We start from the raw sequence: 54,918 nt of genomic DNA on the forward strand, positions 1-54,918 counted from the left end.
CGCCTTGACAAGCGAAAACCGGTGTGGAGACAATCGAGCAAGCGGGGTGAACCGCCTCCTAGGGCACCAGCGCCCCCTCCACCAACTCGGGCGCCAGCACACCCCCGAAAGCAGCGACCCGCGCGTAAACCCCTGGCTTCCCGGCCCGAGCGCACCCCTCACCCCAGGACGTCACCCCGATCAACTTCCCCCCGGCCACCAACGGCCCCCCGGAATCCCCCTGGCAGGTGTCGACCCCACCCTCGGGGAACCCGGCGCACACCATCTGCTCGGCGTCGTACTGCGAGTAGGCGGCCCCGCAGGCCGCGTCCGACGTCACCGGAACGGTCGCCCCGAGCAGGTACCGCGACGCGGCCCCCTGCTCGCTGGTCCGCCCCCACCCGTACGCCGCGGCGGACGTCCCGGCCGCGTAGGACTCCGGGCCGTCGGCCAGCGGCAGCACCGAGTACGGCAACGCCCTCCGCAGCGTCAGCACCGCGACGTCCTCGCCGCGGTCGGCGGCCACGTACTCCGGGTGGACCCACACCCGCGACACGGCGGCGACCACGCCCGCGGTGCTCCTCTTGTCCTCGCGACCGGCCACCACGCGGAGCCCCGACGCGGCCCGCCCCACCGAGCAGTGCGCGGCCGTCAGCACCTTCGTGGGCGCCACCAGCGTGCCGCCGCAGAAGTGGAACCCGTTCGCGTCGGTCAGGTACACCGCCCACGGGTGCTCCGCGATCGAAGCCCGCTCGCCGCCGACGATCTCCACGTCTGCGGACGCGGGCGCGACGGCGGTCAGCAGCGCCGCCGCCGCGACCACGAGCACGGCGAAAAGTCGTTTGATCTCCCCCACGGGGCCTCCTCGGTGCGATCCAGTGCGATCAACCACTAACCGAGGACACTAGGCCAGACGTCCGACAAAAGCTGGGCCGTTCAGCCCAACGTCAGTTGTTCGGGGAGTTCCCGAACTTGCTCCAGACCTTGCCCGCCGTGTTCCCCAGCACCTCGCCGAACTCGTTGAACACCTTCATCAACGGGTCCTCGGACGTGCTCATCGAGTCCTTGTACGACTTCGCCGCGGACTTGATGTCGTCGGTGAACGTGCTGGTGGGCCGGTCGTCCTCCCGCCGCTGGTAGGTGCCGGTCAGGATCTCCCGGTACTGCTCGGACGCGGCCCACTTCTGCAGCTCGGCGGCGCGCACGACGGCCAGCGGGTGCGTCAGCGGCCACGTCTTCACCAGCTTGAGCACGCTGTCGCGGATGTCCTCGACCTGCTCGTACTCCTTGGCCTGCTTCAGGAACTCCGCCGTGTCGATCTGCGAGGTGTCCATGCCGCCCGCCATCGCCACGTGCACGCGCAGCGCGGCGGCCGGGTCCTGCACGCACAGCAGGCCCGCGCGGTCGCACGACAGCTCGGTCTTGCGGTACCACTCGTGCAGCGCCGCGATGACCGCCCGGATCGCCCAGTACCCGGCGGGCATCCACCCCAGGCTGTACTGGAGCTGCATCAGCCGCTGGAGGATCGTCTGGTAGAGCGCGTGCCCGGACAGCACGTGCCCCATCTCGTGCCCGATCGCGAACCGCAGGCCCTCGTCGTCCAACAGCTCGACCAGCCCGGTCGTCAGCACGATGAACGGCTTGTCGATGCCCAGCGTCAGCGCGTTCGGCACCGGGTTGCGCTGCACGAACAGCTCGGGCACCGGGTCGACGTCGAGCGTCGCCGCCGCCTCCAGCCTGAGCCGGTCGAGCTTCGGGTACTGCTTGGGCCCCACCCTGATGGAGGACGCCAGGTAGACGAGGCGCTCGCCCCGCTCGGTGAACGCGCCCGCCACCGCCTGGAGCACCGGCCCGATGCCGGGCACGGCGCGCAGCAGCGCCAGCGCGCCGCGGTCGGCCGGATGTTCGTACGCGCGCGGACTGATCCCCGGAAAGCGCACCCTGGCCGTCGAACGTTCGATCTCCTCGGTCATCACCCCAGGTTAGACACGATTGGGAACTCAGCCTGCCGGAACGGGGTCATCACCGGGCAGACTGCCCCGATGACCGCTGACGTGCTCGGTGCCGACTTCGAGACCCGTGCGCTGCCGCTGGGCGGCGGCGACGCGACCGCGACCCTCGTGCGGCACCGCGCGCCCGAGGCGACCCGCGGGGCCGTGCTGTACGTGCACGGCTGGGCCGACTACTTCTTCCAGCGGCACGTGGCCGAGCACTACTCGGCCCTCGGCTACGACTTCTACGCCGTGGACCTGCGCGCGTACGGCCGGTCGCTGAAGCAGGGCGAGACGCCGAACTTCACCACCGACCTGGCGGTCTACCACCAGGAGCTGGACGAGGCCGCGCGGATCATCCGCTCGGAGCACGGCCACACCCGACTGGTGGTCATGGGTCACTCCACCGGGGGACTGATCACCAGCCTGTGGGCGCACGACCGCCGCGCCGCGAAGGTGGTCGACGCGCTGGTGCTGAACAGCCCGTGGTTCGACCTGGCCGAGCCGTGGATCATGCGGACGGTCGGCACCGCCGTCGTGCGCGGGGTCGGGCGCCTCTCCCCCGAGCTCGTCCTCAAGCCGGGCCTGGGCCCGGTGTACGGCGAGAGCATCCACCGCGACCACCACGGCGAGTGGGACTTCGACCTCACGTGGAAGCCGATCGAGGCCTTCCCGGTGCACGCGGGCTGGCTGCGGGCCGTGCGCCTGGCCCACTTCCGGCTCCACGCGGGCCTCGACGTGGGCGTGCCCGCGCTGGTGCTGCGCTCGGACGCCAGCCACCTGCACGCGAAGGCGTTCTCCGAGCGCGCGATGGTCACGGACACCGTCCTGGACGTGGAGCACATCGAGCGCTGGGCTCCGAAGCTCGGCCGACAGGTCACGTCGCTGGCCGTCCCCGGCGGGATGCACGACCTGTTCCTGTCGGCCGAACCCGTGCGCGGCCGGGCGTTCGAGCTGGTCGACGAGTTCCTGGAGCGCTAGCGCTCGTGCGGCTGGGGCCGGTGGTGGACGTACTCGACGATCGTCCCGTCCGGGTGCCGGGCCGTGAGCCCGGCCCCGGTCGGCACGTCGATCCGCGCGTCCAGGACCTCCGCGCCCTGCTCCACCAGCCGCTCCTCGTACACGTCGAGGTCGGCGACGAGCAGCGTCCCGTGCGTCGCGCGGAACGGTTCGAGGATCTCCTCCGTACCTTCCACCAGCAGGAACGCGCCCACGGTGGCGATGTCCAGGCCCTTCTCCGGGTACGGGGTGCGCAGGTCGACCCGCACCCCCTGGAGGCGCTCGTAGAAGGAGATCGCGTCGTCGAGCCCACCGCGCGGCACGAACGCGCGGATGTACGGGCGGGGGGTGGTGCGGGTGGACGAGTCGGGGTCGCGGCGCCAGAGCTGATCGGTCATGGCACCAGCCTGCGACCTCCGCGTCCACGGGACGAGACAGCGGTTCATGGGGTTACCGGTGGTCATAGGCTCGGGTCGTGGCGAGCAAACAGGAGCTGGGCGCGTTCCTCCGCGCCCACCGCGAGTGGCTGGCACCGTCGGACGTGGGGCTGGCGGGTGGTTCCCGCCGCCGCACCCCCGGCCTGCGGCGGGAGGAGGTCGCGGCGCTGTCCGGTGTGGGCCTGGCCTGGTACACGTGGCTGGAGCAGGGCCGGGTGGACACCTCCCGGCAGGTGCTCGACGCCGTGTCGCGCGCGCTGCGGCTGGACCGGGACTCGCACGGCCACGTGCTGGCGCTGGCCGGGCTGCGGCCGGTGGTGGACCAGGACGTCGACCTCTCGGCGGTCCTGACGCCGCTCGTGGACGCCTGGCCCGGCCCCGCGGCGGCGGTGGACCGGCGGTTCGACCTGGTCACGGCCAACCCGGCGTACCTGGACCTGTGGCGGCTGCCGGAGCGCAACCTCGTGCTGCTGCTCACCGACCCCGCCGTGCGCGACCGGGTGCCGGGGTGGGAACCGCTGGCGCAGGACGTGTTCCGCCAGTTCCGCATGCACGCCGACCGCCACCCGGACGACCCGCGCACCCGTGACCTGCTCGCCCGGTTCGCGGCGCGGCGGCCCGAGCTGGCGTGCTGGTGGGAGTGCCGGTCCGTGCGGGCGTTCCGCACCACGACGACGAGCGTCGACGGCACGCCGTGGACGTTCTCGCTGCTGCGGCCGGGCGAGGACCCGGAAGCGGGGGTGCTGCTGCTCAGCGCCGCCGGGCCGCGCTAGGCCGGGGCAGCAGGATGTGCACGGCGAAGCCCGCCAGCGTGGCGAGGACGACCTGGTAGGCGATCGACAGCTCCCGCTGCGAGGCGATGAGGAACGCGGCGTCCAGGTCGGTGGACACGAGGCCGGCCATGGTCACCAGACCGGTGACGTGCCAGCCGAAGAAGCCCGCGGTCCACAGCACGAGCGGCCAGCGGTTGCGGTCCGGGCGGCGCAGCAGCAGGAACGTGGAGAAGCCCGCGGCCGCGTTGAACAGCACGGCGGTGGCGACGAGCTCCGCCGCGAGCGGGGACAGCAGGGTCGAGATCGTCTGCACCACGGCGACGGCGACGACCAGCCAGCACCCGAATCGCGTCTTGTCCACGGTTCGGGATGCTAGATCACGCCCGCGCGGGCGGCGGCCAGCGCGGCGCGGGCCGCGCGTTCGGCGACGGCGGCGTCCACGGGTTCGCGCGTGACGAGCACGCGGTAGCAGAGGGGCGCGCAGGCCGTGCGCACCACCTCGACCGGGTCGACGCCCGCGGGGAGTTCGCCCCGCTCGACCGCGCGGACGACGACCAGGGCGGCTCGGGCCTGGCGGGCGGCGTAGAAGTCCCGGAGGGCGTCGGCGGCGCGCGGTGACTGGAACGCGGCGGCCACGACCGCCGTCGGCACCAGGCCGTGCGCGAAGGCCTCGGCGACCTCGGTGGTGATGGCGATCAGGTCGCCCTCGGCGCTGCCGGTGTCGGGCAGCGGCCACGGCGTGTCGCGGGTGTGGTCGAGCGCGTCGGCGAGGAGCACGTCGACGCTGCCCCAGCGCCGGTAGACGGTGGTCTTGTGGACGCCCGCGCGGGCGGCGACGGCGTCGACGGTGAGCGCCGGGTAGCCGTGCTCGGCCAGTTCGGCGTAGGTCGCGGCCAGCACCGCGTCGCGGACGCGGGCCGAACGGCCTCCGGGTCGGGTGCTCATCGGAATCCAGTTGCGTCGTCGGGGCGGACGTGGAGACAATAACGCAACTTTTGTTGCATTAGGGAGGAGTTCGTCGTGGTGGATCGCCTGGCCGAGTTCGCCGCCGACGCCGAGCGGGACCCGGTGGCCGCCACCGAACGGCTGCGCGCCGACCTGGTCGGATCCGGTGGGCCGCTGGTCGAGCGCGTCGACGGCGGCAGGGTTCGGGTGACGTTCGTGTGGATCGGTCCGGAGCGGCAGGTGTCGGTGCGGGCGCAGGTGTTCGACGACCCGAACGCGCTGTCGCACCCGATGCGGCGGGTGCCGGGCACGGACGTGTGGCACCTCGCCGCCGTGGTCCCGTCCGACGTGGTCACCTGCTACCAGTTCCTGGTCGACGACCCGTTCCCCGACGCCGACCGCGACGACCTGGCCGAACTGGGGCGGCTCATGCTCGCGGCGCGCGCCCGGATGTTCGCCGACCCGGTGAACCCCCGCAGGCTGTTCCCGCAGATGGCGGTGGTCGCGGGTGAGCGGACGGCCGCCCCGGAGCACTGGGACTCCGTGCTGGTCCTGCCCGACGCCGAGCCGCTCGACTGGTTCGACACCCCAGAGGGCGAGCGCGGCGCGCTCACCGAGCACCGGCTCGACGGCCGCGCCGTCACCGTCTACACCCCTCCCGGCTACCGGCCGTCCGAGACGTACCCGCTGGTGGTGCTGCTCGACGGCGAGTGCTGGCCGCTGGTCGCCGACCTGCCCGCCGCGCTCGACAACCTGACCGGCCGCGAGATCGCGCCCGCCGTCGTGGCGATGGTGCACAACACCGGCGGGATGGCCGCCCGCATGGCCGAGTTGGCCTGCGACCCCGCCTTCGCCACCCTGCTCGCCGACCGCGTCGTCCCGTTCGTGCGCTCGCTGCACGCCGTCGCCGACCGCGCCGTGGTCGCGGGCAACAGCCTCGGCGGACTGGCCGCCGCCCACGCCGCGCTGACCCGTCCCGACGTGTTCGAGGCCGTGCTGTCGTGCTCCGGCTCGCACTGGTGGGGCTACGACGGCACGGGCTGGGGCAAGGACTCCGAGCCCGAGTGGCTGACCCGCCAGTACGCCGACGCGCCCCTGCTGCCCCTGCGCTTCTGGGTCGACGTGGGCACGCTGGAGACCGGCTCCAGCCCCCTGTCCCCCGGCGTCGACCAGCGCGCCGCCAACCGCCACCTGCGCACCGTGCTGCGCGCCAAGGGTTACCCCGTCGACTACCACGAGGCGCCCGGCGGCCACGACTTCGCCACGTTCCGCCGCAGCCTCGTCCGCGGCCTCCGCGCCCTGCTGCCCGCCTGAGAGAGGACCCTCCGTGCCCATCGCCCCGAGCCCGGACCAGCTCTACCCGCTGCCGGACCACCCGAGGGTCGTGCTGCTCAAGCCGCTGATCACCTCCCCGACCATCGAGGTCGGCGACTACAGCTACTACGACGACCCGGACGACGCGACGCGGTTCGAACACCGCAACGTCCTCTACTCCTACGGCGAGGAGAAGCTCGTCATCGGCAAGTACTGCGCCATCGCCGCGGGCACCACGTTCATCATGGCGGGCGCCAACCACCTGACCACCGGCGTCTCCACGTTCCCGTTCACGATCTTCGGCGGCGACTGGGCGGAGTCCACCGTGGACCTCATGCTGGCCAACCCGTCGAAGGGCGACACGACCGTCGGCCACGACGTGTGGTTCGGCTACCGCTCGATGATCATGCCCGGCGTGACCATCGGGCACGGCGCGATCATCGCCAGCGGCGCGGTCGTGGTGGCCGACGTGCCGCCTTACACGATCGTGGGCGGCAACCCGGCGAAGCCGGTGAAGGCCCGGTACTCGGCCGAGGAGGTCGACCTGCTGCTGAGGGCGGCGTGGTGGGACTGGCCGGTCGACCTGGTGACCGAGCACGTGCGGACGATCATGTCGGGCACACCGGCGGACATCGGCGGGATCGCGCGGGCCAACGGGCTCATGACGGGGTGATCGACCAGTCCCCGCTCGACGTGACCTGGACGATCGCCGGACCCGCCAGCGGCACGGTGCCCTCGTAGCCACCGATGGTGTTGACCGCGAGGTCGATCCTGCTCGTCTTGAGGGACGCGACGTGGACGGCGAAGTTGCCGTCGCCCACGTTGCCGACCTTCGCCTTGGTCGCGCCCGCGGCGAGGAAGACCACCGAGTCGCCGCTGCCCGACGCCACGCCCTCGACCAGGGGCGCCAGGTCGAGCCCGCCGACGGTCAACGTCCACGCGCCCTGCGCGCCGACGGTCAGGGTGGTGGTGCGGCTGCCGTCCCTGATGTCCATCCACCGCAGACCGCTGTAGGCGCCGATCTCGTTGACCAGCAGGGATTCGAAGCCGTCCGACTTGAGCGTGGTGTTGCTCGAACAGGCGGGGCACTCGAACTTCACGATCTTGATGCCGCTGGGCCGGTCCAGCGCGACCACGTCGTCGCCCTGTCCGGTGTAGACAGTCGGTGGCGGTGGCGGTGGCGGTGGGGGCTTGGTCGTGGTGGTCGTCGTCCGGCCCGTCGTGGTCGTGGGCTTGGGCTTGGCCGAGGTGGCCGGGGCCTTCGCGAGTTCGGCGGCGGCGGACGACGCCGCGGCGCCCGGTTCCTGCCCCGACCGCTCACCGCCGTTGGCCACGCTGATCACCACGAGCAGGGTGACGACACCGACGACGACCCACGGCCACCGCTTGGTCTTCGGCCGCGGCGGCACGGGTGGCGGAACGCACCGGCCCGGAGGCGGGCCGTGCGGGACTCCCGGAGGCGGGCCGCCCCACTGGGGCTGTCGCGGCCCGTACGGGGGCGGGGGATCGGGAGGACCTGCGGGCGGTTGCGTCATGGGAGTGCCTCCAACCTGAGCGCACCGGTGTTCCGGTCGCCCGTTCCGTCGAAGCTCCCGCACGCAGCGTTATCCCCTTGGCGCGCCACTCACTCTTTCGAGTCCACATGAGACTCGAATGGGCGTACGCGGGTCAGCGGCACAGGGTCGGTCACGGCTTGCGGCCCACCCCGACGTACGCGCTGATGTACGCGTCGTCGGAGTCGGAACGCCACTCCGGCAGCAGCACGACGCCGGGGTCGACCAGGTCGAGGCCGTCGAAGAAGCAGGCGATGTCGGCGGCGGAGCGCAGGACCAGACGGGCGTCGGAGCGCTGGTAGACGGCCTGCACGCGTTCGCCGCTGGTGACGCCGTCCTGCGTGACGCCGTCCAGGCTGCCGTGGGAGATCGCCACGTAGCTGCCGGAGCACACGGCGTCGCGGTAGCGGGCGACGGCGGCGTGCGGGTGGTCGCCGTCGGGCACGAAGTGCAGGACCGCGGAGAGCAGGACCGCGAGCGGGCGGTCGAGGTCCAGCACCTCGCGAACTTCCGGGGTGGCCAGCACCTCGTCGGGGTCGCGCAGGTCGGCGCGCACGGCCACGGCGTGCTGCTCCTCCGCCAGCATGGCGATGCTGTGGGCGACGGCGACCGGTTCCACGTCGACGTAGACGACGCGGGCGCCGGGGTTGGTCTGCTGGGCGATCTCGTGGACGTTGCCGACCGTGGGGATGCCCGAACCGAGGTCGAGGAACTGGTCGACGCCCTGGTCGGACAGGTAGCGGACGGCGCGGCGGAGGAAGTTGCGGTTGGCGCGCGCGGCGCCCGCCATGCCGGGGTAGATCTTCTCGACGGCCTTGGCGGCCTCGCGGTCGACGGCGAAGTTGTGCGAGCCGCCGAGGAAGTAGTCGTACATCCTCGCGACGCTCGGTCGGGTGAGGTCGACCGAGGACGGCACCCACAGATCCACGACAGCCCCTCCACCGATGCTATGTCGATCACACTCGATCCAACCCCGCCGCGTCGGGAACTGTCCAGGTGCGGTCAGGTGAGGACGACGCAGCCCCGCCGTTCCAGGTCGAGCAGCCACAGCGGCATCGCGAGCCGCTTGTTCCAGCGGAGGTCGAGCTTCTCCAGCGCGGGCAGGCCGCCGAGCACGTCCGGCAGCGTCGACAGCGCGTTGTTCCGCAGGTCGAGGACCCGCAGCGCGGCGAGGTCACCGATCTCGACGGGCAGCGCGGTCAGGTGGTTGTCGCGCAGGCTGAGTTCGCGCAGGTCGGTCAGGCGGCCGAGGGACCCCGGCAGCTCCGTCAGCAGGTTGCCGCGCAGGTGCAGCTCCCGCAGCCGGGTGAGGTCGCCGATCGACTCCGGCAGCGCCGCGAGCCGGTTGCCGTAGAGCCGGAGCTCGCGCAGGCCGGCCAGGCCGCCGACGCTCTCCGGCAGCGAGGTCAGCAGGTTGTCGGCGATGTTGAGGTAGCGCAGCTTCACCAGACCGCCCAGCGACTCCGGCACGGACGTGAGCCGGTTGTCGCCGAGGTAGAGGTACCGGTCGAGCGAGGTCAGGTCGCCGAGGGAATCCGGCAGCGCCGTCAGGGCGTTGTGCCCGAGGTCGAGGGTGTGCAGCGTGGTGAGCCCGCTGATCTTCGGCGACAGCTCGCCGACGCGGTTCGCCGCGACGTTGAGCGAGCGGAGCTCGACGAGCTCCCAGAGCGAGTCCGGCAACGCCGTGAGGTCGTTGTCGTAGGCGCTGAGCTCCCACAGGTCCGGCGGGAGGTCGGGGAACTCGGTCAGCCCTTGGCCGTCCAGGTCGAGGCTCTGCATTGCGACACCCTAGGTGCTCGCTCAGAGCGAACGCCCGGCGGAAACAATCCCCGACTCCACTTGGTTGAGCCAGTCAGACTCAACTTTGGAGGGTGACTTGATGGGCAAGACTCTGGCACTTCCGGTGTTGCCCCTCGACGACGTGGTCGTGCTCCCCGGCATGGTCGTTCCCGTCCGGCTTTCCGGCGCGGACGCCAACGCCGAGGCCCGCGCCGCCGTCGAGGCCGCCACCGCCGCCGCCGAGAACGGCGCCAAGGCGCAGCTGCTGCTGGTGCCCCGGCTCGACGGCAAGTACGCCAAGGTCGGCACGCTGGCCGTGATCGAGCAGGTCGGCAGGCTGTCCGGCGGCGAGCGGGCGGCCGTCGTGCGCGGCACCGAGCGCGTGCGGATCGGCACCGGGACGACCGGACCGGGCGCGGCGCTGTGGGTGGAGGCGACCGTCGCCGACATCCCCGAGGCCGACGACCGCACCACCGAGCTGGCCCGCGAGTACCGCGCGCTGGTGACCACGATCCTCCAGCAGCGCGGCGCGTGGCAGGTCGTCGACTCCGTGCAGCAGGTGGACGAACCGTCGGCGCTGGCCGACCTCGCGGGCTACGCCTCCTACGTGACCGAGGACCAGAAGGTCTGGCTGCTGGAGACGAGCGACGTCAACGAGCGGCTGGAGAAGCTGCTGGAGTGGGGCCGCGAGTACCTGGCGGAGCTGGACGTCGCCGAGACGATCCGCAAGGACGTCAAGGAGGGCATGGAGAAGCAGCAGCGGGAGTTCCTGCTGCGCCAGCAGCTCGCCGCGATCCGCAAGGAGCTGGCCGAGCTGGACGGCAAGCCCGCGACGGAGGAGCAGGACTACCGCGCCCGCGTCGAGGGCGCCGACCTGCCCGAGCACGTCCGCAAGGCCGCGCTCGCCGAGGTGGACAAGCTGGAGCGCACGTCCGACCAGTCCCCCGAGGTCGGCTGGATCCGCACGTGGCTGGACACGGTGCTGGAACTGCCGTGGAACGAGCGCACCGACGACGCCTACGACATCCGCGGCGCGCGGGCCGTGCTCGACGCCGACCACTCCGGTCTGGACGACGTGAAGGAGCGGATCACCGAGTACCTGGCGGTGCGCCGCAGGCGGACCGACCGCGGCATGGGCGTCGTGGGCGGTCGGCGCAGCGGCGCCGTGCTGGCCCTCGTCGGTCCTCCCGGTGTCGGCAAGACCTCGCTCGGCGAGTCCGTCGCACGGGCCATGGGCCGCGAGTTCGTCCGGGTCGCGCTGGGCGGCGTGCGCGACGAGGCCGAGATCCGCGGCCACCGCCGCACGTACGTCGGCGCGCTGCCCGGCCGGATCGTCCGCGCCATCACCGAGGCGGGCACGATGAACCCCGTCGTGCTGCTGGACGAGATCGACAAGGTCGGCTCGGACTACCGGGGCGACCCGACGGCCGCGCTGCTGGAGGTGCTCGACCCGGCGCAGAACCACACGTTCCGCGACCACTACCTGGAGGTCGACCTCGACCTGTCCGACGTGGTCTTCCTGGCCACGGCGAACGTGCTCGACACGATCCCCGCGCCGCTGCTCGACCGCATGGAACTCGTGCAGCTCGACGGCTACACCGAGGACGAGAAGGTCACGATCGCCCGCGACCACCTGCTGCCCCGGCAGCTGGAGAAGGCCGGCCTGACGCCCGAGGAGGTCACGATCTCGGAGGACTCCCTGCGCAAGCTGGCGGGCGAGTACACCCGTGAGGCCGGTGTGCGGCAGCTCGAACGCGGCCTCGCGCGCATCCTGCGCAAGGTCACGGCGAAGGTCGCGCTGGACGAGGAGGCGCTGCCGGTCGGCGTCGAGGTGCCCGACCTGCGCGGCTACCTGGGCAAGCCGAAGCACACGCCGGAATCGGCCGAGCGCACCTCGGTCCCCGGCGTTGCGACGGGGCTGGCCGTCACGGGTGCCGGTGGCGACGTCCTGTTCATCGAGGCGTCGCTGGCGGCCAAGGACTCCGGCGCGAGCGGCGTCACGCTGACCGGGCAGCTGGGCGACGTGATGAAGGAGTCGGCGCAGATCGCGCTGTCCTACCTGCGGTCGCACGACGACGAACTGGGCTTCGGCGTCGGCTCGCTGGCCGACCGCGGCGTCCACGTCCACGTGCCCGCCGGTGCCGTGCCGAAGGACGGCCCGAGCGCGGGCGTCACGATGACGACCGCGCTCGCGTCGCTGCTCTCGGGCAGGCCGGTCCGCTCGGACGTGGCGATGACCGGCGAGGTGTCGCTGACCGGCCGCGTGCTGCCGATCGGTGGCGTGAAGCAGAAGCTGCTGGCCGCGCACCGGGCGGGCATCACGACCGTGCTGCTCCCGGCGCGCAACGAGCCCGACCTGGACGACGTGCCGGAGTCGGTCCGCGAGGCGCTGACCGTGCACCTGGTGGCGGACGTCCGCGAGGTGCTGGTCCACGCCCTGGAGCCCGCGGCGTCCGCGGTGACCGCCGCGGCGTAGTCCGGACGTGAAAAGGCCCCGCTCGGTCATCCGAGCGGGGCCTTTCCTCGTGCGACGGCTGGGTCCGAGGACTCAGACGCCGATGTCGATGACGACCCGCGTCGGGTTCTCCAGGACCGAGACCGACTGCCAGGTGGCCCGGCGGTAGCCGAGCCCCACGGTCAGCTGGCCCTCGAAGTCGCCCGTGATCGCGAACGCCTGGACGTTGGACAGCTGCGGGGTCGTGAACTTCCGCGGACCGGTGTAGGTCGGGTCGCCGTTGTCGTCGTGCGCGGCACCCGGCCACGTCACGACCTGGTAGAAGTAGGTGCCCGGCAGGTTGACCGGCAGGCCGGACCCGTCGTAGGTCAGCTCGGGCACGACCTGCGCGAACGGGATCGTCGGCTTCGGCCCGGTGAAGTCCAGCACGATCCGGTCGTACGTGGCGTGCGCCCCCACTCGAACGTTGGTCAGCAACGGCGTGGACGGTGACGCGGACGCCGTGGACACCACCGACGCGACAGCGGTCAAAGCGGCGAACAACACGACTACCGCGCGCAAACGAGTCCTCATGGCTACCCCTCCCCAAGTGTGGCCGGAAAGCGCTCCGCCCCGAGGAGCGCTTCCCCATTAGAGACGCTCGGCGGCCCCCGTGGTTGCGAACACGGGAAACTGCGCCGTCCGAGTGCCCCCACTAGGCTCGGATCGACCGATGATCACCCGTGGAGGACCCGATGAGCCTTGAGCGCCCCGTTGCTCCCGATCCCTACTCGCTGCTGCCGGTGGTGCCCTCGTTCAGCGTGACGTCGACCGACGTGCGCGACGGCGAGACGTTGCCGCAGGCGCAGGTGCACGCGGGCGGCAACACCTCTCCGCAGTTGAGCTGGTCCGGTTTTCCCGAGGGGACCAAGAGCTTCGTGGTGACGTGCTTCGACCCGGACGCGCCGACGCCGTCGGGGTTCTGGCACTGGGTCGCGGTGAACCTGCCCGCGTCGGTGACGGAACTGCCCGCGGGCGCGGGTGGGTCGGACGACTCGCTGCCGGGTGGCGCGTTCCACGTCCGCTCGGACTACGGCACGCGCGCGTTCGGCGGCGCGGCCCCGCCGGAGGGCGACCCGGCGCACCGGTACTTCTTCGTGGTGCACGCGGTCGACGTGGAGGAGCTGGACGTCGACGGCGACGCCTCGCCCGCCGTGGTGAGCTTCAACCTGGCGTTCCACACGCTCGCGCGGGCGATCCTCACCCCTGTCTTCCAGCAAACCTGAGCGGGAATCGCACGGCCGTCCTGCCCGTTTGAGAGAGTAGGAACCCCACCTACCAGGCAGGACGGCATCGTGCGGCACTTCGACCTCGTCATCATCGGCAGCGGCTCCGGGAACTCGATCCCCGACGAGCGGTTCGCCGGCCAGCAGATCGCGATCGTCGAGAAGGGCGTGTTCGGCGGCACCTGCCTGAACGTCGGCTGCATCCCGACGAAGATGTTCGTGCACACCGCGGACGTGGCCTCGACCCCGTCGGGTGCCGCCAAGTTCGGTGTCGACGAGCACCTGGACGGCGTGCGGTGGCCGGACGTGCGGGACCGGATCTTCGGCCGCATCGACCCCATCTCGGCGGGCGGGCTGCGCTGGCGGTCCGAGGACAACGCGAACGTGACCGTCTACCAGGGCACGGCGAGGTTCGTCGGCCCGAAGACGCTCGACACCGGCACCGGCGAGGTCATCACCGCCGACCGGTTCGCGATCGGCGCGGGCAGCAGGCCGGTCATCCCGGACGTCGTGGACCTCGACACGGTCGACTACCACACCAGCGACACCGTGATGCGGCTCGACGAGCTGCCCGAGAGCATGGTCATCCTGGGCAGCGGGTTCGTCGCGAACGAGTTCGCGCACGTGTTCTCGTCGTTCGGCGTGAAGGTCACGATGATCGCCCGCTCGGACCTGCTGCTGCGCCACGAGGACCACGAGATCGCCGAGCGCTTCACCTCGCTCGCCACCGACAGGTGGGACGTGCGGTTGCAGCGCAAGACCGTGCGCGCCGAGCGCACCGACGGCGGCCTCCGCCTGCACCTGGAGGGTCCGGACGGCGCGGAGGTCGTGGACGCCGAGGCGCTGCTGATCGCGGTCGGCCGCACCCCGAACACCGACCTGCTCGACCTCGCGCAGACCGGTGTGACCACCCACCCGGACGGCCGGATCGTCGTGGACGAGTACCAGCGGACCGTCGTGGACGGCATCTACGCGTTCGGCGACATCAGCTCCGAGTACCAGCTCAAGCACGTCGCGAACCACGAGAGCAAGGTCGTGCGGCACAACCTGCTGCACCCCGACTCGCCGAGGAAGTCGGACCACCGGTTCGTGCCGTCGGCCGTGTTCTCGTCCCCGCAGATCGCCTCCGTCGGCCTCACGGAGGAGCAGGCGGTCGAGCAGGGCGTCCGGTACGTGAAGGGCACGCAGGCGTACGCGTCGATCGCCTACGGCTGGGCGATGGAGGACCACAGCGGCTTCGCCAAGGTCCTCGCCGACCCGGCCACCGGGCAGATCCTGGGCGCGCACATCATCGGTCCGCAGGCCCCGACGGTCATCCAGCCGCTCATCCAGGCCATGAGCTTCGGCCTGGACGCCCGCACGATGGCCGCGGGCCAGTACTGGATCCACCCGGCCATGCCGGAACTGGTCGAGAACGCCCTGCTGAACCTGCCGCTGGACTAGTCGAACGGCGTCCGGGCGGTCGCGATGGCCCGTCGCGACCGCCGGGACCCGCGACAGCCGTGATCAGCTGCCGAGCGAACGCACGACCTCGTCGGGGTCGGCGAGCCGTCGCCGTGCGCTTCCTCGCCCGTGGAGCCGTCCTACACGGTGCGGGGACGGCCCGCGATGGAACCGAGCGCGGTGAGCAGCACGACCAGGCCCGCCAGGACGAGCATCGAGGTCGTCCACGCGCCCGTCGAGTCGCGCAGCAGCCCGAACGCGAACGGGCCCGTGGCCGCGATCAGGTAGCCGATGCTCTGCGTCATCGCCGACAGCCGGGCGGTGTCCGCGGTGGTCGACGAGCGCAGCGAGACCAGCACGATCGCCAGCGGGAACATGCCGCCCATGCCGAGGCCGACCAGCAGCACCCACAGGCCCGTCAGGGTGCCGGGTGCGAACGCGAGACCCAGCACTCCCGCCAGCAGCAGCGCGCCGAGGACGAGCACCATCCCGGTCTGCGAGCGCCAGCGGGCGGCCAGCGGTGGCACGACGAAGCTGACCGGGACGCCGAGGACGACGGTGATGGCGAGCAGGAAGCCCGCCGTGGTGCGGTCGACGCCCGCGTCGCCGAGGATCGCCGGGAGCCAGCCCATCACCGTGTAGGCGAGCAGGGCCTGGCTGCCGAAGAAGACCGTCATGACCCACGCCAGCGGGCTGCGCAGCAGGGAGCGGCCGGGCGGCGGGCCCGTGACGCGGCCCGCCACGCCGCGGCGGGACCCGGCCAGCCAGAGCAGCAGCGCGGCCAGCGACAGCAGCGCCCACGCGCCGACCGCCAGCCGCCAGCTCCCGAGGAACGCCTCCAGCGGCGGGGTCAGGGCGGCACCGGCGCCCGCTCCCGCGGCCATCGCGGCGGTGTAGATCCCGGTGATCGGCCCGATCCTCGTGGGGAACGAGTCCTTCACCACGACGGGGATGAGGACGTTGCAGACGGCGATGCCCGCGCAGGCGACGAACGTGCCGCCGAGCACCACGAGCGGGCCGTCGACCACCCGCAGGAGCAGGCCGAGGGTCAGCACGAGGAGCGCCGAGCCGACCGCCCGCTTGAGGCCGAGGCGCCTGCCCACCCACGGCGCGGCGAAGGCGGCGGCGCCGAAGCAGAGGACGGGCACGGCGGTGAGCAGGCTCGTCCAGGCCGCCGAGACGCCGAGACCGGCCCGGACGTCGCCCAGCACCGAGGCGAGACTGGTGACCGCGGGTCGCAGGTTGGCTGCCGCGAGGGTGACGCCTGCCGCCAACAGGATGCCGCCGGTGACGGCCACATGTCGGCGTCGTCCTACGGGTTCAACCACTCCGTGTACCCGAACCGTCGCGGAGACACCACTATCGGTGGCAGTGTTATCACTCGACGGTATCGATCGCGGAATCGTCACCCGACTACTGTCCCAGACATGGGATGTTCGGATGAAAGGACTTTGCTGTGCCATTGGCCACTACCCGGCGGGCGGGCCTCGTCGATCAGGTGATCGACCAGATGAGAGGTGCGATCAGCAGCGGCGAATGGCCCGTCGGCCGCCGCATCCCGCCGGAGCCGGAGCTCGTCCAGGCCCTCGGCGTCGGGCGCAACACCGTGCGCGAGGCCGTTCGGGCGCTGTCCCACGCGGGACTGCTGGAGGTGCGGCAGGGGGACGGCACGTTCGTCCGCGCCACGAGCGAGATCTCCGGAGCGGTGCGGCGGCTGTGCGGCACCGAGCTGCGCGAGGTCCTCCAGGTGCGGCGCACGCTGGAGGTCGAGGGCGCGCGGCTGGCCGCGACGCACCGGACCGAGGACGACCTGCGCAAGCTGACAGCCCTGCTCGCGCAGCGCGACGCGGCCGTGGCGGCCAAGGACTGGGAGCGGATGATCGAGCACGACGCCGCCTTCCACGGACTGCTCGTCCAAGCGTCGCACAACACGCTGCTGAGCGAGCTGTACCGCGGCTTGAACGAAACCGTCCGCGCGAGCATCACGGCGACCGTGGACGAGGACCTCGACCCGCCGGTGTCGCACACGGGGCTGCTGGACGCCGTGCGCGACCGCGACCCCGTCCGAGCGGCGGCCGAGGCAAGCGGTTTCCTGGAGGACATCCTGCAACGACACGGCGAGTGAGGCCGCGGACCGGAACCGTCCGCGGGCGATCCTATGGTTGATCCCATGGAGCCCTATCGCATCCAGATCCCGCAGTCGCAACTCGACGACCTCCACACCCGGCTCGCGAACACCCGATGGCCCGCCGAACCCGACGGGACCGGCTGGGCGGACGGCGTGCCCGTCGCGTACCTGAAGGACCTCGTCGAGCACTGGCGCACGCGCTACGACTGGCGCGCCTGGGAAGCGCGGCTCAACGCCTTCCCCCAGTTCACGACGACCATCGACGGCGCGAACATCCACTTCCTGCACGTCCGCTCCGCCAGGGCCGACGCGCTGCCGCTGGTCCTCACGCACGGCTGGCCGGGCTCGGTCGTCGAGTTCCTCGACGTGGTCGAACCGCTGTCGCGCGACTTCCACCTCGTCATCCCCTCCATGCCCAACTACGGCTTCTCCGGCCCGACCCGCGACACGGGGTGGGACGTGCGGCGCATCGCGACCGCGTGGGCGGAGCTGATGGCGCGGCTGGGCTACGAGCGCTACGGCGCGCAGGGCGGTGACTGGGGGTCGGCGGTCTCGCGCGACCTCGGGATCGTGGACGCGGAGCACGTGGTCGGCGTGCACCTGAACATGGTGCTGACGTTCCCCGGTGACGACCTGAGCGGGCTGACCGACGACGACAGGGCCCGGCTCGGCATGCTCCAGCACTTCGCCGACGACATGTCGGGCTACCAGCGGATCCAGGGCACCAGGCCGCAGACGCTCGCCTACGGCCTCACCGACTCCCCCGTCGGGCAGCTCGCGTGGATCGTCGAGAAGTTCAAGGAGTGGACGGACTCGGAGGACGTGCCGGAGGAGGCCGTCGACCGCGACCTCCTGCTGACCAACGTGATGGTCTACTGGCTCACCGCCACCGCGGGCTCGTCCGCCCGGCTGTACAAGGAGGCGACGAGGTCCTGGACCGCGACGGAGGTGTCGACGACACCGACCGCCGTGGCCGTGTTCCCCGCCGAGATCGCCCTGCCCGTGCGGAGCATCGCGGAGAGGACGAACACCATCGTGCGGTGGACCGAGTTCGACCGCGGCGGCCACTTCGCCGCCCTCGAACAGCCCGCCCTGCTGGCGAACGACGTCCGCGCCTTCTTCCAGAGCCTGTAGATGCTGACCACGCGAACGCTCAACCGCACCACGCTGGCCCGGCAGATGCTGCTGGAACGGCACGACCTGCCACCGGACCGGGCGATCGAGCACCTGGTCGGGTTGCAGGCCCAGGCGACCTCGTCGCCGTACGTCGCGCTGTGGTCGCGGCTGCGGGACTTCGACGCGGGCGAGGTCGGCGCGATGCTGCTGGACCGCACGGCGGTCCGCACGACGCTGATGCGCGGCACGCTGCACCTCGTCACGGCCCGCGACTGCGTGCGGCTGCGGCCCGCGCTCCAGCCGATGCTGGCCCGCACGGCGACCGCGAACTTCGCCCGTTCCCGGCGAGCCGAGGACCTGGCCGACCTGGTCGCCGCGGCCAGGTCGCTGCTCGACGCGGCGCCGATGACGAACGCCCAGCTGGCCGCCGAGCTGACCCGGCGGTGGCCCGACCACGGGATCACCGGGCTGGGCTCCCTGGTCCAGGCGCTGCTGCCCGTGGTGCAGACGCCTCCGCGCGGCGTGTTCGGGCGCAGCGGGCAACCGCTCAACGCCGTCGCGGCGACGTGGCTCGCCACCGAGATCCCGGCCGAGGCCGATCCGGACGAGATGGTGCTGCGGTACCTGGCGGCGTTCGGTCCGGCGAGCGTCGCGGACGTGGCGGCGTGGTCGCGGCTGACCGGGCTGCGGGCCGTGGTGGACCGGCTGGACCTGAAGACCTACCGCGACGAGTCGGGGCGAACGCTGCTGGACGTCCCGGACGGCGTCCTCACCGACCCGGAAACCCCGGCCCCGCCCCGTTTCCTGCCCGACTTCGACAACGTGCTCCTCTCGCACGCCGACCGGACGCGGATCATGTCCGACGAGCACCGCGCCCGCTGGGGCGGTGTGTCGAACGCCGTCTTCCCGCCCAGCTTCCTGCTCGACGGGTTCCTCAGCGGCACCTGGAAGGTCGACGGGGGCGTCCTCACGATCACGCCGTACCGGGAGGTGTCCGCACAGGACCGGAGTGCCCTGGCCGAGGAAGGCCTGTCCCTGCTGGGTTTCCTCGCTCCGGGCCAGGACCACGACGTGCGGTTCGCGCCCTGACCTCGCCGCGGGCGTCCGCCGACGCTGCCGGGGTCGACCGGCGGAGGGCGCGCGACCGGGTCGGCGCTCCGGTCACGGCGCCTCGGTGGGCCTGCCGTGGTCGACGAGGTCGCCCGACGCGGTGCTCCGGTGCTCCCAGCACGCCCGCAGCGACGTCAGCGCTGCCGTGATGGCGGGTCGCCTGCCCGCCCTGGTGCGCCACACCGCGAACAGCCGCCGGGTCGGGGTCGGGTGCAGCGGGACCGCGCGCACGGTCGGCGGCAGCGCGCCCCGGCCGAGCCTGGGCAGCAGACCGACGCCGATGCCGTGCGCGAGCAGGGCGATCTGGGTCTCGTACTCGCCGACCCGGTGCGCGAGGTCCGGTTCGAGGCCCGCGCCGCGGAACGTCTTGACCAGCCAGTCGTGGCAGACGGTCCCCTCCGGCTGGCAGATCCAGCGCTGCCCGGCCAGGTCCTCGGGGACGAGGAACGGGCGGTCGGCGAGCGGGTGCGCGACGGGCAGCAGCACGTCCGCGTAGTCCTGGCCCACCGTGCTGCGGGACAACGACTCCGGCACGGCCAGCGGGGTGTTGACCCAGTCGTGGGTGACGGCCAGGTCCAGTTCGCCGCGGGCGACGGCCTGGAGGGCGTCGGGCGGGTCCAGCTCGACCGTGCGGACGTCGAGGGCGGGGTGCCGGGTGATCAGGTCGACCAGGACGAGCGGCAGCAGGCCCCGCGCGGCCGTCGCGAACGCGCCGATGGTCACCGTGCCGACCGCCGCGCCGCGCTGCTCCTCCAGGGTCACCTCGGCCTCCTCGACCAGCGCCAGCACCTGCGCGGCGGTGGCGGCGAGCCCGTAGGCGGCATCGGTCAGCGCGACACCGCGACCACGGCGTTCCAGCAGCGTGGTGCGGGTCTCGCGTTCGAGCTTGGCGATCTGCTGGGACACCGCGGAGGGCGTGAAGCCCAGCACGGACGCCGCCGCGCCGACCGAGCCGTGGGTCGCGACGGCGTGCAGCGCGCGGAGCCTGCCGAGGTCCATCATGAAGCAATGCTAAACCCTGGGGTGAAGCAAATCTCGCTGGTGCTTAACTGTCGGCCCACCCAGACTCGGTCGGGTGAAACCACGGCACGCCGCTCTCGCGGTCCTCGTCGCGGCCATCTGGGGCGTCAACTTCGTCGTCGTCGAGATCGGTCTGCGGAACTTCCCACCCCTGCTGTTCTCCGGTCTCCGGTTCCTCGCCGCCGCCGTCCCCGCCCTGTTCCTCGTCGGCCCGCCGAGGGTCGCGTGGAAGTGGGTGGCCGCGGTCGGCCTGGTCCTCGGCGTCGCGAAGTTCGGCTTCGTGTTCACCGGCATGCACGCCGGGATGCCCGCGGGGCTGTCGTCGCTGGTGCTCCAGAGCCAGGCGGTCTTCACCGTCGTGTTCGCGGCCGTGCTGCTGCGCGAACGGCCGCGCCGCACGCAGCTGATCGGCATCGGGGTCGCCTCGGTCGGCATCCTGGTGATCGCCCTCGACCACGGCGTCGGCAGCCCGCTCGGCGCGTTCGCGCTGGTGGTCGCGGGCGCGGCGTGCTGGGGGCTGTCCAACGTCATCACCCGCTACGCGAAGCCGCCGGACGCGCTGAGCTTCATCGTCTGGGTCAGCGCGGTCGCCGTCCTGCCGCTGCTGGGGCTGTCGCTGCTGGTCGAGGGCGTCGACGCGGACCTGGCCGCGCTGGCGGCGTTCGACTGGACCGGCGCGGCGGCGCTCGGGTACGTCGCGTGGATCTCGACGCTGCTCGGCTTCGGCCTGTGGGGGTACCTGCTGCGCGAGTACGACGCGGGCACCGTCGCACCGTTCTCGCTGCTGGTGCCGGTCGCGGGGATGCTGTCGGCGTGGCTCGTCCTCGGCGAGGAGCTGACCGTCCTGCGCTGCACGGCCGCGCTGCTGGTGATCGCGGGCATGGCGAGCACCGCGATCAGGCCCCGTCAGCCGGAACCGGGCAGCGTGCTCTCCCTGGCGGCGTTGAGCAGCGTCAACGTCCGCTCGAAGTCGGGGAGCGACTTGATGAACCCGTCGAGCATCACCTGCGAGTCCCCGCCCCCGTCGCGGTAGATCTTCACGCACTCGCGGGCGCCGGGCACGAGCAGCGCCAGGCCGGCCCTCCAGGACTCGGCGACCTCGGCGCCCGGCGGTTCGGGGAACGCCGCCGCCTCCTCGCTGCGCGCGCTGGCCTTCTCGCAGGCCTCGGCGATCCGCGCGGTGTCCTCCGCCTCGAACGCCTTGAACACCTCGTCGCTCGCGAACCTGACGGCCATGAACTGGTCGAACCCGCCGCCGTACTGCCAGGTGTTGACCGCCTGGTCGGTGTTCACCACCACCTCGGGCCCCGCCTCCGGCAGCAGCGCCGCCGCCCGCGGGGCCTTCGGCCACCACACCACCGCGACCGCGGACACCACCAGCACGGCCGCGACCACCAGTCGACCCGAACCCCGCCGCGGCACGACCGCACCACGGGCGAAGACCGCTCCACCGAGCGCGGCGACGACACCCAGCACCGGCAGCACCTGCGACGGGCGAGCGGCCAGCACGCTGTCGACCTGCCAGCCGTCCAGGTGCAGCGCCCAGATCCCCAGGCAGCCCACCACCCCGACGACCCAGGTGGCCAGCAGCGCCGTGACCAGCTCGGACCGCCGGGCGACGAGCGCGGCGACCAGCACCTGGACGGCGACCACCGCCACCAGTTCCCACGCCGACCGGGCCGCGGCGGCCTCCGGCGTACCGCCCGCGGTGAAGGACAGCGCCACCGCGACCACACCCCACCCGGCTGCGCCGACCAGTCCCGCGAGCACGCCGAGACGCGCCGACCCCCGGCCCAGCAGGAGCGGCACGAGCCACAGCAGCGCCACCGCGGCGGCCGTGAGGACCCGGTCGGAGTTCAGCAGGAACGGCACCACCACGATCCCGGCCACCCGCCCGTACCCGCTCACGAGGGTGAAGGCCGGACCCAGGTGGTCGCGCCAGAGCACCTCGGCGACCAGCAACTCCCGGAACCACCCGAGGAAGCTCAGGCACACCACGACCACGGCGGCGGCGGACACCGCGCCGAGCCACCCCCGCGCCCGGTCGGCGAGCCGCACGGCCACCAGTCCCGCCCAGGCGCAGACGAGCGCGGTGACCAGCACGAGGATCGCCGCGCCGAGCACCACGAAGCCGTTGCCGAAGATCCGCGCCGCGGCGCGGGACAGGTCCAGTTCCAGGCCGATCGCCAGCCCCAGCCCCAGCCCCAGGCCCGGCCGGACGAACGTCCACCGCCCGACGCCGCCCGCCCGCAGGTACGCGGCGCCGCGCAGGGCGATCACGCACACCAGCGAGGCGACGGCGACGCTCCACACCACGCGCATCACGAGGAACGACTCGTTGCCCTCGCGGTACCAGCTGATCCCGCTCAACCCGGCGACCAGGTGCGACCAGGCGAGCTGGATCGCCAGGCCGCTCATCAGCGCCTCGCCGAAACCGTTGCGCAGCAACGACTTCGGGTCGCTCATCGCGGCGTTCCGCGCGACGCGGGTCGGGTGGATGGCGATCCACCTCAGCACGCGGCGGTGCTCGGGTTCCGCCCTGAGCGTGCGGTAGGGATCGGTGTCGTCGGTCCACAGCGCGACCAGCGCGTCGGCGTAGCGCTCACGGGAGCGCAGCACGGCGGTGCGCGCCGCGTACACCAGCAGCACCAGCAGGAACACCCGGACGAGCAGGCCCGCGGTGATCGGCGAGTCCAGGTTGGGGAGGTTCCAGTCCAGCAGCGGGCTCAGGTAGAACACCAGGTACGGCAGCAGCACCACCGACAGCACCGCCCGCCACACCGAGAGCGTCGCGTAGGTGGTCGCCACGTCGCCGTTGCGGACGTGCGCCAGTTCGTGCAGCACCACGGCGTCGAACCCGGCCCGGTCGCGGTCGAGCAGCGCCACCAGGCCGGCGTCCAGGCACACCACGGGTTTCCGGCGGGTGCCGAACGCGACCCCGCCCGCCCGCGTGCTGTACGGGTCCAGCCGGAACTCCGGCGCCCGCGCCAGACCGGCCTTGGCCACCAGTTCGCCGAGCGGGCCCTCCAGCTTGCTCCACAGCGCCGGGCAGGACTCGTGGTCCAGCAGTTCCAACCGCGACCGGCGGACCCGCCACCGCGGCAGGACGACGTAGACCACGGCCGCCACCAGCAGGAGCAGCGCCACACCACCGACCAGCCACCCGATCCGGGGCAGGAAGAGACCCGACATGCACTCGCGGTACAGGGCCCACTTGGCCTCGTCCGGGTCGACGCTGTTCGTGGACGTCAGGTACAGGTCCGCCCTCACCTGGCAGCTCGCGTCCTCCAGGAACGGGTCCGCGGGCCACGCGGAGGCGAACGAGCCCGCGACGAACCAGGTGGTCGCGAGCGCCAGCGCCACGAGCGTGCCGAAGCGCAGCGTCGTGCCGGAGGGCGTGCCGAGCAACTCCGGTCTGCCGGACCCCACTACAGCTCGCGCTCGAGCGTCGTCCGGACCGCGTCGCCCACCTTCTCCGCCAGGTCGTCGGCCACCCCGAGTTCCTTGGCGCGCTCGATCGCCAGCGCGCGCAGGCCGTCGAGCTGGTCGGCGGTGATCTCGGGCGCGTCCTTGGGGCGGCGCAGGCGCTTGAACAGCTTGCCGCCGCGCTCGACGAGCGCCTCGCCGGTCTTGTCGAGCAGGTGCTCGTACACCGCGGTCGCGACGCCCAGAGCCACCGGTGACAGCAGCGCGATGGCGATGTCGATGCCCGACCCCAGCACGGCCCCCGGCCGGTCGCGGTCGGAGAGGACCTTCTTGGGATCGCGGAGGTAGGCGCGGCTGACGGGCTCGAAGAGAGCCAGTTCGTCCGGCGCGAGATCGGCCACCACGCTGCGAGCGGTGTCCACGACGAAGTCACGTTCGGCCATCGCGCCTCCTCGGTCGGAGTTTCCTGTCTAGTCCGTGATCACCACGGCCACACTCGACCATTGTGGTGAACGATGATCTCCACCGGGACGGCATTCGGAATTCCGATGGCGTCAGGTGGGAGCCCCCGGAGGCACGAACGGGAGCCCCGCGGGCGCGCCGCCGTCGAGCAGCCGCCGCACGGCCGAGGTGTCCAGGTGGTCCGCGACCAGGTCGCCGAGCAGGTCGAGCTGGGCGGCCCGCGCGGCGGCGAAGTCGACGTCCTCGGCGGGCGTGAAGCCGTCGCGGCCGGACCTGTCCGCGGCCCAGCGCAGGAACGCCCGCCGGAACCCGTCGTTCTCCAGCAGGCCGTGCCAGTGCGTCCCCGCCACCGACCCCGTCAGCGCGCCCTCGCCGACGCCGTCCGGCAGCGTCACGAGGGTGTCCAGGTCACCGCGGCGCGCGACCCGGCCGTGGTGGATCTCGTAGCCCGTGACGGGTTCGCCGAACGCGGTGCCCGACGGCCGGTGCAGCGTCTTGGCGGGCTCGAAGCGGACGTCGAGGTCCAGCAGGCCGAGGCCGTCCACGGTGCCCGCCCGCGACTCCACGGCGTCCTCGATGCGCGTGCCGAGCATCTGGAACCCGCCGCACACCCCGAGCACCGGCAGGCCGCGCCGGGCGTGCGCGGTGATCGCGTCGGCCAGCCCGGTCTCCCGCAGCCACGCCAGGTCGGTCACGGTGGCCTTGGAGCCGGGCAGCACCACGAGGTCCGCGTCCGCGACCCGCGACGGCTCGGTGACGAACCGGACCGACACCCCCGGCTCGCACGCCAGCGCCTCCACGTCCGTGGCGTTGGAGATCCGGGGCAGCCGCACGACCGCGACCCGCAGCCACTGCTCGCCGACGGGCGGCTTCGGCCTGCCGATCACGCCGTCCGCGCTGTAGGACAGCGAGTCCTCCGCGTCCAGCCACAGCTCCTCCCGCCACGGCAGCACGCCGAGCACGGGGCGGCCGGTGAGGGCCTTCAGCTGGTGCAGCCCCGGCTCCAGCAGCGCGGGGTCGCCGCGGAACTTGTTGACCACGAACCCGGCCACCAGCGCCTGGTCGGCCGGGTCGAGCAGCGCGAGCGTGCCGAACAGGTGCGCGAACACACCGCCGCGGTCGATGTCGCCGACCACCAGCACCGGCAGGTCCGCCGCCCGCGCCAGCCCCATGTTCGCGATGTCGTTCGCCCGCAGGTTGATCTCGGTCGGCGACCCGGCGCCCTCGCAGACGACGGCCTCGTAGTCGTTCCGCAGCGAGTCCAATGTGGACAAGACCGTGCGGAGCAGCTCGGCCTTGCGCTCCCGGTACGACAGCGCCGACACCTCGCCGACCGCGCGGCCCAGCACGACGACCTGCGACGTCCGGTCCCCACCCGGCTTGAGCAGCACCGGGTTGAACCGGACGCTGGGCTCCAGCCCGCACGCCGCCGCCTGCACGGCCTGCGCGCGGCCGATCTCGCCGCCGTCCGGCGTGACCACCGAGTTGTTCGACATGTTCTGCGCCTTGAACGGCGCCACGCGGACCCCCTCGCGCGCCAACCAGCGGCACAGCCCGGCCACCAGGACGCTCTTGCCCGCGTCCGAGGTGGTCCCGGCCACCAGCAGCGCACCGGTCACGACCGCACTCCCCCCGTCCACCCGCTCAGACTGACATCATTCCCCCCATGGTCGACGTTCCCGCCACCACGGTCCTGGTGCACAGCCCCTTCCTCGGACCCGCCACCTTCCGGCCGCTGGCCGACGCGCTCGCCGCGCACGGTCACCCGGTGGTGGTGCTCGACCTGAGGGTGAGCGTCAACTCGGCGCCGGTGCACCAGCGGATGATCGGCGAGTTCGCCGACGCCGTCGACGACTCCGCCGTGGAGGGCGAGGTGGTCCTCGTGGGCCACAGCGGGGCAGGCCCGCTGCTGCCCGCGTTCGCCGACGCGCTGGAGACCCCGGTCGGCGCGCTCGTCTACCTCGACGCCGACCTGCCCACACCGGGCAAGAGCTGGCGCGAGACGTTCTCGCCCGAGCTGATGGCGCACATGCGGAAGATCTCCCGCGAGGACGTCATGCCCCGCTGGGACCGCTGGTTCCCACCGGAGCTGCTCCCGACCCTGATCCCGGACCCCGCGCAGCTCGCGGAGATCCTGGAGGAGGCCCCCGAGGTGCCGCTGGCGTTCCTCAAGGAACAGCGGCCGTCGGTGCCCTGGCCCGGCCCCTCGGCGTACCTGCGGCTCAGCGCCGAGTACGCCGACGCGGCCGCCGCGGCGGCGGAGCTGGGCTGGCCGGTCAGCGAGCTGGACCTGCACCACCTGGCGGCGGCGACCCACCCGGAGCAGGTCGCCGCGGCGCTGGTGGCGCTGCTCAGCAGACTGTGAGGATCTCGGCCCCGTCCTCGGTGACCAGGATCGTGTGCTCGAACTGAGCGGTCCAGCTCTTGTCCTTGGTGGTGATCGTCCAGTCGTCGGCCCAGGTGTCGTGCTCGATCCCGCCGAGGGTGATCATCGGCTCGATCGTGAACGTCATGCCGGTCTCGATGACGGTCGGCACGTGCGGCGCGTCGTAGTGCAGCACGACCAGGCCGCTGTGGAACGAGCGCCCGATGCCGTGCCCGGTGAAGTCGCGCACGACGCCGTAGCCGAACCGGTTCGCGTAGGCCTCGATGACCCGGCCCACCACGTTCAGCTGGCGGCCCGGCTTCACCGCCTTGATGGCCCGCACGGTCGCCTCGTGCGTGCGCTCCACCAGCAGCCGGTTCTCCTCGCTGACGTCACCCGCCAGGAAGGTCGCGTTCGTGTCGCCGTGCACCCCGCCGATGTAGGCGGTCACGTCGATGTTCACGATGTCGCCGTCCTCCACCACCGTGGAGTCCGGGATGCCGTGGCAGATGACCTCGTTCAGCGAGGTGCAGCACGACTTCGGGAAGCCCCGGTAGCCGAGCGTCGACGGGTAGGCCCCGTTGTCGCAGAGGAACTCGTGCGCCACCGCGTCGATCTCGTCCGTGGTCACGCCGGGCACCACGACCTTGCCCGCCTCCTGGAGCGCCTGGGCGGCCAGCCTGCCCGCGACCCGCATGGCCTCGACCACCTCGGGCGGCTGCACCCACGGCTCGTCGCTCCGCGTCGGGCCCGGCTTGCCCACGTACTCGGGGCGGGCTATCGCGGCGGGGACGGAACGGCGGGGGGACAGTTCACCTGGCTTCAGGGCGGCACGCACGGACATGCCTCCACACTACGGCGCGAGACCGGTCGGGCGTCACGTGGTCGCCGCGCGGGAGCGACCACCCGCAGGCAGGCGGCCAGGGCGGCGGTCGCGAGCTGCTCGGCGCAGGTGACGAACGCCTCCAGGTCACCCAGGGAGCGGCGACCACCTCGCCCCGACCGGTGATCGAGATGTGCTCGCCCGCTCCCGCACGTCGGGCGTGCCCGGTGGCGTGGTGACGGGGTTCTCCCAGCCCGATCCGCTCCACCGGCACCGTGCGCCGCACCGGGAGCAGGTCGCTCAGCCCAACGCCCGCAGGAACTTCCCGGTCACCTCGATCGCGGGCACGGAGGAGTTCGCGCCCAGCACCAGGGTCGCGAAGGCCAGGTCGCCCCGGTACCCGACGAACCAGCCGTGGGAGTTGACGCCGTCGCCGAACTGGGCCGTGCCGGTCTTCCCGCGCACGTCCGGGATGTCGGCGAGGAGCTGGGCCGTGCCGACGTCCACCACCTCGCGCATCATCTGGCGGATCGGCTCCAGCACGGTCGGCGCGATGGTGGCCGAGCGGTGGTCGACCTTGGTCTCCTGGCCGCGCAGCAGGGAGGGGATGGGCTGCTCGCCCCTGGCGACGGTGGCCGCCACGACGGCCATGCCGAACGGGCTGGCCAGGACCTTGCCCTGGCCGAAGCCGTCCTCGGCGCGCTCCACGACGTCGGTCGCGGGCGGGACCGAGCCGGTGATCGTGGTGATGGCGGGGACCTCGAAGTCGACGCCGAGGCCGAGCTTGTCGGCGGTCTTGGTGAGGGCGTCGGCGGGCAGGCCCGCGGCGATCTCGGCGAACGTCGTGTTGCAGGAGAAGGCGAACGCGCTGTGCAGGGGGATGGTGCCCTTGTCGAAGTCGTGGTCGTTCGGCACGATCCGGCGGCCGTCGATGGTGGTCTTGCCGGGGCACGGCACGGCGGTGTCGGCCTGGACCTTGCCGTCCTCCAGCGCCGCGAGGGCCGAGACGATCTTGAACGTGGAGCCGGGGGCGAACTGGCCCGTGAGGGCGATGGCGCCCTGGACGTCGGCGGGCTCGTTCTGCGCCACGGCGAGGATGTCGCCGGTCGACGGCTGGATCGCCACGAGCATCGCGGCCTCCGGGAGCGGCTCCACGGCGTCCTCGGCCGCGACCTGCACCGCCTTGCTCAGCGCGGTCTTGACCGCCTCGGCGGGCTCGGACGCCTTCTCGTGCAGGCCCTCCAGCTCGTCGCCGCCCGCCGCCACGGTGTAGACGCGGAAGCCGGAACGGCCCGCGACCTGCTCCTCCACCGACTTGCGGATGGCGGGGAGGATCTGCGAACCGAACTTCTTCACCGGGGGCAGCAGGCTGGTCCGGGTGCTGAACCGGACGCCGGGCAGCTCGTAGATCTGCGGCTTGACCGCCTGGTAGTCAGCGTCGCGCAGCGCGGCCACCTGGTAGACCTGCCCCTCGGGCACCTTCGCCGCGCCGTCGGTGATCGACTGCTGGGTGATCGCCTTGTCGAACGGGGTCAGCGCGGTGGCCAGCGCCGCGGTGACGGCGGGCAGGTCGGTGATCTCCTTGCGGTCGAGCAGGATGGACACGACCGTTTCGGGCGCCAGCAGCGGTTCGCCCTCCCGGTCCAGGACCGGCGCGAGGTTCGGCGTGAGCTCCGCGAGGGCGAGGCTCTGCTGCGCGGCCAGCTTCGGGTGCACCAGCGACGGCAGCCAGTGGACCTTCCAGTCGTCGTCGTCCCGGCGCAGCTCGACCTTGCTCTGGTAGTTCCAGACGTGGTTGTGGCCGAGGTTCCAGTCGTAGGTGATGGTCGCGTCGGCCGTGCTGCCCTCGCCCTCCGCGTTGCGGACCTGCTCGACCTCGACGCTGACGGACTCCGGCTTCAGCGCGGCGCGGACCTTGTCCAGCAGGTCCTTCGCCTGACCCGGATCGTCGGTCATCGCCGCCGCGGCCTGCGTGTCACCGCTGGAGAGGTGGGCGAGGAAGTCCGAGGTGATCTGGTCGGGACCAGGCCTCGACTGGAACAGGCCGCAGCCGGTCACGACCAGCAGGGCGCTCAACACGACGGTCAACTCAGGGTTCACCCGCACGGCGGCAGTATGCCGCAACGCCTCAGAACAGCACCGTCGCGTACTGACCGACCTGGGTGAACCCGATCCGCTGGTAGGCCGACCTGGCGACCTCGTTGTACCCGTTGACGTAGAGGCTGGCGGTGCGGCCGAGGCCCCGGACCAGCCGGTCGGCGACCGTGGCGGTGCCCGCCGTTCCGATGCCGTGGCCACGGCGGTCCGGGCGGACCCACACGCCCTGGATCTGGCCGACCTTGCTGGACAGGGCACCGATCTCGGCCTTGAAGACGACCTCGCCGTTCTCGAACCTGGCGAACGCCCGCCCGCCCGCGATCAGCTCGGAGACCCTGGCCCGGTATCCCGCGCCGCCGTCCTCGGCGCAGGGGTCGACGCCGACCTCCTCGATGAACATGGCGATGGCCGCGGGGAGGTAGCGGTCCAGCTCCTCCGGCCGGACCGGGCGCACCAGCGGGTCGGGGGCGACGTCGGCGGCCTTGCCCAGCGCCATGAGCGGCTGGTCGTCGCGGACCTCGCGCGCGGGACCCCAGTCCGGCTGCAACTCCTGCCACAGCCCCAGCACCTGCTCGGCCGGGCCCACCAGCGAGGAGCACATGCGGCCCCGGCGCCTGGCGCGGTCCGCGAAGCTGCGCAGCGCGGACGGGTTGCCCTTCAGGGGGATGAGGTTGGGGCCCGCGAAGCAGAGGCCGTCGACCCGGCCGCCCCGGAGCGCCCGGTGGTCGCAGGCCCACACCTCGCCGCCGAGGCGCCACGGGTCGAGGCCCGCCACCTCGACCCGCGCGGCGACCATGCACGAGGCCACGGGATCGGCCTCCAGCAACCCGAGCACTTCGGGCAAGTCCCGTCCGTCCAACAGCCGCGCACCGGCCAACCTGAGCACGTCTCCCAGCCTGCCAGATGGACGGTGGATCGCGCTCGCCCCCGGTCGTGTCCCCTGGCTGGTCGACCGGGTTTTTCGCCGACGTCGGACGAACGCTCGATTCATCGATCGAGAATGCGAAAAAGAAATCGGCCACGCGACCGTGCGCGTGACCGATTCCCGGTGGAGCTGTTCCGGTCAGCTCACGCTGACCGCGGGCACCGAGCCCTCGACGGGCTCCATGTCCTCCGCGAGGCGCATGGCCTCCTCGATCAGGGTCTCCACGATCTGGTGCTCGGGAACGGTCTTGATGACCTTCCCCTTCACGAAGATCTGGCCCTTGCCGTTGCCGGAGGCGACACCCAGGTCGGCCTCGCGGGCCTCGCCGGGACCGTTCACGACGCAACCCATGACGGCCACGCGCAGCGGGACCTCCATGCCCTCCAGGCCTGCGGTCACCTGCTCGGCCAACGTGTAGACGTCGACCTGGGCGCGACCGCAGGACGGGCAGGACACGATCTCCAGCTTGCGCGGGCGCAGGTTGAGCGACTGGAGGATCTGGATGCCCACCTTGACCTCCTCCACCGGAGGGGCCGAGAGGGACACGCGGATGGTGTCGCCGATCCCCTGGCGGAGCAGCGCGCCGAACGCGACGGCGGACTTGATCGTGCCCTGGAACGCGGGACCGGCTTCCGTGACGCCGAGGTGCAGCGGGTAGTCGCACTGCTCAGCGAGGATCTCGTACGCGCGGATCATGACGACCGGGTCGTTGTGCTTGACCGAGATCTTGATGTCGTGGAAGTCGTGCTCGGCGAACAGCGACGCCTCCCACAGCGCCGACTCGGCCAGCGCCTCGGGCGTGGCCTTGCCGTGCTTGGCCATGAGGCGCGGGTCGAGCGACCCCGCGTTGACGCCGATGCGGATCGGCGTGCCGTGGTCCTTCGCGGCGGCCGCGATCTCCTTGACCTGGTCGTCGAACTTGCGGATGTTGCCGGGGTTCACCCGAACGGCCGCACAGCCCGCCTCGATGGCCGCGAAGACGTACTTCGGCTGGAAGTGGATGTCCGCGATGACCGGGATCTGCGACTTCCTGGCGATGGCGGGCAGCGCGTCCGCGTCGTCCTGCGAGGGGCAGGCGACGCGGACGATGTCGCAGCCGGACGCGGTCAGCTCCGCGATCTGCTGGAGCGTCGCGTTGACGTCCGAGGTCAGGGTCGTGGTCATCGACTGCACCGACACCGGGAACTCGCTGCCGACGCCTACCGAGCCCACCATGAGCTGCCGGGTCTTTCGACGATCGGACAACACCGGCGGCGGCAATGCCGGCATACCGAGCATGACGCCGTCACTCATGGAATAGCACCTCTCACTGGGGAAGTCTGATGGGGTTGACGAGGTCGGCGGTCACGGTCAACAGCGTGATGCCGCCACCGATGAAGATGACGAAGTAGGTGAGCGGGAGGAGCCGCATGTAGTTCACGGGCCCGCCCGCGGGCTTGCCGCGGAGCTTGCGGAGCCAGTCTCGCACCCGCTCGTAGAGGTTGACCGCGATGTGCCCACCATCGAGTGGAAGTAGCGGCAGGAGGTTGAAAACACCGACGAAGAAGTTCAGGCCCGCGAGCATCAGCAGGAAGAACTGCCAGAGGCCCTGCTCGGCCGCGTCACCGCCGAGCCTGCTGGCCCCGACGACGCTCACCGGGGACTCCAGGTCGCGCTCCCCGCCGCCGATGGCCTTGACCACGGCCGGGATCTTCTCCGGGAACTTGAGCAGGCCCTTCCAGGTGTTCTCGAACATCGTGCCGGTGAACGCGGTGGCACCGCCGATCGCGGTGATCGGGTTGTACTCGAAGTTGGACCGCCAGGCGACGCCGATCGCGCCGACCTCGCGCGTCTCCGTGGAGCCGTCGGCCTTCCGGTACTCGCGGGTGACCTTCGGGACGTCCATCGTGACCTTGAGCTCCTGGCCGTCGCGCAGGACGGTGAACTCGGTCGGGCCGCCGCGCTGCTGGGTCTTCGCCAGCAGGTCCTGCCACGTCGGCGTGGCCTCGCCCGCGACGGCGACGATCTGGTCGTCCGGCCGGATGCCCGCGCTCTTCGCGGGGGCCGGGGCGCCGGGGGCGCACGCCGCGTCCGTGGCGCCGCTCTGCACGCAGTCGCTGATCGACGCGATGATCGGCTCGTTCTTCAGGTTGGGCAGGCCCATGGTCGCGGCCATCGCGTAGAGCACGACGAAACCCACGATGAAGTGGGTGATCGAGCCCGCCGAGAGCACCACCACGCGCTTCCAGGTCTTCTGCTTGTAGAAGGCGCGGGGGGCGTCGTCGGGGTGCACCTCCTCCAGCGCGGTCATGCCGGTGATCTCGCAGAACCCGCCTGCGGGGATCGCCTTCAGGCCGTACTCGGTCTCGCCCTTGCGGAACGACCAGATCTTCGGCCCGAACCCGATGAAGTAGCGGGTCACCTTCATGCCGAACGCCTTGGCGGTCAGCAGGTGGCCGAACTCGTGCAAGGCGATGGAGACGCCGATGAGCAGCGCGAACAGCACGATGCCCAGGATGTTGACGACCACGTTCAGTCCCTTCCAGACTCCACCGAAGTGGCCACGAGTTCCCGTGCTCGCGCGCGCGCCCAGTCCTCGGCCGCCAGCACCTCGGCGACGTCGGCGGGCTCGTGCGCCCATCCGTCCGCCTCGGCGAGCACTCGCGAGACAGTGTCCACGATGGAGGTGAAAGCCGTGTTGCCACCGAGGAAGACGTCGACGGCCTCCTCGTTCGCCGCGTTGTAGACGGCGGGCAGGCAGCCGCCCGTCGACCCCGCGTGGCGGGCCAGCTCGACCGCGGGGAAGGTGTCGCCGTCCAGCGGTTCGAACGTCCACGCCGTCGCCACTTCGAAGCTACACCGCCGTGCGGCGCCGGGGACGCGGTCCGGCCAGCCGAGGCCGAGCGCGATCGGCAGCTTCATGTCCGGCGGGCTGGCCTGCGCGAGCGTGGAGCCGTCGGTGAAGGCGACCATGGAGTGCACGACCGACTGCGGGTGCACGACCACGTCGATCCGGTCGTAGGGGATGCCGAACAGCAGGTGCGCCTCGATCAGCTCCAGCCCCTTGTTGATCAGGGTGGCCGAGTTGATGGTGATCACCGGGCCCATCGCCCACGTCGGGTGCGCCATCGCCTCCGCCGCGGTCACGCTCGCCAGCTCGGCGCGGGTGCGACCGCGGAACGGGCCGCCGGACGCGGTCAGGACCAGCCGGTCCACCTCGTCGGTCCGGCCGCCGCGCAGGCACTGCGCGAGCGCGGAGTGCTCGGAGTCGACGGAGACGAGCTGCCCCGGCTTGGCGGCGTTGAGCACGAGCGGGCCGCCCGCGATCAGCGACTCCTTGTTCGCCAGCGCCAGCAGCGCGCCGGTGTCCAGCGCCCGCAGCGTCGGCTCCAGGCCGCGCGACCCGGTGATGGCGTTGAGCACCACGTCGGCGGGCGTCGAGTCGATGAGGTCGAGCACGGCGGACGGCCCGGCGAAGACGCGCGGCATCCGGAACCCGCCCCTGCTGTAGCCGCGGCGCTGGGCCTCGGCGTAGAGGGCGAGCGTCACGTCCTCCGCGGCCGTGGCGCGCGTCACGGCGACCGCGCCGACGCCGAACTCGACCGCCTGGCGGGCCAGCGCGGCGGGGTCGGCCCCGCCGGCGGCGATGCCCGCGACGGTGAACCGGTCGCGGTTCGCGGCGATGACGTCGAGGGCCTGGGTGCCGACCGAGCCGGTCGACCCGAGGAGGAGCACCGAGCGTGCGGCCGTGGTGAGCTGCGACGCCGGTCGTGGAGCTTGCGCGGAGGAGTCCATCACCGTCCATTGTCCCGGAAGCGACCTGATGGACCGCATGGCGGTACTCAGGTCACAGAATGATAAATCAGGCGTAGGGCGATCAGAACCAGGGCATTCCATCCCCGAACGCCGCGGGGGACAAGCCCGTCGCGGCCACGCTGGAAGGAGAGCCCCCGTGGGCATCTTGGGCTGGATCGTCCTGGGTCTTATCGCGGGTGCCATCGCCAAGGCGATCATGCCGGGCAAGGACCCCGGCGGCATCATCGTCACGATGCTGATCGGCATCGTCGGCGCCATCCTCGGTGGCTTCATCGGCCGCGCGCTGTTCAACAGCGACATCAACAACTTCTTCGACCTGAGCACGTGGCTGCTGGCCATCCTCGGCTCGCTGGTGCTGCTGGGCATCTACCGGCTGGTCACCGGTCGGCGCGCACACGCCTGACCCAGTCCCGCGACGAGGGCCGTCCCCACCGGGGGCGGCCCTCGTCGCGCGTCAGCCCGCCAGTCCGGCGTCCCTGGCCAGCAGCGCGGCCTGCACCCGGTTGGTCAGCCCGAGCTTCGCGAGCAGCCTGCTCACGTAGGTCTTCACCGTCGCCTCGCTCATGTGCAGCCGCTGCCCGACGTCGGCGTTCGACATCCCGAGGCCCAGCAGCGCCAGCACCTCGACCTCGCGCTCGGTGAGCCCCTCGACCTGCCGCTTGGCCTCCTGCCGCCGAGGCTGCCCGGCGTGGGCCACCATCCCGACGACCCGGCTGGTCACCATGGGTGACAGGTAGGCCTCGCCCGCGTGGACCGCTCGGACGGCCCTGAGCAGCTCCTCCGGCGCGGAGTCCTTCAGCAGGAACCCGGCGGCCCCCTCGGACAGGGCCCGGACGATGTTGTCGTCCTCACCGAACGTGGTCAGCATCACCACCCGCACCGACGGGGCCACCGACTTCAGCTCGCGGGCGGCGGCCAGCCCGTCCATCCTCGGCATCCGGATGTCCAGCACGGCCACGTCGACGCGCCGCTCCAGGGCGATCCGGACCGCCTCTCGCCCGTCGCCCGCCTCGGCGACCAGCTCGATGTCGGCCGCGGTGCCCAGGATGGCCTTGATGCCCGCCCTCATCAGCGGTTCGTCGTCGGCGATCAAGACCCGGATCACGCTCACTCAGATCCTCTGCATGTGGGAGTTCTTCTCGACGACCCTGCCGTCCGCGAAGCAGAACCGCAGGACGAGCTGACCGCCGGAGGTGTAGGTCTGCTGGTCCGACAGACGGTATTCGCACGTGGAACCCGGCGGCTCGGGGGCCGACCTGTCGCGCAGGTCCCCGACCGCCGCGGACGAGCCCCCGCTCTGGAGGTGCGCCCGCACCTCGGCCTCCGGCTGGCCGGTGTACACCGAGTCGTAGAACGACCTCTGCACCACGTTCGTCACGGGCTGGAGGCCGATCCAGGTGTAGCCGCCGACGACGACCAGCACCACCAGGCCCGCCGCGACGATCGACCCGACCCCGGCCCACTTCCGCACGCCGGACCGCGCCATCGAGGCCTCGGCCACCAGCACCTCGTGGCTGTCGTCCGGCTCCTCGGCGACGGTGGTGTCCTCGTACGGCAGCACGGCGGCGATCCGGAACCCACCGGCGGGCAGCGGTCCCACGTGCAGCAGGCCGCCGGCCACCCGCACCCGCTCCCCCAGGCCGATCAGCCCCACACCGGGACCGCCGTCGACGACCCCCGGCCGCGGCGGGTTGTTGCGCACCTCCACCACCAGCGCGTCCGGCTCGTACTTCACCGTCACCTGCACGCTCGCCCCCGGCGCGTGCTTGTTGGCGTTGGTGAGCCCCTCCTGCGCCACCCGGTAGGCGGCGTGGCTCACCTTGGACGGCAGCGGGCAGGCGACCCCGCCGCGCACCAGGCTGACCCGCACCCCGGCCCGCCGGGCACCGTCGACCAGCTCGTCGATCGCCTCGACGGTCCGCCGCGCCAGGTCCTCCTCCGGCGGGTCGTCGCGCCGCAGCACGCCGATGACCCCGCGCAGCTCCTCCATGCCGGTCAGCGCGGCGCTGCGCAGGACCTGCACGGCCTCCCGCTGCCTCTCCCCCAGTTCGCCGTCGAGGGCGAGCGCCCCGGCGTGCACCGAGATCAGGCTCAGCCGGTGCCCCAGGCTGTCGTGCATGTCCTGCGCGATCCGGTTCCGCTCCCGCAGCCGGACCTGCCTGGTCAGCATCGCCCGTTCCCGGCGCATCCGCTCCTCGCGCTCCTGGAGCGCGGCGACGAGGGCGTTGCGCTGCGAGATGTACCGCCCCACCAGGAACGGCAGCGCGACCACCATGCCGTAGACGGTCAGCATCACGAACGACCCGAAGAACCCGCTGAGGCCGGGGACACCGCCCTCCCACTGGAGCATGTGCAGCGCGAGCCCGAGCACGGCGGTCAGCAGCGCCCGCTGCCACGACGTGATCCGGTGGCCCGCCGAGTAGGCCACCACGACCATCAGCGCGACGCCGCCGATGTCGGTGCCGAACACCACCAGCAGCGTGATCAGCAGCGTCAGCGCCGGGAAGGCCAGCCGCAGCGCGTACAGGGCGGCGAACAGCAGCGTGAGCCCCACCAGCGTCCACCCGGAGGGGTGCTCGTCGCTCAGCCAGCCGGGCAGCAGGTCGAGCACCAGCACGAAGGCGAGCCCGAGGACCTCGCTGCCGACCCGCCACGGCGTCACCCGCCGAACCCGGTCGACGGCGTCGCGCAGGTAGGCGACCGGCCACTGGCGAACCCCGGTGAACTCGGGCAGGAACCGCTGCACGACGGTAGTCACACCCCCAAACTACGAGACCGGCCCCGATCTGTCGGCGCTCGTTCGTCGCTTCGCCGCACGACGAAAGTTGACCGGTCACCCGGTGGCGGGGCGACCCCGGTCACACCGGGCACCACCCCCGGCCCGGCCCGCCCCCGTGTGCGAAAATCTTCCCGTACCACCGGATCAGGAAGGTCGTGGCTGCTGTGTCTTCGTCTACGGAGCTGGACAAGCGTCCGGCTGTCGACGTCCACGACGAGCCGTCCGCCGAGTGGGGTTGGCACGGGTCCTTCCCGAAGGCCGTCCGCGTCGCGGGCTGGGCCTCGACCGTCGGCGTCTTCGGCCTCCTCATCGGCAACCACCACGGCCGCACCGAGGACCTGTTCCTGGTGATCATCGGTGTCAGCATGATCGCCATGCTGGTCCGCGACCAGGTGCGCAGCCGCACGTCCTGGCGCCGCTAGCGGTCCGGTGGGACGGGCCGGAGCGGCCCGTCCCCGCTCACCCGGCCACGGACAGCACGATCTTCCCGGTGCTGCGTCCGGTCTCCCCCAGCTCGTGCGCCTTGCCCGCGTCGGCGAGCGGCAGCACGGCCTCGATCTCGACGCGGATCCTCCCGGCGTCCACCAGCGCGGCGATCTCGGTCAGCGCGGCGCCGTCCGGCTCGACGAGGAACGGCGTGGACCGCACCCCGGCCTCCTCCGCCGCCTCGGCGACGCCCTCCAGCAGCCCGCTGGGAACGGCCACCAGCAGACCTCCGCGCCGCAGGGTCCGGACCGACCGGATCGCGTTGTCACCGCCGACCAGGTCCAGGACGACGTCGACGTCGGACACGACGTCCTCGAACCTGGTCGTCCGGTAGTCCACGACCTCGTCGGCCCCGATGGACCTCAGGAACCCGTGCTTCCCGGCGCTCGCCGTCCCGATCACGTGCGCGCCCCTGGCCTTCGCGATCTGCACCGCCAGGTGCCCCACCCCACCGGCCGCGGCGTGCACGAGCACCCGCTGGCCCGCCTCGACGTGCGCCGTGTCCACCAGCGCCTGCCACGCCGTGAGCACGGCCAGCGGGAGGGCCGCCGCCTCGACGTGCGACAGGCTCGCGGGCTTGAGCGCGAACTGGCGCGAGGGGGCGGTCACGTACTCCGCGTAGGCGGACGCCGCGCGCGGGAACCACGGCATGCCGTACACCTCGTCGCCGGGCTTGAGCGTCGTGACGCCGAACCCGACCTCCTCGACGACGCCGGACACGTCCCAGCCGAGGATGAACGGCGGGGCGCCGAGGACACCCGACATCCCTCCGCCCGCGCGGGTCTTCCAGTCGACGGGGTTGACGCCGGCGGCGTGCACCTGGACGAGGACCTCGGTCGGGAGCGGGCTCGGCCGGTCGACCTCCGAGAGGACCAAGACCTCCGGGCCACCGACCGTCTGCTGCGTGATCGCTTTCATGCACCCATCGTCAGACACCCGGTACCCACACGCAACCAGGCACCTTCTTCTGCCCTAGGTACCTCTGGGAAACCAGGGCTGACGTGGTACAACTTTGAGGTGGACACACCCTGCACCCCCACCACCCGCGACGTCTACCTCAAGCAGTGCCCGTGCCGGGAAGTGCTGGACATGGTCGCGAGCAAGTGGACCGCGCTCGCGATCGGCGCGCTGGAGGACGGGCCGCAGCGGTTCGGCGAGGTGCGCCGCAAGGTCGAGGGCATCACGCAGAAGATGCTCACCCAGACGCTGCGCACGCTGACCCGCGACGGATTGATCACCCGAACGGTGTACCCCACCGTTCCGCTGCGGGTCGAGTACGAGCTGACGCCGCTGGGCCGGAGCCTGGTCGAGCCGCTCAGGGCCCTGCGCGACTGGTCGGAGCACCACATCGACCTGATCCAGTCGGCGCGCGCCGACTACGACGTGACGATCGCGGCGGACACGGTCCCCGTGCGCTGAACAGGTCTTTTCGCGGATTTCCAGCACCTGTTCCACCCGGTGGGCACTGTTGCGCACACCACCACGGGTCAGTTGACCCGCACCCGCGCAGCAGCAGGCGTTCCGGCCCGCCAACCACGTCGCCCGTCGTCGCGTGCGTGGACGTCCACCGCGTAGCCGGCCCGGACGAGGGCCGCACGGCGCGGAGTCAGCCCTCCGCCGCCAACTGCCCGCACGCCGCCGCGATCTCCTGACCTCGGGTGTCGCGCACCGTGCACGTCACGCCCTGCGCCTCGACCCGGCGCACGAACTCCCGCTCGACCGGCTTCGGGGACGCGTCCCACTTCGACCCCGGAGTCGGGTTCAGCGGGATCAGGTTCACGTGCACCAGCGGGCCCAGGTGCTTGCGGAGCAGCTTGCCCAGCATGTCCGCGCGCCAGCCCTGGTCGTTGATGTCGCGGATCAGCGCGTACTCGATGGACACGCGGCGGCCGGTCTTGTCCGCGTACCCGCGCGCGGCCTCCATGACCTCGGACACCTTCCACCGGGTGTTGACCGGCACCAGCGTGTCGCGCAGCTCGTCGTCCGGCGTGTGCAGCGACACCGCGAGCCGGACGTGCAGGCCCTCCTCCGTCATGCGCTTGATCGCGGGCACGAGGCCGACGGTCGACACGGTGACGGACCGCTGCGAGATCCCGAGGCCGTCCGGCGCGGGGTCGCAGATGCGGTGCACGGCTTCGATCACGCGCTTGTAGTTGGCGAGCGGCTCGCCCATGCCCATGAAGACGATGTTCGACAGCCTGCCCGGACCACCGGGCAGCTCGCCGTCGCGCATGGCGGCGGCGCCGCGGCGGACCTGGTCGACGATCTCCGCCGTCGACAGGTTGCGCTGGAGACCGCCCTGGCCTGTGGCGCAGAACGGGCACGCCATGCCGCAGCCCGCCTGGCTGGAGATGCACAGGGTGGCGCGGTCCGGGTAGCGCATGAGGACGCTCTCGACGAGCGTGCCGTCGTGCGCCTTCAGCAGCGTCTTGCGGGTCGTGCCGTCGTCGCAGGCCACCGACCGGATCTCGGTGAACAGCGGCGGCATCAGGTCCGCGACCAGCGCTTCGCGCGTGGCGGCCGGGATGTCGGTCATGGCGGCCGGGTCGACCGTCAGCCTGCCGAAGTAGTGGTTCGACAGCTGCGCGGCCCGGAAGGGCTTTTCGCCCAGCGCGGCGACGGCTTCTCGACGCCCTTCGGCGGAGAGGTCGGCCAGGTGGCGCGGGGGAAGGCCGCGCTTGGGTGCGTCGAAGACGAGGGGGAGGGCAGTCATAGCACCTACCAGTGTCCCACGGCCCGGTGGGTGCTCCCGACCACTCTTCCGACAGTCGTCGTTGCATCGCGATACGTTCCGATATATCGTTAGCTCGTACCTACCGATACCAGTGCGAGGAGCAGTCCGATGCGAAACCCCTTCAACCACGACCACCACGGTCACCGGCACCACCGTTCCGGCGGGTTCGACGACCCGCGCCGCGGCTTCGGCGGCGGCTTCGCGGGTCCGCCGCGGCCCCCGTTCCCGCCCGACGCCGAGGTGCCCTTCCCCCCTGGCCCCCCGTGGGGCCGTGGCGGCGGCAGGCGCGGCGGGCCGCACCACGGCGGCAGGCAGCGGCGCGGCAACGTCCGCGCGGCACTGCTGGCGCTGCTGGCCGAGAGGCCGATGCACGGCTACGAGATGATCCAGGAACTGGGCCAGCGCACCGACGGCGTGTGGCGGCCGAGCCCCGGCTCGGTCTACCCGACGCTCCAGATGCTGGCCGACGAGGGCCTGGTCACGTCCACCGAGGAAGCGGGCGGCAAGAAGCTGTTCACGCTCACCGAGGCGGGCACGGCCGAGGCGGCCAAGAGCGAGGGCGCGACCCCGTGGGAACAGGTCAACGACGAGGTCGACGTCGTGTCCGCGAAGCTCCTCACGGCGTCGCGGCACCTCGGGTCCGCGATGCAGCAGATGGCGCACGCGGGCACCAGGGAGCAGAAGGGCAGGGCCGTCGAGGTCCTCAACGAGGCCCGTCGCAAGATCTACGCGATCCTGGGCGAGCTGGACGTCGAAGAGGACACCGACAGCCCTTCGGAGTGACTACCAGCGGTCGTGCACGTGCGGCCGCACCAGTTCGTCGTAGACGGCCGCGACCTCGGCCAGCGCCTCGGGGGTGAGGGGCGCGAGGTCGGCCGCCGCGACGTTGCCGCGAGCCTGCTCGGCGTTGCGCGCGCCGGGGATCACGACGGTGACACCCGGCTGGTCCACGATCCAGCGCAGCGCGAACTGGGCGAGCGTCGCGCCCGCGGGTACCAGCGGGCGCAGCCGCTCGACGGCCTCCAGGCCCACCTCGAACGGCACGCCGGAGAACGTCTCACCCTGGTCGAACGCCTCACCGTGGCGGTTGTACGTGCGGTGGTCGTCCTCGCCGAACGTCGTCGCGGCGGTGTACCGCCCCGACAGCAGGCCGGACGCCAGCGGCACCCGCGCGATGATCCCCACCCCGGCCTCGGCCGCCGCCGGGAGCACCCGCTCCAGCGGCTTGAGGCGGAAGGCGTTCAGGATGATCTGCACGCTCACCACGTTCGGCCGCGCGATGGCCAGCAGCGCCTCCTCGACCGTCTCGACGCTCACGCCGTAGGCGGCGATCCGCTTGGCCCCCACCAGCTCGTCGAGGCTGTCGAACACCTCGTCGGTCGAGTACACCGGCGTCGGCGGGCAGTGCAGCTGCACGAGGTCGATCGTGTCCACGCCCAGGTTCGCCCGCGACCGGTCGTTCCAGGCGAGGAAGTTCTCGCGGGTGTAGTTCTCCGGCACCTGCTCGACGCGGCGACCCATCTTCGTCGCGACGAAGACGTCCGAGTCGGCGCGTTCCCGCAGGAACTGGCCGACCAGCTTCTCGCTGCGACCGTCGCCGTACACGTCGGCGGTGTCGAAGAAGGTCACACCCGCGTCGGCGGCGGCGTGGAGGAGGGCGATGCCGTCACCCTCCTCCACCTGCCCCCAGTCGCCCCCGAGCTGCCAGCAGCCGAGCCCGATGACGCCGACGGGGCGTCCGATCCTGTTCGCGTTCCGGTTCTCCACGAAACGCGATCCTACGGTTGTCCGGCCTTCCTGGCGTACCGGCCGAGTTCACCTCCCGCCCCGTCGTAGAAGGTCAGCAGCTCGCCGCTGATCCCGATCCGCACGGCCTCGTCCAGCACCCGGTCGTTGGGCACGTTCGAGCAGCGGACGACCGTGGAGGGGCCGAGCCACGCGGAGAACCCACCGCCGGGCTCGACCCGGTACGCCAACGACGCCGAGTTGCAGCCGTCCGCCACGCTCCCGGTGCCGTCGCGGCCGAACTCGACCGCCGGTGCCCGCGTGTCCGAGCCGCGATCGGCGCCCGACAGGTCGAACCCGGTGATGGACACCGGTTCCCACCGCCCGACCAACGCGGGCACGGCCGTGTTCGACGCCGGTGCTCCCGACGACGGGGCCGCCGAGGTCGACGTGGCCGTCCGCACGCCGCCGGTCCCGCTCACCACCGCGCCCCCCACCAGCCCCGCCCCCACGACGAGCGCCGCGCCCGCGACGCTCGCCCGCTGCCGTCCGCGCCGAACCCGGCGCACCACGGTTTCGGCCAACCCGTCCACCGCGGACGCGTGGCGCGCGCGCTCGGCCAACGTGTCCCGCAGCTCCTCTTCGACGCTCACCTGACCGCTCCCCTCGTCCGCGTCCAACCGACTCTCAACGTCCCCAGCGCGCGGGACGCCTGCGACCGCACGGTGCTCTCGGCGCAGCCCAGCAACGCACCGATGGCGGCGTCGTCGAGGTCCTCGTAGAACCGCAGCACCAGCACCGCGCGCTGCTTGCGCGGCAGTTCCCCCAGCGCCTGCCACATCTCGGCCTGCGCGGCGACGCCGTCGGAGTGGTCGGCCACCGAAGCGGCACCCCGCTCGACCACCGCGGCCTCGGCGGGGGTCTCGGCCGCCGACCGCCGCCTCCGCCAGTCCAGATGTGCGTTCACCATGGTGCGGCGCACGTACGCGTCCGGCTCGCGCAGGCGCGACCACCGCCGGTAGGCCTTCATCAGCGCTGTCTGCACCAGGTCCTCGCCGAGGTGGGCATCCCCCGCCAACAGGTAGCCGAGGCGCTGCAGAGCGGGACCGCGCGTCCTGACGTACTCGATGAACTCCATTCGCCCTCCCCCACCATGACGAGACGGGGACGGCGATCCGCTGCACGGCTAGGGCAGAACGAGCCCGGTCGGCTTGCGGCGCACGTGCAGCCGGTACCCGACGGGGAACGACAGCCCCGGTGTCTCGTCGATGGCCCGCTGCGCCACCTTCGCGGAGAACTCGATGCGCAGCACCGACTCCAGGTCCTCCCGGCGCTCGAACTCCCACCGCGCCGTGACGTGCCGAGCGCTGAAACCGCTGTCCGCGAAGAACTTCGCCACCACGGCGGGGTCGTAGCGGGGTTCGTCGGCGCACAGCCACGGCCCGTACGGCGACGCGGCGCCGTCGAGGTCCACGACCGCCAGCGCGCCGCCGGGGCGCAGCACGCGGTCCGCCTCGCGCATCCCCGGTTCGCAGCCGGGGCCGAAGAAGTACGCCGTGCGGGCGTGCACGAGGTCCGCGCTGCGGTCCGGGAGCGGCAGCCGTTGCGCGGGACCGGCGTGCACGGAGGCGTTCGCGAGGTCGGCCACGCGGGCCTTGGCGCGCTTGACCAGCGGCGCGTACGGCTCGACGCCCGTGACCGAGCGCGCGGTCGCGGCGAACACCGGCAGGTGGAAGCCGTCGCCGCAGCCGACGTCGACCACGTCCAGCCCGGCCCAGTCGCAGTCCTCGCGCAGCGCGCGCCACAGGTCGCCGTCGACGTCCTGGGCCCGGTTCTCGACCTCGTACACGTCGGGCCAGTGCCAGATGTTCGGGCTCGGGAGCACGTCGGCGGGCCGGACAGCGGCCAAGGCCGCGCGCACGAAACCCTTCACCCCACGACAATAGAGTGCGCCGGTCGTTTGGCGGTGCTATTCCAGTCGACCTCGGCGTACCGTGATCAGGACAGTGCTCCGAGGAGGCGTCCGTGTCCATCGCGCCGAACTCCCCCGCCCTGGCGGCCCTGCACGCGGGCGCGCCCTGCTGGCTGGAACTGCCCGTCACGGACCTCGCCGCCGCGAAGGACTTCTACACCGGCTTGTTCGGGTGGCGGTACACCGACGACCGGGGTTACGCGGTCGCCACCCTCGACGGTGTGCCCGTCGCGGGCATGCCGGTGACCCGCGCGCTGCCGCAGCAGTACACGAACTGGACGCTGTTCCTGCACACCAGGCACGCCCGCGCGACGGCCGAGAAGGTGTTCGCGCTCGGCGGGCTGGTGCTGCGCAACCCGAGCGTGGAGGCCGACCACACGCAGACGACCGTGATCGGCGACCCGACGGGCGGGGTGATCGGGTTCCGGCACGTGCCGCCGAACTGGCGGTTCGGCACGACGGGGCACGGGGCGTACGCGTGGGCGGAGCTGAACACGCGCGACGGGGCCACCGCGGACGCGTTCTTCCGGGAGCTGTGCCACTTCGACGTGATGCAGATCGGCGACGGCCACGTCGTCGACTACACCGTGTGGTCCGTGGAGGGCGAGAGCGTGCTCGGCAGGCAGCGGATGGGGCGCCGCTCGTTCCCGCCGACCGTGCCCGCGCACTGGATGGTCTACCTGACGGCGTCGCCGGAGATCGGCGCGGACTCGGTCGCGAACCGGGTGCTCGAACTGGGCGGGGAGGTCGCGGTCGAGCCGTACGACACGCCGTACGGCCGCGTCACCGAGGTGCGGGACCACACGGGGTCGACGTTCTCGGTGATCGACCCGTCCCGCGCGGTGCCGCTGTCCGACGACGAACGCGGCGCGAACGTGGACGACCCGTACGACGACTGAGCGGCTACGGCACGAACAGGTGCAGGAGCAGCCAGGACACCACGGCCGACGGCAGCAGCGAGTCCATCCGGTCCATCAGTCCGCCGTGGCCGGGCAGGAGCGTGCCCATGTCCTTGATGCCGAGGTCGCGCTTGATGAGCGACTCGATCAGGTCGCCGGTGGTGGAGCTGACCACCAGTGCCGCGCCGAACAGCACGCCCTGCCACCACTGGCCGTCGAGCAGCAGGCTCACCGTGAGCGCGCCGCCGACCATGCCCGCGACGATCGACCCGGCGAAGCCCTCCCAGGACTTCTTCGGGCTGATGGTGGGAGCCATGGGGTGCTTGCCGAACAGGACGCCCGCGATGTACCCGCCGGTGTCCGACAGGACCACGCCGAGGATGAAGGCGATCACCCGGAAGGCGCCGTCGTCCGGCACGACCAGCATCACCGCGAACGCCGCGAACACGGCGACGTACGCGAGCGTGAAGATCGACGCCGTCACGTCCCGCAGGTAGCCGTCCGCACCGTCCTTCAGGCGCCAGACCAGGCACACCAGCATGGTGACCACGAACGCGCTGAGCACGCCGCCGCGCTCGTACGGCCAGGCCAGCCAGACGATCGCCTGGCCGCCGACGAGCACGGGCACCAGGGCGACCTGGATGCCCGCGCTCGCCTTGAGCGCACGGGCCAACTCGAAGATCGACACCGCGACCGCCGCCGCCACGATGGCGATGAACACCTGCCGCATCGTGAACAGGGAGACGAGGACCAGGGCACCCAGCCCGACACCGACCAGGATGGCCGACCGCAGATCACGTCCCGCCCGTGACGGCTTCCGCTCGCCGTCCGCGCTGCCGGACGGCGCCTGCGCGTCCTGCTCACCACCGCCTGGCACCTGCTGTGCTCCTATCACGACTCCCACGTCACCATCAGACTTCGAGCAGCTCGGCTTCCTTGTGCTTCACGAGCTCGTCGATCTGGTGCACGTACCGCTGCGTCACCGACTCGAGTTCCTTCTCACCGCGAGTGCCCTCGTCCTCGCCGGTGTCACCGTCCTTCACCATGCGCTCGATCTCCTCCTTCGCCTTGCGGCGAATGTTGCGCATGGTGATCTTGGCGTCCTCGCCCTTGGTCTTCGCGACCTTCACCATCTCCTTGCGGCGCTCCTCGGAGAGCTGCGGGATGACGACGCGGATGATCGACCCGTCGTTGCTCGGGTTGACGCCGAGGTCGGAGTCGCGGATGGCCTTCTCGACGGCGTTGAGCTGGCTCGCGTCGTAGGGCTTGACGACCGCCATCCGCGCCTCGGGGATCGCGATGCTCGCCAACTGGTTCAGCGGTGTCGGCGAACCGTAGTAGTCCACGACGATGCGCGAGAACATGGAGGGCGAGGCGCGCCCCGTGCGCACGGCCGCGAGGTCGTCCTTCGCCACGGCCACGGCCTTTTCCATCTTCTCCTCGGCGTCGAGGAGGGTCTCGTCGATCACGGCTACTCCTTAGTGCGAGCCGGGTGTTCCCAGCGGGTCTAGAAGGACGGGCGACCACCGGGGGTGCTCACCAATGTTCCGATCTTCTCACCACGCACCGCCCGCGCGATGTTCCCCTCGGTGAGGAGGTTGAACACCATGATGGGCATGTTGTTGTCCATGCACAGGCTGAAGGCCGTGGAGTCCGCGACGTTGAGCCCGCGCTCCAGGACCTCGCGGTGCGTGATGTTGTCGAACATCAGGGCGTCCGGGTCGATCTTGGGGTCGGCGGTGTAGATGCCGTCCACCGCCTTCGCCATGAGCACGATCTCGCAGCCGATCTCCAGCGCGCGCTGCGCGGCCGTCGTGTCGGTGGAGAAGTAGGGCATGCCCGCGCCGCCGCCGAAGATCACGACGCGGCCCTTCTCGAGGTGCCGCATGGCACGTCGCGGGATGTAGGACTCGGCGACCTGGCCCATCGTGATGGACGTCTGGACCCTCGTGTCGATGCCGTGCTCGCGCTCCAGGAAGTCCTGCAACGCCAGGCAGTTCATGACGGTGCCCAGCATGCCCATGTAGTCGGCGCGGCTGCGGTCCATGCCGCGCTGCTGGAGTTCGGCGCCGCGGAAGAAGTTGCCCCCGCCGATCACGACGGCGACCTGGGCGCCGGTTCCGACAACGGCCGCGATCTGGCGGGCGACGACGGTGACCACGTCGGGATCGACCCCGACGTCACCTCCGCCGAACATCTCCCCACCGAGCTTGAGCATCACGCGCTTGTAACCATCAACGTCTTCGCTCACGGGTCCTCCTCGCGGCGCTGGAAGTCTGGACACGGCGAAGGCGGGGTTGCGATGCGCTGCAACCCCGCCCTCACGCGAATCAGGCCTGGCCGACCTCGAACCGGGCAAAGCGGGTAACCGCCACTCCGGCCTCGTCCAGCACTGCCTTGACGGTCTTCTTCGACTCCACGACGGAAGCCTGCTCGAGCAGCACGACGTCCTTGAAGAAGCCGTTCACGCGACCGTCGACGATCTTGGACAGGGCCGCTTCCGGCTTGCCCTCCTCGCGAGCGGTCTCCTCGGCGATGCGACGCTCGTTGGCGACCAGCTCCGCGGGGACCTCGTCGCGCGTCACGAACTTCGGCCGCATGGCCGCGATCTGCATCGCGGCGCCGCGGGCGGCTTCCTCGTTGTCGCCGGTGTACTCGACGACGACGCCGACGGCCGGGGGCAGGTCCGCGGCACGGCGGTGCAGGTAGACCGTGACGGTGCCGTCGAACACGGCCACCTTCGCGAGCTCCAGCTTCTCGCCGATCTTCGCGGAGAACTCCTGCACGACGGCGTCGACGGTCTTGCCGTCGAGCTCGGCGGCCTTGAGGGCGTCGACGTCGGCGGGGCGCACGGCCTTCGCGACGGCGACGATCCGGGAGGCCAGCTCCTGGAAGTCGGCGTTCTTGGCGACGAAGTCGGTCTCGCAGCGCAGCTCGATCATGATGCCGTCCTCGGCGATGACCAGGCCGTTCGAGGTGGTGCGCTCCGCGCGCTTGCCGACGTCCTTCGCACCCTTGATGCGCAGGATCTCGACAGCCTTCTCGAAGTCGCCGTCCGACTCCTCAAGAGCCTTCTTGCAGTCCATCATGCCTGCGGCCGTGAGCTCGCGGAGGCGCTTCACATCAGCGGCGGTGTAGTTCGCCATCGTGCGATTTCCGTTCCTTCTGCGGTCCGATGTCGGCGGGGCCGACGTGGGTTACGCGCGAGTTGGTGCTGAACACGCCACGTCCGCCGTGCGGCGGACGTGGCGTGCCGCGGGATCAGGACTGGACGGGCTGCTCGGCAGGCGCCTCGGCGGTCTCGGCGGCCGGGGTGGCCTCCGCGGCCTCGGGGGTGGTGCTGGTCAGCAGCTCCTGCTCCCACTCGGCCAGCGGCTCGTCGATGCCGGGCTCCGGCTTGTCGTCACCGTCGGCCGCGTTGTTGCGCGCACCCGAGCGGGCCATCAGACCGGCGGCGGCCGCCTCGGCGACGACCTTGGTCAGCAGCGCCGCGGAACGGATCGCGTCGTCGTTGCCCGGAATCGGGAAGTCGACCTCGTCCGGGTCGCAGTTCGTGTCCAGGATCGCGACGATCGGGATGTGCAGCTTGCGCGCCTCGCCGACGGCGATGTGCTCCTTCTTGGTGTCGACGATCCACACCGCGGAGGGCACCTTGGCCATGTCGCGAATGCCGCCCAGGGTGCGGGACAGCTTGTCCTTCTCACGGTTCATCATCAGGATTTCCTTCTTGGTGAAACCCTGGAAACCGCCGGTCTGCTCCATCGACTCCAGCTCCTTGAGGCGCTGGAGACGCTTGTGCACCGTCGAGAAGTTGGTGAGCATGCCGCCCAGCCAACGCTGGTTCACGTACGGCATGCCGACGCGGAGCGCCTCGCTGGCGATCGCTTCCTGCGCCTGCTTCTTGGTGCCGATGAACAGGATCGACCCGCCGTGCGCGACCGTCTCGCGGACGAACTCGTACGCCCGGTCGATGTAGGTCAGCGTCTGCTGGAGGTCGATGATGTAGATGCCGTTGCGCTCGGTGAAGATGTAGCGCTTCATCTTCGGGTTCCAACGGCGGGTCTGGTGCCCGAAGTGCACGCCGCTGTCGAGCAGCTGCTTCATGGTGACGACGGCCATAGCCGGGTTCGCACCTTTTCGATCAGGCGCACCGGACCGGCCGGCGCGCGTGTTCCGGTTGTCGCGGCGAGCCGGGATGGCGCGCCGCCCTAGTGCCCTGCCGCCGCCCAGACCCGAAGAAAATTGACCTTTGGGACCGCCGGACGCCGTGACTCGACCACACTCGAAAGGGATCGGATCAGCAGTGGCACGCGAAGTCGTCCCGTACGCAGACGGGGCGTGAAACAAGTGTACGCCGAAGAGGCCCGAAGTCCGAACCGGGGCCTCAAGTTGTCCACAGGCCGACTGGTTGTCCACAGATCCGAAATTCCCGGTGGCGTCGACCCGCACCGCACCGGACCGTGAACCCATGCCCCCGACCACCGCGCCCACCACGCCCGCACCACTCCGGACCAGCGAAGACTCCACCCCGGCACCGCAGGCTGCGCGACCAGGTCCGCCCCGCCACCACACCCACGTCACAGCGCCACTGACCACCCGACGAAAGGCACTGACCACATCGACGCCTGCCCTGTCGTTGATGAGCGCGGTCATCGCCGTGGCCATGGCGCTCGCGGCTCCCCCCGGTCCCGCGCACGCCCGCCGAGGCGACTACGCCTGGCCCCTGGCTCCACCCCACCCGGTCCTCCGCACCTTCACCGCGCCCACCACCCCGTACGGCCAGGGCCACCGAGGCGTCGACCTGGGCGGTTCAGCGGGCGAGCCGGTACTGGCGGCGGGCGACGGCACCGTCCTCTTCGCGGGCGAGGTGGGTGGCCGCCCGGTGGTGTCGGTGATCCACGACGACGGCCTGCGGACCACGTACGAACCGGTGACCCCGACGGTCCGCACGGGCGACCGGGTCGGACGCGGCGCACCACTGGGCACTCTTCGAGCAGGCCACGAGGGCTGCCCGCCTCCGGCCTGCCTGCACTGGGGCGCCCGCCGCGGCCTGGCCTACGTCAACCCGATCAGACTCGTCGCCCCCGGCCGCGTCCGCCTGTTACCCGCGACGACACCGGGCCGGGCACCTCAACGGTGATCCACCCGACCGGCTGAACCGGACCCACCTGACCAGCGGGAACACCGGCATCCCCGCACTTACCAAGCTGGGCTGGCCAGCCGGACCGGACCGCCCGGCCCGGCACCAGCACCACCACACCTACCGACCCGGACTGAACCAGCCAAGCCTGACCGCCTGGCCAGCAGAAACACCGGACCCACCGCACCTACCGACCCGGACTGGACCAGTCGGACCGGACCGATCAGCCCTTCATCCGCCTTGAGTCGTGCCCGGCCTGAACCCGGTCTGATCGATTCCGTGGTGCGGCGGTGGTGATGACGCGCTTGAATCCGCGCAACCGTCGACCTCCCGACGAAGCCGCACCGCTCAAGGGGTACTTGGTGTGCGGCGGGACGTCACGGTGCTTCGCGTGCACCCGTCGTCCTCCCGGCGAAGCCGCATCAAGCGGGTACTGGTGTGCGGCGGGAGGTCGCGGTGCCCTGGTGGGGTCTGGACACGTGGCCGGAAGCGGGGAACTCCCGGCCACGGGCGACCGGCGACGATCACAGCGAGGTGGAGGTCAGTCCGACTGCTCGTTGAGCTTGGTGCGGAGGCGGAGCACCGCTCGGGTGTGCAGTTGGCAGACCCTGGACTCAGTGACGCCCAGGACCTTGCCGATCTCGGCGAGGGTCAGGTTCTCGAAGTAGTAGAGGGTGACCACTATTCGATCGCGTTCAGCGAGTTGGGCTACGGCGTCCGCCAGTTGGCGGCGGCTGTCCAGGTCGACCAGGGTCGCGACCGGGTCTTCGGCGTGGTTGTCGGGGATCGACTCGGCTAAGGAGGCGCCGGCACCCGTACCCCCGCGACCTGCGGCGATCAGTTCGTCCAGCGCCACGACGCTGGTGAGCTGAAGTTGGGCGTAGAGCTCGCGCAGCTCGGCCAGACCGATCTTGAGTTCGACGGCCAGCTCGCGGTCCGTCGGGGTGCGCTGCAACTGGGCGCCGAGACGTTCCAGCGCGCGTTCCACGTCCCGCGCGCGGGAGCGGACCGAGCGCGGAACCCAGTCCTGGGAACGCAGGTCGTCCAGGATGGCGCCGCGAATGCGCTGCATGGCGTAGGTCTCGAACTTCAGGCCGCGCTCGAACTCGAACTTCTCGATCGCGTCGACCAGCCCGAAGATGCCGGATTGGATCAGGTCGCCGACGTCGACGTGGGCGGGCAGGCCCGTGCCGACTCGACCGGCGACGTACTTGACCAGCGGTGCGTAGTGCAGGACCAGGCGATCGCGGACGACCTGCTCGTGCGACTTCCCGTACTTCTGCCAGAGGGCGATGATCCCGGCTTCGACGTCGTCCGCGGTGCGCGATTCGGACGCCGGGTGGGCTGGGCGCGGGGAGCCGTTGCGCGTCGCCGGCGCGAGCATGACGGCATGGCCGTTCGCCACGGCACTCCCGTTTTGGAGAGGGTCACCGTCGATGCGGTGACCGTTGGTCCCCGTCGGGGTGTGCGCCTCCGACGTGGTTCCGACGTGCGCGACGGTAGGGGAGTTCACGGTTGCGGTCCGCGAACCTCCCCCTGCGACGTCAGGAACGGGGGTGGGTTCGGTCATGGATCGCCTTCAGCCGTTCGACAGTGACGTGTGTGCAGAGCTGAGTTGTAGCGAGCGTAGCGTGACCAAGGAGTTCTTGGACTGTGCTCAGGTCCGCTCCCCCTTCCGAGATGTGCGCCGCCGCTGGACGGCGAAGTCGGTGCTGCCCGAGCAGGGCGGAACCGGGTGCCACACCCACTACATCGTGAACAACCCGTCCAGCGGTACGGGCATCTGCTCGACGGTCTCGGACCCCCGGTGGCAGCGCGCTGAACGCATCGCGGCTGACCAGTACCGACCGTCCACGTTCCGCCCAACGTCGTACCGCACGTTCGACCGGAACGCCGAACGGCGCGGCGCGTTCGCGACTGCCCTTGCCAAGAACTCGAATCACCCTCAGGGAGTAGTCCACGGCGTCGAGGTCGAGACCGCACAAATCGGCGGCTCGGACACCTGTTGCGTTGAGCAACTCCACCACGGGGCGGTCACGCAGCGCAACCGGATCGGCATTCTCCGCTGCAAAATCTGCACCGGGCGACGTCGCTCGGATGGCCTTCCGCCGCCGCACGGCGGACGTTCCACGGCGCGAACGGGGCGGTTCGCCGCCCGTCGAACGCACGCCGACGAGGGCCTTCCCGGCGGTGAACGCGCAGGCCGCCGCAGCGTGAGGTGCCATCGACGTGCGACGCGCCCTTCCCGCCGACCACGCCGCCAGCCAGGAGTGAAGCACGGCAGGGGCGACGGTCGAGCCCGCCGTGTCGGGCACGACCACGCGCGCCGACAGATCCATAACACCGTCCGGATACACACGCACCGTGTGCGACGGCGAACCGCGCTCCAAAGGCGGGTGACGCTCGACCGTGTGCACGACCACGCGGCCGTCCTCGGCCGGCTCGCCACGCGACCGGCCCGCGTGGGCACGACGAGTCCGAACGGGCGGCTGCCGGGACATAGGCCATGACGCTGCGCCCTCCGTGGCCCTTGGTCAAGCATCGCCACGCCCCTCCCGGACATGAGAGCGTTTCCATCCGGAATCGACCCGCTCGGCCAAGCCCGCCATCTCCAATTCGGGCAGCATGGCGCGAACTGTCGACAAAGCGACTCCCGACTCGACCGCGATCACGTCGGCGCTGTGCCCACCGGTCAGCCCCAGGGCTTCGTGCACCCGAACCGCGTCGCCCTGGGGCGAACCGACCGCGCTAGACGACGTTCGCGTCGCCTCGACCAGGTCGACGCCCAGCCGCCCGGTCGACTCGATCACCTCGGCGACGCTGCTGACCGCGATGGCCTCCCCCGACCTCAGCAGTTCGTGGCAACCGGTGGAACTGGCGGACGTGACCGGTCCCGGCACCGCCATGAGCACCCGTCCCAGCGCGGACGTGGAGGCCGCCGTGTTCTTCGCTCCGCTGCGCCGACCAGCCTCGACGACCACCGTGCCGTCGCCGAGCGCGGCGATGAGCCGGTTGCGCGTCAGGAACCGGTGCCGCGCGGGCGTGTGCGTCGGCGGGTACTCGCTGACCACCAGGCCGCGCTGGGGAATGCGCGCGATCAGCCCGGCGTGCCCCGCCGGGTAGGCCACGTCCACCCCGCAGGCCAGCACCGCGACGGTCGCACCATCGGCGGACAGCGCACCGCGGTGGGCACACCCGTCGATCCCGTACGCCGCACCGGACACCACGACGATGCCCGCCTCCGCCAGCCCGTGCCCGAACTCCGCGGCGACGTGCTGCCCGTACCCGCTGGCCGCACGGGAACCGACGACCGCGACCGACCGTTCCGCCAACTCGGCCACGTTCGCCGCGCCCCGCACCCACAACGCCAGTGGCGCCAACCCGCACTTCAACCCCTGCGCGGCGGCGAGGACGAGCGCGTTGAACGGCCACTCTGGCCATTCCTCGTCCTCCGGAATGACCAACCGCCCACCGATCGCCGCAACTCGCCGAAGATCGTCAGCAGCCCGGTCCTCATCCCGTCTAGCCGACGTCTGCCCTTCCACACTGGGCGGAACCTTGCCCGCTTTGACCAGCTCAGCCGCTCGGATGGGACCTTCCTCGGCGACGAAGGCGGCCAAGGCGGGCGCGGGCGGCTCCGCCACGCGCGAGAGGTAAGCGCGGGCCAGCCGAACACGATCAAGACTCATGACGACCTCCGGTGGTCGGTTCTTGTTGCCACTGCCGGGCAGTTGGGCGGTACTGGGTTGGGTTGGCTGAGTTGGTCGGGAGTGGTTGCGCTGCAAGGAATCCAGCGGGTGTGGGCTGCTGCACGGCATCGGGCGAGGGTGGGGTGGGTGTTGGGGTTCGTGTCGCCGAGCTGGATGGGTGGGTGCGGTTGGTTGTGGCTGGCGAGACGGTCGGGGTGTTAGGGCGGGTTTGTGGGAACAGCGGCGTTGTTCCGGTGGATCGATTGAGGGGGTCGTGGGAGCGGTCGCACAGTCCAGGTGGCGAGTGGTTCTCGCAGTTATGCGGAAATCCGTGGTTTGGCGTAGTGCCGCCGCTGGTGGGTGGGTTGAGTGGGCGGCGGTTGGGGTGGTCAGCAGGCAAGCGGGGTTGATGGGTTCGAGGGCAGCGGCTGGGCGGGTCGGCTGGGGGCTGCTCTCGCCTGGGAAGCGGGCCGGGCGACGCGGAGTCAGGTGACTTCGCGTCGCTGCCTGCGGAAGTCCGATGTGTGGGTGGCTGGCGCTAGGCAGAGCTGGCGGCTGGCGGCTGGCGCACAGTCAGGTGAGGTCGCTGGGCGGAGTCAACGGATAGGGGCGGCCCGGTCGTTCGGCGAACGCCGAGTCAGGGCGCGGTTGGCGGGGCACCACGGTGAAGTGGGTGGCCGAGTCGGTGAGTGGATTGCGCCAGGAAGACGGACCATCCGGGGGGCGGGCACCGGGTGCGACTGCTGGGTGCAGGCATTGGGCAAAACCGCTAGCCGCGGACGCTGGGCACGACTGCTGGTCGGAGGCGGTGGGTGCGGACGTAGGGCACGACCGCTGGGCTCAGACATCAGGTGCGAGCGTTGGGCACGACCGTTGGGTACGACCGTTGGGCATAACTGCTGAGCGCGAGGTTGGGGGCGGGCATTGAGGGCAGGCGTTGGGTGCTCGCGCTTGGTGCTCACGCTGCGAAGGCAGGCGCTGAGTGCTCGCGTTGTGAGGGTGGGCGTTGGGCACTCGCGCTGGGTGCTCACGCTGCGAGGGCGGGCGTTGGGTGCTTGCGCTGAGAAGGGGCTTTGGGTGCTCACGCTGTGAGGGCGGGCGTTGGGTGCTTGCGCTGCGAGGGCGGGCATTGGGTGCTTGCGCTGGGAAGGGGCTTTGGGTGCTCGCGTTGTGAGGGCGGGCGTTGGGTGAGGGGCTTGGGTGGGAGTTGGGCGGGGTGAGGTGGGGGTGGGCGTTGAGCGCTCGCGTTGTGAAGGCCTTGGGGTTGTGAAGGGTTTGGGTGGGAGTTCGGTGA

Annotated in this window: 53 protein-coding genes and 1 pseudogene; 18 read left to right on the forward strand and 36 right to left on the reverse strand. The window is 71.5% G+C overall.

Going from position 1 to position 54,918, the window contains the following annotated elements; genetic code table 11:
* Positions 1-58: 58 nt before the first annotated feature.
* Positions 59-835 carry a S1 family peptidase gene (locus AC156L_RS38160; RefSeq protein ID WP_414720112.1) on the reverse strand — a complete coding sequence of 259 codons (777 nt, stop codon included), beginning with the start codon at positions 833-835 and terminating at the stop codon, positions 59-61.
* A gap of 91 nt (positions 836-926) precedes the next feature.
* A complete protein-coding gene (locus AC156L_RS38165) occupies positions 927-1,952 on the reverse strand; it encodes a M48 family metallopeptidase (RefSeq protein WP_330882770.1) in 1,026 nt (341 codons plus the stop codon).
* Positions 1,953-2,021: 69 nt separating this feature from the next.
* Here AC156L_RS38165 and AC156L_RS38170 point away from each other — a divergent pair, with 69 nt between their 5' ends.
* A complete protein-coding gene (locus AC156L_RS38170; protein ID WP_330882768.1) occupies positions 2,022-2,951 on the forward strand; it encodes an alpha/beta hydrolase in 930 nt (309 codons plus the stop codon).
* On the opposite strand, the gene AC156L_RS38175 is transcribed toward AC156L_RS38170, so the two are convergent.
* Positions 2,948-3,367 carry a VOC family protein gene (locus AC156L_RS38175; protein WP_330882766.1) on the reverse strand — a complete coding sequence of 140 codons (420 nt, stop codon included), beginning with the start codon at positions 3,365-3,367 and terminating at the stop codon, positions 2,948-2,950. The genes AC156L_RS38170 and AC156L_RS38175 overlap by 4 nt on opposite strands.
* Before the next feature lie 77 nt (positions 3,368-3,444).
* Here AC156L_RS38175 and AC156L_RS38180 point away from each other — a divergent pair, with 77 nt between their 5' ends.
* Entirely contained in the window at positions 3,445-4,179 is a 735-nt protein-coding gene (locus AC156L_RS38180) for a helix-turn-helix domain-containing protein (RefSeq protein WP_330882764.1), read from the forward strand.
* On the opposite strand, the gene AC156L_RS38185 is transcribed toward AC156L_RS38180, so the two are convergent.
* Complete coding sequence (locus AC156L_RS38185; RefSeq protein WP_330882762.1) at positions 4,157-4,540, reverse strand: hypothetical protein; 384 nt, start codon at positions 4,538-4,540, stop codon at positions 4,157-4,159. The genes AC156L_RS38180 and AC156L_RS38185 overlap by 23 nt on opposite strands.
* 11 nt (positions 4,541-4,551) lie before the next feature.
* Complete coding sequence (locus AC156L_RS38190) at positions 4,552-5,124, reverse strand: TetR/AcrR family transcriptional regulator (protein WP_330882760.1); 573 nt, start codon at positions 5,122-5,124, stop codon at positions 4,552-4,554.
* 75 nt (positions 5,125-5,199) lie between these two features.
* On the opposite strand from AC156L_RS38190, the gene AC156L_RS38195 reads away from it, so the two are divergent.
* On the forward strand, positions 5,200-6,438 hold the full coding sequence (locus AC156L_RS38195; protein WP_330882758.1) for an alpha/beta hydrolase-fold protein: 1,239 nt from the start codon (positions 5,200-5,202) through the stop codon (positions 6,436-6,438).
* A gap of 19 nt (positions 6,439-6,457) precedes the next feature.
* Entirely contained in the window at positions 6,458-7,111 is a 654-nt protein-coding gene (locus tag AC156L_RS38200) for a CatB-related O-acetyltransferase (RefSeq protein ID WP_330882778.1), read from the forward strand.
* On the opposite strand, the gene AC156L_RS38205 is transcribed toward AC156L_RS38200, so the two are convergent.
* The 3 genes from AC156L_RS38205 to AC156L_RS38215 form a co-directional block, all read right to left on the reverse strand.
* A complete protein-coding gene (locus AC156L_RS38205; protein ID WP_484407734.1) occupies positions 7,098-7,847 on the reverse strand; it encodes a hypothetical protein in 750 nt (249 codons plus the stop codon). The genes AC156L_RS38200 and AC156L_RS38205 overlap by 14 nt on opposite strands.
* A 277-nt stretch (positions 7,848-8,124) precedes the next feature.
* Positions 8,125-8,919 carry an SAM-dependent methyltransferase gene (locus AC156L_RS38210; protein ID WP_330882754.1) on the reverse strand — a complete coding sequence of 265 codons (795 nt, stop codon included), beginning with the start codon at positions 8,917-8,919 and terminating at the stop codon, positions 8,125-8,127.
* 74 nt (positions 8,920-8,993) lie between these two features.
* On the reverse strand, positions 8,994-9,770 hold the full coding sequence (locus tag AC156L_RS38215; RefSeq protein WP_330882752.1) for a leucine-rich repeat domain-containing protein: 777 nt from the start codon (positions 9,768-9,770) through the stop codon (positions 8,994-8,996).
* A gap of 100 nt (positions 9,771-9,870) precedes the next feature.
* Between AC156L_RS38215 and lon the strand changes: the two genes are divergently transcribed.
* Entirely contained in the window at positions 9,871-12,246 is a 2,376-nt protein-coding gene (gene lon, locus AC156L_RS38220; RefSeq protein ID WP_330882750.1) for an endopeptidase La, read from the forward strand.
* A gap of 72 nt (positions 12,247-12,318) precedes the next feature.
* Here lon and AC156L_RS38225 read toward each other — a convergent pair whose 3' ends face one another.
* Positions 12,319-12,798, reverse strand: a complete 480-nt coding sequence (locus AC156L_RS38225) for an AMIN-like domain-containing (lipo)protein (protein WP_330882748.1) — start codon at positions 12,796-12,798, stop codon at positions 12,319-12,321.
* 161 nt (positions 12,799-12,959) lie between these two features.
* Here AC156L_RS38225 and AC156L_RS38230 point away from each other — a divergent pair, with 161 nt between their 5' ends.
* Both AC156L_RS38230 and AC156L_RS38235 read left to right on the forward strand, forming a co-directional pair.
* Positions 12,960-13,490 (forward strand): YbhB/YbcL family Raf kinase inhibitor-like protein, encoded by a 531-nt coding sequence (locus AC156L_RS38230; protein ID WP_330882746.1) that lies wholly within the window; start codon positions 12,960-12,962, stop codon positions 13,488-13,490.
* Positions 13,491-13,559: 69 nt separating this feature from the next.
* A complete protein-coding gene (locus AC156L_RS38235) occupies positions 13,560-14,933 on the forward strand; it encodes a mycothione reductase (protein WP_330882744.1) in 1,374 nt (457 codons plus the stop codon).
* A 140-nt stretch (positions 14,934-15,073) separates the two neighbouring features.
* Here AC156L_RS38235 and AC156L_RS38240 read toward each other — a convergent pair whose 3' ends face one another.
* Positions 15,074-16,231 (reverse strand): MFS transporter, encoded by a 1,158-nt coding sequence (locus tag AC156L_RS38240; protein WP_330882742.1) that lies wholly within the window; start codon positions 16,229-16,231, stop codon positions 15,074-15,076.
* A 158-nt stretch (positions 16,232-16,389) separates the two neighbouring features.
* Here AC156L_RS38240 and AC156L_RS38245 point away from each other — a divergent pair, with 158 nt between their 5' ends.
* The 3 genes from AC156L_RS38245 to AC156L_RS38255 are packed head-to-tail and all read left to right on the forward strand — an operon-like array spanning position 16,390 to position 19,266.
* Positions 16,390-17,058 carry a FadR/GntR family transcriptional regulator gene (locus AC156L_RS38245; RefSeq protein WP_330882740.1) on the forward strand — a complete coding sequence of 223 codons (669 nt, stop codon included), beginning with the start codon at positions 16,390-16,392 and terminating at the stop codon, positions 17,056-17,058.
* Positions 17,059-17,103: 45 nt separating this feature from the next.
* Positions 17,104-18,195, forward strand: coding sequence for an epoxide hydrolase family protein (locus tag AC156L_RS38250; protein ID WP_330882738.1), 1,092 nt, complete (start codon positions 17,104-17,106; stop codon positions 18,193-18,195).
* Positions 18,196-19,266, forward strand: a complete 1,071-nt coding sequence (locus tag AC156L_RS38255) for a winged helix DNA-binding domain-containing protein (protein ID WP_330882736.1) — start codon at positions 18,196-18,198, stop codon at positions 19,264-19,266.
* Between the two features lie 72 nt (positions 19,267-19,338).
* Here AC156L_RS38255 and AC156L_RS38260 read toward each other — a convergent pair whose 3' ends face one another.
* Complete coding sequence (locus AC156L_RS38260) at positions 19,339-20,289, reverse strand: LysR family transcriptional regulator (RefSeq protein WP_330882734.1); 951 nt, start codon at positions 20,287-20,289, stop codon at positions 19,339-19,341.
* 73 nt (positions 20,290-20,362) lie between these two features.
* Here AC156L_RS38260 and AC156L_RS38265 point away from each other — a divergent pair, with 73 nt between their 5' ends.
* Positions 20,363-21,340, forward strand: a complete 978-nt coding sequence (locus AC156L_RS38265; protein ID WP_330882732.1) for an EamA family transporter — start codon at positions 20,363-20,365, stop codon at positions 21,338-21,340.
* A gap of 1,439 nt (positions 21,341-22,779) precedes the next feature.
* On the opposite strand, the pseudogene AC156L_RS38270 reads toward AC156L_RS38265, so the two are convergent.
* The 3 genes and pseudogenes from AC156L_RS38270 to AC156L_RS38280 form a co-directional block, all read right to left on the reverse strand.
* Positions 22,780-23,499 (reverse strand): annotated as a pseudogene (locus tag AC156L_RS38270) (M56 family metallopeptidase); the annotation flags it as partial.
* A 236-nt stretch (positions 23,500-23,735) separates the two neighbouring features.
* Entirely contained in the window at positions 23,736-24,176 is a 441-nt protein-coding gene (locus tag AC156L_RS38275) for a hypothetical protein (RefSeq protein WP_330882730.1), read from the reverse strand.
* 111 nt (positions 24,177-24,287) lie between these two features.
* Positions 24,288-25,814 (reverse strand): cobyric acid synthase, encoded by a 1,527-nt coding sequence (locus AC156L_RS38280; protein ID WP_330882728.1) that lies wholly within the window; start codon positions 25,812-25,814, stop codon positions 24,288-24,290.
* Positions 25,815-25,861: 47 nt separating this feature from the next.
* Between AC156L_RS38280 and AC156L_RS38285 the strand changes: the two genes are divergently transcribed.
* Positions 25,862-26,560 (forward strand): alpha/beta fold hydrolase, encoded by a 699-nt coding sequence (locus tag AC156L_RS38285; RefSeq protein ID WP_330882726.1) that lies wholly within the window; start codon positions 25,862-25,864, stop codon positions 26,558-26,560.
* Here the strand turns inward: AC156L_RS38285 and map are convergent.
* The 6 genes from map to dxr form a co-directional block, all read right to left on the reverse strand.
* Positions 26,547-27,404, reverse strand: coding sequence for a type I methionyl aminopeptidase (gene map, locus AC156L_RS38290; RefSeq protein ID WP_330882724.1), 858 nt, complete (start codon positions 27,402-27,404; stop codon positions 26,547-26,549). The genes AC156L_RS38285 and map overlap by 14 nt on opposite strands.
* Positions 27,405-27,683: 279 nt before the next feature.
* Entirely contained in the window at positions 27,684-29,489 is a 1,806-nt protein-coding gene (locus tag AC156L_RS38295; RefSeq protein WP_330882722.1) for a penicillin-binding transpeptidase domain-containing protein, read from the reverse strand.
* A gap of 22 nt (positions 29,490-29,511) precedes the next feature.
* Positions 29,512-30,366, reverse strand: coding sequence for a GNAT family N-acetyltransferase (locus AC156L_RS38300; protein WP_330882720.1), 855 nt, complete (start codon positions 30,364-30,366; stop codon positions 29,512-29,514).
* 177 nt (positions 30,367-30,543) lie between these two features.
* The gene (ispG, locus tag AC156L_RS38305) at positions 30,544-31,698 is read right to left on the reverse strand and encodes a flavodoxin-dependent (E)-4-hydroxy-3-methylbut-2-enyl-diphosphate synthase (RefSeq protein WP_330882718.1); all 1,155 of its coding nucleotides are present in this window, start codon (positions 31,696-31,698) and stop codon (positions 30,544-30,546) included.
* Between the two features lie 13 nt (positions 31,699-31,711).
* On the reverse strand, positions 31,712-32,914 hold the full coding sequence (locus AC156L_RS38310) for a M50 family metallopeptidase (RefSeq protein WP_330882716.1): 1,203 nt from the start codon (positions 32,912-32,914) through the stop codon (positions 31,712-31,714).
* Between the two features lie 2 nt (positions 32,915-32,916).
* Positions 32,917-34,179, reverse strand: a complete 1,263-nt coding sequence (dxr, locus tag AC156L_RS38315; protein ID WP_330882714.1) for a 1-deoxy-D-xylulose-5-phosphate reductoisomerase — start codon at positions 34,177-34,179, stop codon at positions 32,917-32,919.
* Between the two features lie 157 nt (positions 34,180-34,336).
* Here dxr and AC156L_RS38320 point away from each other — a divergent pair, with 157 nt between their 5' ends.
* Complete coding sequence (locus AC156L_RS38320; RefSeq protein WP_259628091.1) at positions 34,337-34,603, forward strand: GlsB/YeaQ/YmgE family stress response membrane protein; 267 nt, start codon at positions 34,337-34,339, stop codon at positions 34,601-34,603.
* Positions 34,604-34,654: 51 nt separating this feature from the next.
* On the opposite strand, the gene AC156L_RS38325 is transcribed toward AC156L_RS38320, so the two are convergent.
* Both AC156L_RS38325 and AC156L_RS38330 read right to left on the reverse strand, forming a co-directional pair.
* Positions 34,655-35,305 (reverse strand): response regulator transcription factor, encoded by a 651-nt coding sequence (locus AC156L_RS38325; protein WP_330882712.1) that lies wholly within the window; start codon positions 35,303-35,305, stop codon positions 34,655-34,657.
* Between the two features lie 6 nt (positions 35,306-35,311).
* Positions 35,312-36,958, reverse strand: coding sequence for a sensor histidine kinase (locus AC156L_RS38330; RefSeq protein WP_330882710.1), 1,647 nt, complete (start codon positions 36,956-36,958; stop codon positions 35,312-35,314).
* Between the two features lie 185 nt (positions 36,959-37,143).
* On the opposite strand from AC156L_RS38330, the gene AC156L_RS38335 reads away from it, so the two are divergent.
* Positions 37,144-37,401: a DUF2631 domain-containing protein gene (locus AC156L_RS38335; protein WP_330882708.1), complete on the forward strand. Its 258-nt coding sequence runs from the start codon at positions 37,144-37,146 to the stop codon at positions 37,399-37,401.
* A 37-nt stretch (positions 37,402-37,438) separates the two neighbouring features.
* Here AC156L_RS38335 and AC156L_RS38340 read toward each other — a convergent pair whose 3' ends face one another.
* On the reverse strand, positions 37,439-38,383 hold the full coding sequence (locus AC156L_RS38340) for an NADP-dependent oxidoreductase (RefSeq protein WP_330882706.1): 945 nt from the start codon (positions 38,381-38,383) through the stop codon (positions 37,439-37,441).
* A 171-nt stretch (positions 38,384-38,554) separates the two neighbouring features.
* On the opposite strand from AC156L_RS38340, the gene AC156L_RS38345 reads away from it, so the two are divergent.
* The gene (locus tag AC156L_RS38345) at positions 38,555-38,884 is read left to right on the forward strand and encodes a winged helix-turn-helix transcriptional regulator (protein WP_330882776.1); all 330 of its coding nucleotides are present in this window, start codon (positions 38,555-38,557) and stop codon (positions 38,882-38,884) included.
* 187 nt (positions 38,885-39,071) lie between these two features.
* Here the strand turns inward: AC156L_RS38345 and rlmN are convergent, their stop codons facing one another.
* Positions 39,072-40,178, reverse strand: coding sequence for a dual-specificity RNA methyltransferase RlmN (gene rlmN / locus AC156L_RS38350; RefSeq protein ID WP_330882704.1), 1,107 nt, complete (start codon positions 40,176-40,178; stop codon positions 39,072-39,074).
* 129 nt (positions 40,179-40,307) lie between these two features.
* Between rlmN and AC156L_RS38355 the strand changes: the two genes are divergently transcribed.
* Positions 40,308-40,982 carry a PadR family transcriptional regulator gene (locus AC156L_RS38355; RefSeq protein WP_330882702.1) on the forward strand — a complete coding sequence of 225 codons (675 nt, stop codon included), beginning with the start codon at positions 40,308-40,310 and terminating at the stop codon, positions 40,980-40,982.
* On the opposite strand, the gene AC156L_RS38360 is transcribed toward AC156L_RS38355, so the two are convergent.
* The 4 genes from AC156L_RS38360 to AC156L_RS38375 are packed head-to-tail and all read right to left on the reverse strand — an operon-like array spanning position 40,983 to position 43,857.
* Entirely contained in the window at positions 40,983-41,966 is a 984-nt protein-coding gene (locus tag AC156L_RS38360) for an aldo/keto reductase (protein ID WP_330882700.1), read from the reverse strand.
* An 11-nt stretch (positions 41,967-41,977) separates the two neighbouring features.
* Positions 41,978-42,577, reverse strand: a complete 600-nt coding sequence (locus AC156L_RS38365) for an META domain-containing protein (RefSeq protein WP_330882697.1) — start codon at positions 42,575-42,577, stop codon at positions 41,978-41,980.
* Positions 42,574-43,062 (reverse strand): SigE family RNA polymerase sigma factor, encoded by a 489-nt coding sequence (locus AC156L_RS38370; RefSeq protein ID WP_330882695.1) that lies wholly within the window; start codon positions 43,060-43,062, stop codon positions 42,574-42,576. The genes AC156L_RS38365 and AC156L_RS38370 overlap by 4 nt, the downstream gene beginning before the upstream one ends.
* Positions 43,063-43,110: 48 nt before the next feature.
* Entirely contained in the window at positions 43,111-43,857 is a 747-nt protein-coding gene (locus tag AC156L_RS38375; RefSeq protein WP_330882692.1) for a class I SAM-dependent methyltransferase, read from the reverse strand.
* Between the two features lie 92 nt (positions 43,858-43,949).
* On the opposite strand from AC156L_RS38375, the gene AC156L_RS38380 reads away from it, so the two are divergent.
* A complete protein-coding gene (locus tag AC156L_RS38380; protein ID WP_330882690.1) occupies positions 43,950-44,795 on the forward strand; it encodes a VOC family protein in 846 nt (281 codons plus the stop codon).
* A gap of 4 nt (positions 44,796-44,799) precedes the next feature.
* Here AC156L_RS38380 and AC156L_RS38385 read toward each other — a convergent pair whose 3' ends face one another.
* The 5 genes from AC156L_RS38385 to rpsB all read right to left on the reverse strand — a co-directional run bounded on the left by AC156L_RS38385 (position 44,800) and on the right by rpsB (position 48,914).
* On the reverse strand, positions 44,800-45,672 hold the full coding sequence (locus tag AC156L_RS38385; protein WP_330882687.1) for a phosphatidate cytidylyltransferase: 873 nt from the start codon (positions 45,670-45,672) through the stop codon (positions 44,800-44,802).
* Positions 45,673-45,706: 34 nt separating this feature from the next.
* Positions 45,707-46,264, reverse strand: a complete 558-nt coding sequence (gene frr / locus AC156L_RS38390; RefSeq protein ID WP_330882685.1) for a ribosome recycling factor — start codon at positions 46,262-46,264, stop codon at positions 45,707-45,709.
* A 38-nt stretch (positions 46,265-46,302) separates the two neighbouring features.
* Positions 46,303-47,013 (reverse strand): UMP kinase, encoded by a 711-nt coding sequence (pyrH, locus tag AC156L_RS38395; RefSeq protein WP_259628168.1) that lies wholly within the window; start codon positions 47,011-47,013, stop codon positions 46,303-46,305.
* 112 nt (positions 47,014-47,125) lie between these two features.
* Positions 47,126-47,941 (reverse strand): translation elongation factor Ts, encoded by an 816-nt coding sequence (tsf, locus tag AC156L_RS38400; RefSeq protein ID WP_330882683.1) that lies wholly within the window; start codon positions 47,939-47,941, stop codon positions 47,126-47,128.
* Positions 47,942-48,056: 115 nt separating this feature from the next.
* A complete protein-coding gene (gene rpsB, locus AC156L_RS38405) occupies positions 48,057-48,914 on the reverse strand; it encodes a 30S ribosomal protein S2 (RefSeq protein WP_259628078.1) in 858 nt (285 codons plus the stop codon).
* A 520-nt stretch (positions 48,915-49,434) separates the two neighbouring features.
* Here rpsB and AC156L_RS38410 point away from each other — a divergent pair.
* Entirely contained in the window at positions 49,435-49,935 is a 501-nt protein-coding gene (locus AC156L_RS38410) for a M23 family metallopeptidase (RefSeq protein ID WP_484407738.1), read from the forward strand.
* 541 nt (positions 49,936-50,476) lie between these two features.
* Here the strand turns inward: AC156L_RS38410 and AC156L_RS38415 are convergent.
* From AC156L_RS38415 to dprA, 3 genes are all read right to left on the reverse strand, one after another.
* Entirely contained in the window at positions 50,477-51,319 is an 843-nt protein-coding gene (locus AC156L_RS38415; protein WP_330882679.1) for a FliA/WhiG family RNA polymerase sigma factor, read from the reverse strand.
* Positions 51,320-51,479: 160 nt separating this feature from the next.
* On the reverse strand, positions 51,480-52,436 hold the full coding sequence (locus AC156L_RS38420) for a tyrosine-type recombinase/integrase (protein WP_484407739.1): 957 nt from the start codon (positions 52,434-52,436) through the stop codon (positions 51,480-51,482).
* 33 nt (positions 52,437-52,469) lie between these two features.
* On the reverse strand, positions 52,470-53,624 hold the full coding sequence (gene dprA / locus AC156L_RS38425) for a DNA-processing protein DprA (protein WP_484407740.1): 1,155 nt from the start codon (positions 53,622-53,624) through the stop codon (positions 52,470-52,472).
* Between the last annotated feature and the right edge of the window lie 1,294 nt (positions 53,625-54,918).

This window comes from Umezawaea sp. (assembly GCF_057122925.1).

Bases quoted from the DNA above. Each gene is read 5' to 3' on its own strand.
- AC156L_RS38215 (WP_330882752.1), bottom strand. From the start codon at position 9,770: ATGCAGAGCCTCGACCTGGACGGCCAAGGGCTGACCGAGTTCCCCGAC.
- AC156L_RS38340 (WP_330882706.1), bottom strand. From the start codon at position 38,383: ATGAAAGCGATCACGCAGCAGACGGTCGGTGGCCCGGAGGTCTTGGTC.
- map (WP_330882724.1), bottom strand. From the start codon at position 27,404: ATGTCCGTGCGTGCCGCCCTGAAGCCAGGTGAACTGTCCCCCCGCCGT.
- dprA (WP_484407740.1), bottom strand. From the start codon at position 53,624: ATGAGTCTTGATCGTGTTCGGCTGGCCCGCGCTTACCTCTCGCGCGTG.
- AC156L_RS38285 (WP_330882726.1), top strand. From the start codon at position 25,862: ATGGTCGACGTTCCCGCCACCACGGTCCTGGTGCACAGCCCCTTCCTC.
- AC156L_RS38175 (WP_330882766.1), bottom strand. From the start codon at position 3,367: ATGACCGATCAGCTCTGGCGCCGCGACCCCGACTCGTCCACCCGCACC.
- AC156L_RS38170 (WP_330882768.1), top strand. From the start codon at position 2,022: ATGACCGCTGACGTGCTCGGTGCCGACTTCGAGACCCGTGCGCTGCCG.
- lon (WP_330882750.1), top strand. From the start codon at position 9,871: ATGGGCAAGACTCTGGCACTTCCGGTGTTGCCCCTCGACGACGTGGTC.
- AC156L_RS38410 (WP_484407738.1), top strand. From the start codon at position 49,435: ATGAGCGCGGTCATCGCCGTGGCCATGGCGCTCGCGGCTCCCCCCGGT.
- AC156L_RS38355 (WP_330882702.1), top strand. From the start codon at position 40,308: ATGCGAAACCCCTTCAACCACGACCACCACGGTCACCGGCACCACCGT.
- tsf (WP_330882683.1), bottom strand. From the start codon at position 47,941: ATGGCGAACTACACCGCCGCTGATGTGAAGCGCCTCCGCGAGCTCACG.
- AC156L_RS38345 (WP_330882776.1), top strand. From the start codon at position 38,555: ATGGTCGCGAGCAAGTGGACCGCGCTCGCGATCGGCGCGCTGGAGGAC.
- pyrH (WP_259628168.1), bottom strand. From the start codon at position 47,013: ATGCTCAAGCTCGGTGGGGAGATGTTCGGCGGAGGTGACGTCGGGGTC.
- AC156L_RS38190 (WP_330882760.1), bottom strand. From the start codon at position 5,124: ATGAGCACCCGACCCGGAGGCCGTTCGGCCCGCGTCCGCGACGCGGTG.
- AC156L_RS38420 (WP_484407739.1), bottom strand. From the start codon at position 52,436: ATGTCCCGGCAGCCGCCCGTTCGGACTCGTCGTGCCCACGCGGGCCGG.
- AC156L_RS38370 (WP_330882695.1), bottom strand. From the start codon at position 43,062: ATGGAGTTCATCGAGTACGTCAGGACGCGCGGTCCCGCTCTGCAGCGC.
- AC156L_RS38230 (WP_330882746.1), top strand. From the start codon at position 12,960: ATGAGCCTTGAGCGCCCCGTTGCTCCCGATCCCTACTCGCTGCTGCCG.
- AC156L_RS38275 (WP_330882730.1), bottom strand. From the start codon at position 24,176: ATGGCCGAACGTGACTTCGTCGTGGACACCGCTCGCAGCGTGGTGGCC.
- AC156L_RS38415 (WP_330882679.1), bottom strand. From the start codon at position 51,319: ATGCTCGCGCCGGCGACGCGCAACGGCTCCCCGCGCCCAGCCCACCCG.
- AC156L_RS38260 (WP_330882734.1), bottom strand. From the start codon at position 20,289: ATGATGGACCTCGGCAGGCTCCGCGCGCTGCACGCCGTCGCGACCCAC.
- rlmN (WP_330882704.1), bottom strand. From the start codon at position 40,178: ATGACTGCCCTCCCCCTCGTCTTCGACGCACCCAAGCGCGGCCTTCCC.
- AC156L_RS38165 (WP_330882770.1), bottom strand. From the start codon at position 1,952: ATGACCGAGGAGATCGAACGTTCGACGGCCAGGGTGCGCTTTCCGGGG.
- dxr (WP_330882714.1), bottom strand. From the start codon at position 34,179: ATGGACTCCTCCGCGCAAGCTCCACGACCGGCGTCGCAGCTCACCACG.
- ispG (WP_330882718.1), bottom strand. From the start codon at position 31,698: ATGAGTGACGGCGTCATGCTCGGTATGCCGGCATTGCCGCCGCCGGTG.
- rpsB (WP_259628078.1), bottom strand. From the start codon at position 48,914: ATGGCCGTCGTCACCATGAAGCAGCTGCTCGACAGCGGCGTGCACTTC.
- AC156L_RS38250 (WP_330882738.1), top strand. From the start codon at position 17,104: ATGGAGCCCTATCGCATCCAGATCCCGCAGTCGCAACTCGACGACCTC.
- AC156L_RS38255 (WP_330882736.1), top strand. From the start codon at position 18,196: ATGCTGACCACGCGAACGCTCAACCGCACCACGCTGGCCCGGCAGATG.
- AC156L_RS38225 (WP_330882748.1), bottom strand. From the start codon at position 12,798: ATGAGGACTCGTTTGCGCGCGGTAGTCGTGTTGTTCGCCGCTTTGACC.